This window comes from Malikia spinosa (assembly GCF_002980625.1).
GTDB lineage: Bacteria > Pseudomonadota > Gammaproteobacteria > Burkholderiales > Burkholderiaceae_C > Malikia > Malikia spinosa.
On the sequence record NZ_PVLR01000005.1, the window covers coordinates 1 to 55,928 of the forward strand.

At 67.1% G+C, this 55,928-nt stretch carries 50 protein-coding genes, 1 tRNA gene and 1 riboswitch (1 of these 52 running past the window's edge); of the genes, 28 read left to right on the forward strand and 23 right to left on the reverse strand.

Annotated elements, in window-relative coordinates; genetic code table 11:
• The first annotated feature begins 83 nt into the window (after nt 1–83).
• Nucleotides 84–160: transfer RNA gene (locus C6P61_RS01070), tRNA-Met, on the forward strand.
• 241 nt (nt 161–401) lie between these two features.
• Here the strand turns inward: C6P61_RS01070 and C6P61_RS01075 are convergent.
• Nucleotides 402–656, reverse strand: coding sequence for a hypothetical protein (locus tag C6P61_RS01075; RefSeq protein ID WP_105728077.1), 255 nt, complete (start codon nt 654–656; stop codon nt 402–404).
• A gap of 102 nt (nt 657–758) precedes the next feature.
• Nucleotides 759–944: riboswitch (yybP-ykoY riboswitch) on the forward strand.
• On the opposite strand from C6P61_RS01075, the gene C6P61_RS01080 reads away from it, so the two are divergent.
• A complete protein-coding gene (locus C6P61_RS01080; RefSeq protein WP_105728078.1) occupies nt 945–1,523 on the forward strand; it encodes a TMEM165/GDT1 family protein in 579 nt (192 codons plus the stop codon).
• 39 nt (nt 1,524–1,562) lie between these two features.
• Here C6P61_RS01080 and C6P61_RS01085 read toward each other — a convergent pair whose 3' ends face one another.
• From C6P61_RS01085 to C6P61_RS01145, 13 genes are all read right to left on the reverse strand, one after another.
• Nucleotides 1,563–2,462, reverse strand: a complete 900-nt coding sequence (locus C6P61_RS01085; RefSeq protein ID WP_105728079.1) for a DNA/RNA non-specific endonuclease — start codon at nt 2,460–2,462, stop codon at nt 1,563–1,565.
• A 120-nt stretch (nt 2,463–2,582) separates the two neighbouring features.
• On the reverse strand, nt 2,583–7,292 hold the full coding sequence (locus tag C6P61_RS01090) for a PAS domain S-box protein (RefSeq protein WP_211296905.1): 4,710 nt from the start codon (nt 7,290–7,292) through the stop codon (nt 2,583–2,585).
• A 233-nt stretch (nt 7,293–7,525) separates the two neighbouring features.
• Entirely contained in the window at nt 7,526–8,158 is a 633-nt protein-coding gene (gene upp, locus C6P61_RS01095; protein ID WP_105728081.1) for a uracil phosphoribosyltransferase, read from the reverse strand.
• Between the two features lie 2 nt (nt 8,159–8,160).
• Nucleotides 8,161–8,892, reverse strand: a complete 732-nt coding sequence (locus tag C6P61_RS01100; protein ID WP_105728082.1) for an aspartate/glutamate racemase family protein — start codon at nt 8,890–8,892, stop codon at nt 8,161–8,163.
• A 37-nt stretch (nt 8,893–8,929) separates the two neighbouring features.
• The gene (locus C6P61_RS01105; protein ID WP_105728083.1) at nt 8,930–9,820 is read right to left on the reverse strand and encodes an ABC transporter permease; all 891 of its coding nucleotides are present in this window, start codon (nt 9,818–9,820) and stop codon (nt 8,930–8,932) included.
• Nucleotide 9,821: 1 nt separating this feature from the next.
• On the reverse strand, nt 9,822–10,730 hold the full coding sequence (locus C6P61_RS01110; RefSeq protein WP_105728084.1) for an ABC transporter permease: 909 nt from the start codon (nt 10,728–10,730) through the stop codon (nt 9,822–9,824).
• A 19-nt stretch (nt 10,731–10,749) separates the two neighbouring features.
• Nucleotides 10,750–12,021 carry an ABC transporter substrate-binding protein gene (locus C6P61_RS01115; protein WP_105728085.1) on the reverse strand — a complete coding sequence of 424 codons (1,272 nt, stop codon included), beginning with the start codon at nt 12,019–12,021 and terminating at the stop codon, nt 10,750–10,752.
• Between the two features lie 85 nt (nt 12,022–12,106).
• Nucleotides 12,107–13,147 (reverse strand): ABC transporter ATP-binding protein, encoded by a 1,041-nt coding sequence (locus C6P61_RS01120; protein ID WP_105728086.1) that lies wholly within the window; start codon nt 13,145–13,147, stop codon nt 12,107–12,109.
• 238 nt (nt 13,148–13,385) lie between these two features.
• Nucleotides 13,386–13,937 carry a lysozyme inhibitor LprI family protein gene (locus tag C6P61_RS01125; protein WP_105728087.1) on the reverse strand — a complete coding sequence of 184 codons (552 nt, stop codon included), beginning with the start codon at nt 13,935–13,937 and terminating at the stop codon, nt 13,386–13,388.
• The gene (locus C6P61_RS01130; RefSeq protein ID WP_211296906.1) at nt 13,924–14,433 is read right to left on the reverse strand and encodes a lysozyme; all 510 of its coding nucleotides are present in this window, start codon (nt 14,431–14,433) and stop codon (nt 13,924–13,926) included. Before C6P61_RS01130 ends, C6P61_RS01125 begins: the two co-directional genes overlap by 14 nt.
• Before the next feature lie 361 nt (nt 14,434–14,794).
• The gene (locus C6P61_RS17565; RefSeq protein ID WP_146114947.1) at nt 14,795–15,058 is read right to left on the reverse strand and encodes a YkgJ family cysteine cluster protein; all 264 of its coding nucleotides are present in this window, start codon (nt 15,056–15,058) and stop codon (nt 14,795–14,797) included.
• Between the two features lie 20 nt (nt 15,059–15,078).
• Nucleotides 15,079–15,459, reverse strand: coding sequence for a type II toxin-antitoxin system VapC family toxin (locus tag C6P61_RS01140; protein ID WP_105728089.1), 381 nt, complete (start codon nt 15,457–15,459; stop codon nt 15,079–15,081).
• A complete protein-coding gene (locus tag C6P61_RS01145) occupies nt 15,456–15,665 on the reverse strand; it encodes a type II toxin-antitoxin system VapB family antitoxin (protein WP_105728164.1) in 210 nt (69 codons plus the stop codon). The genes C6P61_RS01140 and C6P61_RS01145 overlap by 4 nt, the downstream gene beginning before the upstream one ends.
• Before the next feature lie 161 nt (nt 15,666–15,826).
• Between C6P61_RS01145 and mnmG the strand changes: the two genes are divergently transcribed.
• From mnmG to C6P61_RS01185, 8 genes are all read left to right on the forward strand, one after another.
• Nucleotides 15,827–17,833 (forward strand): tRNA uridine-5-carboxymethylaminomethyl(34) synthesis enzyme MnmG, encoded by a 2,007-nt coding sequence (gene mnmG / locus C6P61_RS01150; protein WP_105728090.1) that lies wholly within the window; start codon nt 15,827–15,829, stop codon nt 17,831–17,833.
• Nucleotides 17,830–18,489, forward strand: a complete 660-nt coding sequence (gene rsmG / locus C6P61_RS01155; protein WP_105728091.1) for a 16S rRNA (guanine(527)-N(7))-methyltransferase RsmG — start codon at nt 17,830–17,832, stop codon at nt 18,487–18,489. Before mnmG ends, rsmG begins: the two co-directional genes overlap by 4 nt.
• 214 nt (nt 18,490–18,703) lie before the next feature.
• Nucleotides 18,704–19,474, forward strand: coding sequence for a ParA family protein (locus C6P61_RS01160; RefSeq protein ID WP_105728092.1), 771 nt, complete (start codon nt 18,704–18,706; stop codon nt 19,472–19,474).
• Between the two features lie 12 nt (nt 19,475–19,486).
• Complete coding sequence (locus C6P61_RS01165; RefSeq protein ID WP_105728093.1) at nt 19,487–20,041, forward strand: RBBP9/YdeN family alpha/beta hydrolase; 555 nt, start codon at nt 19,487–19,489, stop codon at nt 20,039–20,041.
• A 23-nt stretch (nt 20,042–20,064) separates the two neighbouring features.
• Nucleotides 20,065–21,048, forward strand: coding sequence for a ParB/RepB/Spo0J family partition protein (locus tag C6P61_RS01170; RefSeq protein ID WP_105728165.1), 984 nt, complete (start codon nt 20,065–20,067; stop codon nt 21,046–21,048).
• 96 nt (nt 21,049–21,144) lie between these two features.
• Nucleotides 21,145–22,053: an META domain-containing protein gene (locus C6P61_RS01175; RefSeq protein ID WP_161125459.1), complete on the forward strand. Its 909-nt coding sequence runs from the start codon at nt 21,145–21,147 to the stop codon at nt 22,051–22,053.
• 61 nt (nt 22,054–22,114) lie between these two features.
• Nucleotides 22,115–22,681, forward strand: a complete 567-nt coding sequence (locus tag C6P61_RS01180) for a cob(I)yrinic acid a,c-diamide adenosyltransferase (protein WP_105728095.1) — start codon at nt 22,115–22,117, stop codon at nt 22,679–22,681.
• Nucleotides 22,678–23,091 carry a VanZ family protein gene (locus C6P61_RS01185; RefSeq protein ID WP_244908718.1) on the forward strand — a complete coding sequence of 138 codons (414 nt, stop codon included), beginning with the start codon at nt 22,678–22,680 and terminating at the stop codon, nt 23,089–23,091. Before C6P61_RS01180 ends, C6P61_RS01185 begins: the two co-directional genes overlap by 4 nt.
• Here the strand turns inward: C6P61_RS01185 and C6P61_RS01190 are convergent.
• The gene (locus C6P61_RS01190; protein WP_105728096.1) at nt 23,042–23,974 is read right to left on the reverse strand and encodes a LysR family transcriptional regulator; all 933 of its coding nucleotides are present in this window, start codon (nt 23,972–23,974) and stop codon (nt 23,042–23,044) included. The genes C6P61_RS01185 and C6P61_RS01190 overlap by 50 nt on opposite strands.
• A gap of 192 nt (nt 23,975–24,166) precedes the next feature.
• On the opposite strand from C6P61_RS01190, the gene C6P61_RS01195 reads away from it, so the two are divergent.
• On the forward strand, nt 24,167–26,395 hold the full coding sequence (locus C6P61_RS01195; protein WP_105728097.1) for a malate synthase G: 2,229 nt from the start codon (nt 24,167–24,169) through the stop codon (nt 26,393–26,395).
• Between the two features lie 48 nt (nt 26,396–26,443).
• On the opposite strand, the gene C6P61_RS01200 is transcribed toward C6P61_RS01195, so the two are convergent.
• Nucleotides 26,444–28,213, reverse strand: coding sequence for an ATP-dependent nuclease (locus C6P61_RS01200; RefSeq protein WP_105728098.1), 1,770 nt, complete (start codon nt 28,211–28,213; stop codon nt 26,444–26,446).
• A 109-nt stretch (nt 28,214–28,322) separates the two neighbouring features.
• Here C6P61_RS01200 and C6P61_RS01205 point away from each other — a divergent pair, with 109 nt between their 5' ends.
• From C6P61_RS01205 to C6P61_RS01230, 6 genes are all read left to right on the forward strand, one after another.
• Nucleotides 28,323–29,543 (forward strand): polysaccharide pyruvyl transferase family protein, encoded by a 1,221-nt coding sequence (locus C6P61_RS01205; protein ID WP_170067302.1) that lies wholly within the window; start codon nt 28,323–28,325, stop codon nt 29,541–29,543.
• A gap of 298 nt (nt 29,544–29,841) precedes the next feature.
• The gene (locus tag C6P61_RS01210; RefSeq protein WP_105728100.1) at nt 29,842–30,747 is read left to right on the forward strand and encodes a cation diffusion facilitator family transporter; all 906 of its coding nucleotides are present in this window, start codon (nt 29,842–29,844) and stop codon (nt 30,745–30,747) included.
• Between the two features lie 43 nt (nt 30,748–30,790).
• Complete coding sequence (gene hemB / locus C6P61_RS01215; protein WP_105728101.1) at nt 30,791–31,801, forward strand: porphobilinogen synthase; 1,011 nt, start codon at nt 30,791–30,793, stop codon at nt 31,799–31,801.
• 20 nt (nt 31,802–31,821) lie between these two features.
• Entirely contained in the window at nt 31,822–32,952 is a 1,131-nt protein-coding gene (locus tag C6P61_RS01220; RefSeq protein WP_105728102.1) for a magnesium transporter CorA family protein, read from the forward strand.
• Nucleotides 32,949–34,814, forward strand: a complete 1,866-nt coding sequence (gene recQ, locus C6P61_RS01225) for a DNA helicase RecQ (protein ID WP_244908720.1) — start codon at nt 32,949–32,951, stop codon at nt 34,812–34,814. Before C6P61_RS01220 ends, recQ begins: the two co-directional genes overlap by 4 nt.
• Before the next feature lie 4 nt (nt 34,815–34,818).
• Nucleotides 34,819–35,238, forward strand: coding sequence for a DUF1810 domain-containing protein (locus C6P61_RS01230; protein ID WP_105728103.1), 420 nt, complete (start codon nt 34,819–34,821; stop codon nt 35,236–35,238).
• Here the strand turns inward: C6P61_RS01230 and C6P61_RS01235 are convergent.
• Nucleotides 35,235–36,599: a Fic family protein gene (locus C6P61_RS01235; RefSeq protein ID WP_105728104.1), complete on the reverse strand. Its 1,365-nt coding sequence runs from the start codon at nt 36,597–36,599 to the stop codon at nt 35,235–35,237. The genes C6P61_RS01230 and C6P61_RS01235 overlap by 4 nt on opposite strands.
• A gap of 255 nt (nt 36,600–36,854) precedes the next feature.
• Complete coding sequence (locus C6P61_RS01240; RefSeq protein WP_105728105.1) at nt 36,855–37,739, reverse strand: LysR substrate-binding domain-containing protein; 885 nt, start codon at nt 37,737–37,739, stop codon at nt 36,855–36,857.
• 192 nt (nt 37,740–37,931) lie between these two features.
• Here C6P61_RS01240 and C6P61_RS01245 point away from each other — a divergent pair, with 192 nt between their 5' ends.
• The 7 genes from C6P61_RS01245 to C6P61_RS01275 all read left to right on the forward strand — a co-directional run bounded on the left by C6P61_RS01245 (nt 37,932) and on the right by C6P61_RS01275 (nt 46,996).
• Nucleotides 37,932–38,681 carry an SDR family NAD(P)-dependent oxidoreductase gene (locus tag C6P61_RS01245; protein ID WP_105728106.1) on the forward strand — a complete coding sequence of 250 codons (750 nt, stop codon included), beginning with the start codon at nt 37,932–37,934 and terminating at the stop codon, nt 38,679–38,681.
• A 41-nt stretch (nt 38,682–38,722) separates the two neighbouring features.
• Entirely contained in the window at nt 38,723–39,709 is a 987-nt protein-coding gene (locus C6P61_RS01250; RefSeq protein WP_105728107.1) for a TRAP transporter substrate-binding protein, read from the forward strand.
• A 78-nt stretch (nt 39,710–39,787) separates the two neighbouring features.
• A complete protein-coding gene (locus C6P61_RS01255) occupies nt 39,788–40,303 on the forward strand; it encodes a TRAP transporter small permease (protein WP_105728108.1) in 516 nt (171 codons plus the stop codon).
• A 30-nt stretch (nt 40,304–40,333) separates the two neighbouring features.
• Nucleotides 40,334–41,593, forward strand: a complete 1,260-nt coding sequence (locus tag C6P61_RS01260; protein ID WP_105728109.1) for a TRAP transporter large permease — start codon at nt 40,334–40,336, stop codon at nt 41,591–41,593.
• 30 nt (nt 41,594–41,623) lie between these two features.
• Nucleotides 41,624–42,478: a transketolase gene (locus C6P61_RS01265; protein ID WP_105728110.1), complete on the forward strand. Its 855-nt coding sequence runs from the start codon at nt 41,624–41,626 to the stop codon at nt 42,476–42,478.
• Nucleotides 42,475–43,479 carry a transketolase family protein gene (locus C6P61_RS01270; RefSeq protein ID WP_105728111.1) on the forward strand — a complete coding sequence of 335 codons (1,005 nt, stop codon included), beginning with the start codon at nt 42,475–42,477 and terminating at the stop codon, nt 43,477–43,479. The genes C6P61_RS01265 and C6P61_RS01270 overlap by 4 nt, the downstream gene beginning before the upstream one ends.
• Before the next feature lie 58 nt (nt 43,480–43,537).
• Complete coding sequence (locus tag C6P61_RS01275; protein ID WP_105728112.1) at nt 43,538–46,996, forward strand: pyruvate carboxylase; 3,459 nt, start codon at nt 43,538–43,540, stop codon at nt 46,994–46,996.
• Between the two features lie 41 nt (nt 46,997–47,037).
• Here C6P61_RS01275 and C6P61_RS01280 read toward each other — a convergent pair whose 3' ends face one another.
• Genes C6P61_RS01280 through C6P61_RS01295 form a run of 4 tightly spaced genes read right to left on the reverse strand, consistent with a single transcriptional unit; the run spans nt 47,038 to nt 51,358 of the window.
• Nucleotides 47,038–47,991, reverse strand: a complete 954-nt coding sequence (locus tag C6P61_RS01280; RefSeq protein ID WP_105728113.1) for an N-carbamoyl-D-amino-acid hydrolase — start codon at nt 47,989–47,991, stop codon at nt 47,038–47,040.
• A 30-nt stretch (nt 47,992–48,021) separates the two neighbouring features.
• A complete protein-coding gene (locus tag C6P61_RS01285) occupies nt 48,022–49,260 on the reverse strand; it encodes a Zn-dependent hydrolase (RefSeq protein WP_105728114.1) in 1,239 nt (412 codons plus the stop codon).
• Nucleotides 49,257–50,471: a diaminopropionate ammonia-lyase gene (locus C6P61_RS01290; RefSeq protein WP_105728167.1), complete on the reverse strand. Its 1,215-nt coding sequence runs from the start codon at nt 50,469–50,471 to the stop codon at nt 49,257–49,259. The genes C6P61_RS01285 and C6P61_RS01290 overlap by 4 nt, the downstream gene beginning before the upstream one ends.
• A 20-nt stretch (nt 50,472–50,491) precedes the next feature.
• A complete protein-coding gene (locus C6P61_RS01295; protein WP_105728115.1) occupies nt 50,492–51,358 on the reverse strand; it encodes a MurR/RpiR family transcriptional regulator in 867 nt (288 codons plus the stop codon).
• A gap of 280 nt (nt 51,359–51,638) precedes the next feature.
• Between C6P61_RS01295 and C6P61_RS01300 the strand changes: the two genes are divergently transcribed.
• From C6P61_RS01300 to C6P61_RS01315, 4 genes are all read left to right on the forward strand, one after another.
• The gene (locus C6P61_RS01300) at nt 51,639–52,433 is read left to right on the forward strand and encodes a transporter substrate-binding domain-containing protein (RefSeq protein WP_105728116.1); all 795 of its coding nucleotides are present in this window, start codon (nt 51,639–51,641) and stop codon (nt 52,431–52,433) included.
• A gap of 71 nt (nt 52,434–52,504) precedes the next feature.
• Nucleotides 52,505–53,161, forward strand: a complete 657-nt coding sequence (locus C6P61_RS01305) for an amino acid ABC transporter permease (protein WP_105728168.1) — start codon at nt 52,505–52,507, stop codon at nt 53,159–53,161.
• A gap of 15 nt (nt 53,162–53,176) precedes the next feature.
• Nucleotides 53,177–53,830 carry an amino acid ABC transporter permease gene (locus tag C6P61_RS01310; RefSeq protein ID WP_105728117.1) on the forward strand — a complete coding sequence of 218 codons (654 nt, stop codon included), beginning with the start codon at nt 53,177–53,179 and terminating at the stop codon, nt 53,828–53,830.
• A gap of 13 nt (nt 53,831–53,843) precedes the next feature.
• On the forward strand, nt 53,844–54,605 hold the full coding sequence (locus tag C6P61_RS01315; protein ID WP_105728118.1) for an amino acid ABC transporter ATP-binding protein: 762 nt from the start codon (nt 53,844–53,846) through the stop codon (nt 54,603–54,605).
• 31 nt (nt 54,606–54,636) lie between these two features.
• On the opposite strand, the gene C6P61_RS01320 is transcribed toward C6P61_RS01315, so the two are convergent.
• Nucleotides 54,637–55,928, reverse strand: partial view of an AAA family ATPase gene (locus C6P61_RS01320; protein ID WP_105728119.1) — the 3' portion only. It continues 1,132 nt past the right edge of the window; 1,292 of the gene's 2,424 nt are visible here — the last part of the coding sequence; its start codon lies beyond the right edge, outside the window; it ends in the stop codon at nt 54,637–54,639.

The window sequence follows — 55,928 nt, forward strand, 5'->3', positions numbered from 1 at the left end:
AGACTTTGAACACGTTCTGAGGCCATTTATTTGAGCGGATTCACCGCGCGGGCGCTGGTTTCTGTTACAGTAGATCCTCTTGACGCGCGGTGGAGCAGCCTGGTAGCTCGTTGGGCTCATAACCCAAAGGTCGCAAGTTCAAATCTTGCCCGCGCAACCATTTGTCAAGAGCTCTCAGGATTCTTCAAGAATCATCGGTCACAGGCCGGACATCCTTCGGATGTCACTGGATCGAAGTCAGTCAAATCCCCCTGCCTTGTAGTTCCAGTCTGACGTTTGCCGCCCGTCGCATCGTGCTGACGGACTGTCAGCTCTTGTGCCTGGCGCTGGCTTTATTCCCCGTCTGATTCAGCTCCTGCCGTCCCGTCACAGGACGGCAGCGCCTGGGGCGCCTGCTGGGCTCAGGCGAAGGGGTTCGGCACCACGCGTGCCGGCAGGATCTCGATCCGCTCCGGCAGCCCGGGGTCGGACTCCAGCGTCGTGATCGCGCGCCCGAGCAGCGCGTGCAGCTCGCGCGCCAGCGCCAGGCCGGCACGGTCGCGGCTCAGCACCAGATCGCCGGTCAGCACCAGGCGGTCGAGCCGGTTCTCGATTTCAAGTCCGCCCACGCGGATCACGTCGCTTTCATTGCCATAGGGTTGGAACTCATCGTCCATGTATCGGCCTCCTTCTGCCGCGCATGATGCGCGGGAACCGTTGCAGCTGCAAGTGTGCCAGCAACCGGCTGGCGCGCCGGCCTCGCGCTGAGTGCCCATGCTCCTATAATTGGAGCTTCATTGGGGAGTAGCCTCTCTTCAGCCTGAAGAGGCTTGCGTCAACACACTTGTCCCGCAGGACATGGCGCAAGCGGTTTCCGAGCTTGGCAAGACCTTTGATCATGATGCCTCCGATCTGGCCGGGGATGCGTCGTGGTCAATCGTCTCCGTACCGGCCTTGGAACACTCATGGAATCCCTTCTCGTATCGACTGGCGTCGTCGCCCTGGCTGAAATCGGCGACAAGACCCAGCTGCTGGCCTTCATCCTGGCGGCGCGCTTCAAGAAACCCCTGCCCATCATCCTCGGCATCCTGGTCGCGACCATCGTCAACCACGGACTCGCGGGGGCGCTCGGCGCCTGGATCACGGCCTCCATCAGCCCCGAGATCCTGCGCTGGGTGCTGGGCGCCTCGTTCATCGCGATGGCGGTCTGGACCCTGATCCCGGACAAGATCGAGGAAGAGGAAACCCAGATCGCCAAGCGCTTCGGCGTCTTTGGCGCCACCCTGGTCACCTTCTTCCTGGCCGAGATGGGCGACAAGACCCAGATCGCGACCGTGGCGATGGCCGCGCATTACGCCACGCCGCTGCTGGTCGTGATCGGCACCACGCTGGGCATGCTGATCGCGGACGTGCCGGCGGTCTTCGTCGGCGACAAGCTGGCCAACAAGCTTCCGATGCAGCTGGTCCACTCGATCGCGGCCGCGGTATTTGCCGTGCTCGGCGTGGCGACCCTGCTCGGGGCTGGCGCCAGTTTCGGCCTTTGAGTATCCAGGGCCTGTTTCACGTGAAACAGGCCTGGTTCCTCACTTGCCCAACACGCCCTGCAGCAGGTTGAGCAGCAGGCGCGAGGCATCGCGCAGCGTGAATTCATCTTCCTGCGGCTGCTGCTGCGGCTCGGTCTTCTTGCTGCTGCCACCGCCACCGCCGCGATTGCCTTGCGGTTTCGGCAGGCTCATGGCCTGCTCGCGCGCCTGGGCCGGCAGGCCGGGCAGGGCGTCGATGCCGGCGAGCTTCTGCAGCTCGGCGATGCTCAGCACCGCGTATTCCTTGGTCTTGTCGTTCGTGACCAGGTAGGCGCCGGCGCGCTGCTGCTTCGGGCTGTAGAGCACCTTCCAGACATGGGTCGGCACCAGCACGCGACCGATCTGCTGGATGTCCTTGCCGATGAAGGCCGGGCCGCTGATCACGTAAAGCTCGCCCTCGTCGCGGGCCAGCTCGCGCGCCGCCGCCTCGATGCCGGCCCAGACGCCGGCATTGTTCTCGTGTATCTGCGGCACCATGTTGGCGAGCGAGAACGATTCGGCCTGTGCCTTGCGCGTCGGCATGTCGGCGTTCGGCGCCATGTGGCCGCGGTCGTAGCCCGAACGCGCGTAATCCGACAGCTCGGCGCGGTCGCGTTCCGGCAGCCGGTCCTCGGCGTGGAAGCTGTCCTTGCGCGACAGCGCCTTGGCGGCTTCCAGGTTCTTGCGTGTCAGGCGCTCGGCGGTGTAGAGCGGCGTGCGGCTGATGCCTGAGTGCAGCACCGCGAAGGCCTCGAAGCAGAGCTCCTGCGTGCGTGGCTTGAACTTGGCGTTGACGATCTGCGGCGGCTGGCCGCCGGCAAAATGCTGCGGGCAGTCGGTGCCGTTGGCCAGTGCGGGTCCAGCGGCTGTGACGGTGATGACTGCCAGCGTGGCAGCGATGAGCGGGTAGGTGAACTTCATGGCCTGCGTAGTATCGGTCCATATCGCATCAGATCGCACCGTACTGTCTCCCAGCGCCTGCAACTGGAACCGCCATCATTCGCCAGGCGTTGTTCCACGTGAAACAGGTGCGCCCCCGGCTCAGGACCGGGATTCCAGCAGCGCCAGCGCGGTCGCGAAGTCGAAGTCCGCGATCGCATTGGCGAAGACCCTGAAGTCCGGCCCGAGTGCCGCCCGGGCCAGCGCCTGCCGTTGCTCGAACAGCGCCACGCAGGCCGTGTCGTCCTGCCGCAGCAGTTCGAGCAGGCGCGTGCGCAGCGCCTGCCACTGCTCCGGATCGAAGTCGGTTCCGGCCACCTGTGCCGAGGCCTGTGGCAGACGGGCCGCGATCGCATCGCTGAGTCTGGGCAGTTCATGGCCGATGCCAGCCAGCAGCGCTGCCGGGTCCGGCGTGCCCGCGCGCAACGCGGCTTCCAGCTCTGCCGCCTGTCCGCTGAGCGCCCGTGCGCCGATCTGCGCCGCCAGTCCCTTGAGCGTGTGCGCGAGCCGCTGTGCCTGGTCCCTGTCGCCGGCCTCGAGGGCCTGCGCCATGGCCGCCGCCTGGTCGCGCTGGCTGGCGACGAAGCGGGTCAGGATATCGCGGTAGAGCGCTTCGCGTCCGAGCACCTGGCTCAGTCCCAGCCTGGCGTCGAGTCCGTCGACAGCTGCCAGGTCGGCGATCCAGCCGGGCTCGGAGCGGCGCCTTCTGGCCTGGCCGGTCGCTACCGTTGCCGGCTTGCGACCCGCTGTGGGCCTGACCCAGCGCTGCAGCTTGTCGACCAGCTCCTGCACCGCGATCGGCTTGGCGATATGGTCGTTCATGCCGGCTTCGATGCAGCGCTCGCGGTCTTGTGCCATCGCGTTGGCGGTCATCGCGAGTATCGGCAGCGCCTGCAGGCCGGGCAGCTGGCGGATCGCGCGCGTCGCGCTCAGGCCGTCCATCACGGGCATCTGCATGTCCATCAGCACGACATCGTAGGCTTGCTGTTGCACTTTCTGCAGTGCGATGGCGCCGTCGGAGGCCAGCTCCACCTCCAGGCCCAAGGTGCGCAGGAATTCGGCCGCCACCTCCTGGTTGAGCTCGTTGTCCTCGACCAGCAGCGCGCGGGCGCCGGCCAGCTCGGCGGACCGGTGCAGCGCATCGGGCGACCCGGAGCGGACCGGCCGAACCCCGGTGCCGATTTGCCGCATCAGCGCATCGAACAGCATCGAGGCGCTGATGGGCTTGGTCAGCACTTCGCTGATGCCGGCGGCCCTGGCCAGTGGCAAGGCCTCGTCGCGGTCGTAGGCCGTGACCATCAGCAGCAGCGGTGGCTGGCGCAGTGCGCGCTGCCGGATTTCGCGCGCCAGCGCAATGCCGTCCATGCCGGACATTTTCCAGTCCAGCAGCACGACGTCGTAGGGCAGGCCGGCGGCGTCCGCCCGTTCGATCTCGGCCAGCGCCTGGCTGCCGGACGCCGTGGCGCTGGACTTGAAGCCCATGCTGGTGATCAGCTCCGCCATGACCTCGCGTGCCTGGTCGTCGTCATCGACCAGCAGCATCCGCAGTCCTCCGAGATCGAGGGCGTTGTGCTGGAGCTCCTGCTGTTCGCTGCCCAGGCCGAGGCGGGCCGTGAACCAGAAGGTCGAGCCCTGGCCCAGCACGCTGTCCACGCCGATCTGGCCGTCCATCAGCTCGGCCAGCCGCTTGGCAATCGCCAGCCCGAGCCCGGTGCCGCCGTAGCGGCGCGTGGTCGAGCTGTCGGCCTGCTGGAAGCTCTGGAACAGCTGGTCTTGCTGCTCGGGCGAAAGGCCGATGCCGGTGTCGCGTACCTCGAAGCGCAGTTCGACGCTGTCGGCCTGGCGCCGCTGCAGCTTGACCTGGATCTCGACCTCGCCGTGCTCGGTGAACTTGACCGCATTGTTGGCCAGGTTCAGCAGCACCTGCTGCAGGCGCAGCGGGTCGCCGATCAGGCGGTCAGGCACGTCGCTGGCGGTGGAAACGAGCAGCGCCAGCCCCTTGCTGGCGGCCTTCTCGGCGATCAGCGCGGTGACGTCGTCGAGCAACTGGTCGAGCTCGAAGCCGGCCCGGTCCAGCCCCATCTTGCGCGCCTCGATCTTGCTGAAGTCCAGGATGTCGTTGATCACGCCGAGCAGCAGCTGGCTCGAGGACTGGATCTTGCTGAGGTAGTTGTGCACCCGCGGCGAGGGATCGGCCTTGAGCGCGAGCTGCGTCATGCCGATCACCGCGTTCATCGGCGTGCGGATCTCGTGCGACATATTGGCCAGGAAATCGGCCTTGGCGCGTGCGGCGTCCTCGGCTGTCTCCTTGGCGCGCTTGAGCTCGGCCTCGGTTTCCTTGAGCGTACTGATGTCGGTCAAGGTCACGATGATGCCGTCCTCGATCAGCTGGCCGCCGATCAGCAGGCAGCGTTCCTCGCCGTTCTTGCAGCGGACGCGGAATTCCTGCGGCGACACCTGGCCGTTGCCCTCTTGTGCCTGCTTGACCAGGGCGGACCAGGTCTGCTGCACCTGTTGCCGGTAGACCGGGTCGGGGTAGGCCCTGGACCACCAGTCCGCCAGCGTCGGAATGTCGTCCCGTTTGTAGCCGAACAGCTCGGTGAAGCGCCGGTTGATCGAGGTGAGCTGGTCGCCGCTCAAGTGCAGCAGCCCGACCGGCGCGGCCTCGAACAGCACCCCCAGTTTCTCGTTGGCCTGGCGCAGCACCTGGGCTGCGGCCCGCTCGGCGCTGATGTCGTCGATGATCCAGACCGAGCCGCGTGCCGGATCGCCGGCGTCAATCGCGTGTCCGACGATGCGCGTCCAGACCGGGCTGCCGTCGCGCCGCTGCATCAGCTGTTCGCGCCGGTGCGTCCGGCCTTGCCAGATGTCGACATAGGCCTCTTGGCCGATCTGCAGGTAGTCCTGTTCTGTCGCGTACCAGAGCCGGGTCGGCTGTCCGACCAGTGCGCCGTCGTGCCAACCCAGGATTTCGTGCATGCGCTGGTTGCAGCGCGTCGCGACCCGGTCCTTGAGCAGCACGATGCCCGAGCTGGCGGATTCGAGGATGGCCTGCTGTTCCGCTGCCGCCAGGCGCAGCGCCTCGCTGGCCGCGCGCTGCTCGGTGATGTCATCGATCAGCGCGACGATGCCGGCTGCCGGGTCGGCCCGGTCGATCGCGCGTGCCGACAGCCGGGCCCAGTAGCGGCTGCCGTCCTTGCGCTGCAATTGCAGCTCCGTCACATTGGTCCGGCCATCGCCGATCTGGCGGTAGATGGTGTCGTTCTCGCTCTCCCAGCTCTCGTCGTCGCAGTAGAGGATCCGGCTGGACTGGCCTTCGAGCTCGGTGCAGTCATAGCCGGTGATGGCTTCGGTGCGCTGGTTGCACTGCTCGATCATGCGATGGCGCACCAGCATGATGGCGGCGCTGGCCGAGTCGACGATGGCGTGCATCTGGGCATTGGCGCTGCGCAGGTGGTCGCTGGCCGCGGCCAGCTCGGCGGTGCGTTCGGCGACCTGGCGCTCAAGTTCCTGACGGTATTCGGCCAAGGTGTGCTCGGCCTGTTTCTGCGCCGTGATGTCGTTCAATACCGCATGCATCAGCTTCTTGCCGCCGCGCCGGATCGTCGTCAGCAGCACCTGCACCGGAAAAGTCTCGCCATCGGCGCGCTGATGCAGCCATTCGAACTCGTGGAAGCCGCGCCCCTGCGCGATCCGGCCCATCTCGATCGCCTTCTCGGCCGAGTTCGCTCCGTCGGGCTGCAAGGGCGGCGAAATCAGCTCGTATGTCTGGCCGATCAGCTGCTCCGGGCGCTCCATGCGCAGCATCTCGAGCGCCGCGCGGTTGGCCGCGACGATGTGGCCGGCCTCGATCAGCACGATGGCTTGGCGGGTGTCCTCGAACAGGGCGCGGAAGCGGTCCTCGCTCTCGGCCAGTTCGGCGGTCCTGCGCTTGACCACCTGTCGGGTGATCCAGACCCAGCCGCCCAGCAGCAGCATGATGCCGAGGATGGCCGCACTGCCCAGCTTGAGGTGGAGCAGCAGGGCGGCCTGGTCCGGATCGAGCGGGGCACCGAACCATTTGCTGCGCAGTTCGGCATCTTCCTCGGCGCTGATGGCCTGCATGCCGCGCACGACCAGCGCCAGCGTCTGTGCGTCGCCCTTGCGCACCGCGCGATGGAACTCTCCGACATAGAGCTCGAAGGCCTTGCGGAAGTCGTTTCCGATGCCGAGCCGGTAGAGGTAGAAGTTGGCCGGTGCCTCGTCGGCACAGAAGATCTTGATTTCGGCGCGGCTGGCGGCGGCGAGCAGGGCCTCGTAGTTGTTGTATTGCAGCAGCGACGTGATGCCCCGTTCGGCGAGCTTGTCGATGCAGGCGTCGCCCTTCTGCACGCCGACCTGGAAGCCCTTGAGCGTTTGCACATTGCTGATGCCGCCGATCGAGGCATGGCTGTAGATGTTGACCGGCAGCCGGGCGTAGGGCGGCGAGAAGTCGTAGAGCGGCTCGCGCGCTGGCGTGCGGTAGATCATGTCGATCACATCGGCTTCGCCCTGCTGGAGCTGGCGCTGCGCCTCGGCCCATTGCGTCGCGCTGAGCTGGACCGGGACCCCGGTCTTCTGTTGCCACAGCTGCCAGTAGTCGACCAGGTAGCCCTGGACCTGGCCGTCGGCGTCGCGGAACAGGTAGGGCGGGTAGTTGTCGTCGCTGACGATATGCAGGGTGTGCGCGTCGGCCAGGGCATCGGTGGCCGGCAGCAACAGGCCGGCCCAGCACAGGCCGAGCGCGAGCAGGCGCCGACGACCGACATTCGATAGCGTTGACCGGATAGACATCGTTGCTTTTGCACTTCGGGTCCACGCCGACCCCGGCCGCCGGCAGCACAGCTCAAGCGCCGGACCAGCGGCAGCCATGCACCCACTCCCTTCCCTGGCTATGGTACTGGGAGCTACGCTGGCTGCCTAGGCGTGGCAGCTGATGTTTCCGCGCCAGCTGGCCGTTGCCGGGCGGCTGTTTCACGTGGAACAAGCTGTCCGGCGGCCCGCCAGCCCGGGTCACGGTCTGCCGGTTACTGGGTGCCGAACAGGCGGTCGCCCGCGTCGCCCAGGCCGGGCACGATGTAGCCGTGCTCGTCCAGCCCACGGTCGACCGCCGGGGTGAAGATCGGCACGTCCGGGTGCTGCCGGTGAAAGCGCGCGATGCCTTCCGGACAGGTCAGCAGGCAGACGAAGCGGATCGAGCGTGGCTGGCAGGCCTTGAGCCGCTCGACCGCCGCTGCCGCCGAGTTGCCGGTGGCCAGCATCGGGTCGAGCACGATCACGTCGCGCTCCGCCATGTCCTGCGGCATCTTGAAGTAGTACTCCACCGCCTCCAGCGTCCCGGGATTGCGGTAGAGGCCGATATGGCCGACGCGCGCGCTCGGCAAGATGTCGAGCATGCCGTCGAGCAGGCCGTTGCCGGCGCGCAGGATCGAGGCTAGCACGATCTTCTTGCCGTCGATCATGCGTGCGTCCATGGCCTCGAGCGGGGTTTCGATCCGCACCAACTGCGTCGGCATGTCGCGTGTGAGCTCGTAGGCCAGCAGGGCGCTGATTTCGCGCGCCAGCTGGCGGAAGTTCTTGGTGCTGGTGTCCTTGCACCGCATCAGGCTCAGCTTGTGCTGGATCAGCGGGTGGTCGATCAGGTGCAGTTGGGCGTTCATGGTCAGGAATTCCGTGGTGAAGGCTGAAGCAGCCAGGGTGGGGCGCCGCGGCCCAGGCTCGGCGGCGCGAGCCAGACCTGGTGCGCGGCGGCGGCCACGCTGTCGATCAGCTTGAGCTGCAGCCGGTCTTGCAACCGCGCCGCCATGCCGGCCAGGCCCGCGCCGCCGAGGATCAGGCTGTCGACCGGCCACCGCTGCTCGATGCGCCGGCAGGCCTGCAGCAGCACGGCCTCGGCCGCCTGCGGGTCGGCGTGGATCTGGGCCCCGCTGAGCTCGACGGTCTCGATGCCGCAGACCCGATCGGCGTGGGCCAGGTCGGGCAGCAGGCGTTCGAGCATCGGTTTCCAGGCCTGCCCGCCGGTCAGTATTGCACAGCGGCCGAAATCGGCGGCTTGCGCCAATGCGGCCTCGGCCAGGCCCGTGACCGGGCAGTTCGCCAGCTCGCGCAGGGCCAGCAGGCCGGGGTCGCCGAAGCAGGCGATCACGATGCCGTCCGGGCCCAGGGTGTGCTGGCTCGAGTACCGGGCCCAGCTTTCCAGCGTCGCGTGCGCAGCCACGGCATAGCCGCAGGGGTCGCCGATGTAGGGCGCGCCGAAGCGCGCCGTGACGGCCTCGGTCCAGACATCCGGCGGCGATTCGGCATGGATCGCCTGCTGCACCCGTTCCGTGATGCTGCTGGTGGTGTTGGGGTTGATCACCAGCAGCCGGCGCTGGCGTCCTCGCTTGTGGCTCATGGATCAGGGTCTCTGCAGGTCGGTCGAGTGGCGGACTTCAGCGCGAGCCGCCCTGGCGCCGCTTGAGGGCACGCGTCGCGCCGATGGCCAGTGCCATGACGGCAAACGAGACCACGGTCGTGACGGTGCCGAGCGCATAGATCGCGGGCGTGGTGACGGTGGTGGTCAGGCCCTGCAGTTCGAGCGGCAGCGTGTTGACATCGCCGATGGCCTGCGAGGTGCGCGCGATCTCGTCCCAGCTCAGCGTGAAGCCGAACATGCCGACCCCGATCGCCGACGGCGCGATCAGCGGCAGCACCACATGGCGGAAGGTCTGCCAGGGGCTGGCGCCGAGGTCGCGCGCGGCTTCCTCGTAGGCCGGGTTGAAGCGGTTGAAGACCGCGAACATGATCAGCAGCCCGAACGGCAAGGTCCAGCTCAGGTGGGCACCCAGCGCCGAGCTGAACAGCCCCAGGCTGGTGGTGAAGGTTTCGAGCCAGTCATGCAGGCCCCAGGCCTCGGCCAGCTGCTTGATGCCGCTGTCGAGCAGGCGGAACTGCAGGCCGATGCCGAGCGAGACCACGATCGATGGCATGATCAGGCTGGCGATCGTGACGTAGAACAGCAGGTTGCCGCCGCGCAGCCGCTTGCGAAAGGCCAGCGAGGCCAGCAGCGACAGCAGCACGGTCAGCCCCATCACGACCGCGCCCAGGGCCAGCGAGCGGCGAAAGGCAGCGCCGATGTCCACCACGCCCAGGCCTTCGGCGAGCTGGCGGTACCAGTGCAGCGACCAGCCGCGCATCGGGAAGGTCAGGCCGCCCTCGGGGCCCTGGAAGCTCAGCACGAAGATGGTCAGCATCGGGCCATAGAGGAACAGCACGAAGGCGCCAAACAGCAGGGCCAGCGGCCAGAAGCCGGGCGCGCGGGGTTCGCGGTAGGTGGCGGCCATGTCAAAGCTCCTTGCGGATGTCGACCACCCGGGTCAGGCCCCAGACGATCATCAGGACGGTCAGCAGCAGCACCACGGCATTGGCCGCCGCGAGTGGGAACTGCAGGTAGCTGGTCTGGACCTGGATCATCTTGCCGATCGAGGCGATCTGCTGTCCGCCCATCACGCCGACGGTGACGAAGTCGCCCATCACGATCGTGATGATGAAGATCGAGCCGATCAGGATGCCGGTGCGCGACAGCGGCACGATCACGTTCCACAGCGTCTGCCAGGCGCTGGCGCCGGCGTCGCGCGCGGCCTCGAGCAGGCTGCGGTCGATCCGCATCATCGAGTTGAAGATCGGCACGATCATGAACATGGTGTAGAGGTGGACATAGGCCAGCAGCACCGAGAAGTCCGAGAAAAGCAGCCACTCGAGCGGCTGCCGGATCAGTCCGGTCGCTTCCAGTCCCTGGTTGAGCAGGCCGTTGCGGCCCAGCAGCGGCACCCAGGCAATCATCCGGATCACGTTGGAAGTCCAGAACGGCACCGTGCAGAGCACGAACAGCAGGGTCTGCATGCCGACCGAATGGACGTGGAAGGCCAGGAAATAGGCCAGCGCGAAGCCCAGCACCAGCGTCAGCGCCCAGCTCAGCAGCGCGAACTTGAGCGTCGACAGGTAGGTCGAGAGCGTGACGCAGAAGTCGCCGTACTCGTTGAGACGGCCGCAGCCCTCCCACATCGAGACATAGTTGCGCCAGGTGAAGGCCGGCAGCAGCTCGTATTCGTTGAAGTCCCAGAAGCTGACCATCAGGACCAGCCCGAGCGGGATCACGAAGAATGCCAAGAACACCGCCGCGAAAGGCAGCGCCTGCCACCAGGGATGGATGCCCGGGTCGCTGCGAGGGGAAACGGAGGCGGCGGTGCTCATGGCTTACCTTCTCAGGCCATCAGGCCGCGACGAATTCGTTCCACTTGCGCACCATGTACTCGTTCTCGTCCATGACCGCGTTCCAGCAGGCGATGCTGCCCATGCGCTGCTCGTAGCTGCCGCCGTCGCGCACGCTGCCGGCCTTGGCCAGCACGTCGCCGGTCGGGTTCTTGATGTCCTTGGCGGCAGGCTTGCCCTCCATCCAGTAGGCCCATTCGTAGGCTTCCATCTTGGCCTTGGCGGTGTCGAGCACGGCGCTGTAATAGCCCTGGCGGTTCAGGTAGGCACCGGCCCAGCCGTCGAGGAACCAGTTGATGAACTCGTAGGCACCGTCGAGCTTGCGGCCCGACAGGGTCTTGGGCAGGCCGAAGCCGGCGGCCCAGGCGCGGTAGCCTTCCTTGAGCGGCTGGAAGTTGCAGGCGATGCCCTTGGTGCGCACGGCGGTCACGGCCGGGCTCCACATCGACTGGATCACGACCTCGCCCGAGGCCATCAGGTTGACCGACTCGTTGAAGTCCTTCCAGAGCGCGCGGAACTGGCCGGCCTTCTTGGCCTCGACCAGGGTCCTGATCGTCAGGTCGATCTCGGCCTTGGTCATGTTGCCCTTGTCTGGGTACTTGTACAGGCCCATGGCCTCGACCACCATCGCGGCGTCCATGATGCCGATCGAGGGGATGTTGAGGATGGCGGCCTTGCCCTTGAACTCGGGATTCAGCAGCTCGGCCCAGGAGTTGATCGGGCGCTTGATCAGGTCGGGGCGGATGCCCAGGGTGTCGGCGTTGTAGACGGTCGGGATCAGCGTCATGAACGGGGTCGGCGCGCTGGCGAACTTCTTGCTCTCGGGCTTTTCCAGGTACATGACCTTCTTCGGCGCCGTGCCTTGGTCGCCGACCGCCTTGCCGGCCACCGTGCCTTGCGTGAACAGCGGGGTGATCTTGTCGGCGTTCTTGATGCGCCGGCTGTCGATGCCGAGCAGGTTGCCGGTCGGGATGATCTTCTTGAGCGAGAAGTATTCGGTGTCGATCAGGTCGAAGCTGTTGGGCGCGGTGATGGCGCGCTTGGTGACCTCGTCGGTGGTGACGGCGACATACTGGATCTTGATGCCGGTGTCGGCCTCGAACTTCTCGGCGATGGTCTTGTCCTGGTTGACCGCCGTGCCCAGGTAGCGCAGCGTGATCTTCTCTTGCGCGTGGATGGCCGGGAACATGCCGCTGGCCAGCACGGCGGCGGCGCCCTTGAGGATCTGGCGGCGCTGGGGTTCGCTGCGGGTCTTGTCGGTGTCGTGGCTCATGGACGAAAACTCCTGAAGAGGAAGGGGGAACCTGAGGCCGTCAGGCAACGGAGTGAAAGTGAGGGCGGCGGGCAGGGGAACGGTTTCAGACGCTGGATGCGGCCAGCACATGGGCCTGCTCGGGGCGCCAGGACAGCCGCACCGGCTGGTGCAGGCCCAGCGGCTGCTGCAGGAATTCGGCCTCCGGCAGCGTCACCAGCAGCTTCTTGCGCGGCGCGGACGCAGCATCCAGGGTCTCGACTCCGAGCAGCACATGGCTGCCCTGGTATTCGATGTCGCAGACCTGGCCCTCGAGGCTGGGCAGGTCGCCGGCCAGCGAGGCGATGTGGTGCACGGCGATCCGGTCGGATCGGACCGCGATGCGCTGCCCGCCGCTGTCGAGCACGTTGTGGCCGCCCATGAAGTTGGCGACGAATTCGGTGGCGGGCTGGTTGAAGACCTCGCGCGGACTGCCGGCCTGTTCGATCCGGCCCTGGTTCATCACGACCATCTGGTCGGCCAGGGCCATGGCTTCTTCCTGCGAGTGGGTGACATGGATGAAGGTCAGCCCGAGCTCCTGCTGCCAGCGGCGCAGTTCGGCCCGCATCTGCACGCGCAGGAAGGGGTCGAGCGCCGACAGCGGCTCGTCGAGCAGCAGCACCTGGGGCTGGGTGATCAGGGCGCGGGCGAGCGCGACGCGCTGCTGCTGTCCGCCCGACAGTTCAGCCGGCTTGCGCTGCGCCAACGCGCCGAGTGCCACCCGTTCGAGCAGTTCCTGCGCCTTGCGCTGGCGCTCGGCCTTGCCGATGCCTTTCATCTTGAGGCTGAAGGCGACGTTGTCGAGCGCGCTCAGGTGCGGGAACAGCGCATAGCTCTGGAACATCATCGCGGTGCCGCGTTGCGCCGCCGGCGCCTGCGTGATGTTGCGTCCGCCGAGCAGGATGTCGCCCTCGGACACCGTCTCGTGGCCGGCGATCATGCGCAGGGTCGAGCTCTTGCCGCAACCCGAGGGGCCGAGCAGGCAGCAGTAGCTGCCGGCCGCTATCCTGAGGTCGATCGCATCGACCGCGGTGAAGGCGTTGCCATAGCGCTTGGTCAGTCCGACCAGCTCGAGTGCGGAAGCGGCGGGGGGCTTGGTGAGGCTCATGGCCCCAACTACGCAAGCGCCATGCCAGCTTTGTACACAATCCCATCATGGATTGGGTACTCCTGTTCACCAGGCTTGTGCGCAGCCGGACCCGCTGCGATCAGGATCGGTGCCTGCGATGCAAGTTGGTGCGGGCGGGCTGGCAGGCTAGTCGTCGGCCGTTAGGGAGAGCTTGCGGTTGGTGATGCGTACGAGCGTGCAGTCCTGGGCGCTCGGACTGGCCGATCAGGTTGCATGACTACGGTCCTGTTTCATGTGAAACAGGTGGTGGTTTTCTGTCAGGGTGATCAAGCTCGCCGGCCGCGTCGGCATAGTGCTGCCGGTAGTGGAGCAGCTCGATGACGCGGTGCCGCAGCAGCAATGTACGCGAGGCCGCACGGGTGATCCGGCCCGAACTGCCGAAGTTCGCGGCCGTCCAGTTGCTGTCGACGAAGTCCTGTTCCGCTTTACGCCAGCGCAGCCAGCGCTGCTGCGACTCGCGTAGTGTCTGTGCCGCACTGGCGTCGAGTCGGGACAGCAATCCGTTGAAGTGGTGGTCCATTTCCTGCTCCAGATAGGCCTGGTAGGCAGCGTAAGCGCGCAGCATGTCCGCATCGGTAGTGCTGGACGCTGCGATTGCCTGCAGATGCTGTTCGGCGCTGGACTCGAAGGTCTGCAGCAGGTCGGGCGCGTCCGGGTTGTCGAGGGCGCTGGCCAGGGTCGAGGCCAGCAGCGCACCGGCCAGCAGCAGTGCCCGCGCACTGCGACCAAGAGTCCGACGTGGTTGAACCGGGCTGTCACCACCGTGCATAGACACCCTTGGAGAATATGTCCCATTCGCATTGTCTGCGTCGCACCAGTCCTTGCATCACCCTGCCCTGCGAGCGGTTCCATGATTTCCACGCTGCTTCGAGCTCGTGGCTGTCCGCCGCGTGGCCGGCGTTGATCAGCCCCTGCGCGCGCGAGCCTGCGAAGGCGTTGTTACCGATATTGAATGCGAGCATGACCATGGCGTCGAATTCCTGCTGCAGCACTGCGCGATGCAGCCTGCTGCGGACGCCTGCGACGAAGGGGGCCAGGTCGCGTTCGAACAGCGCGTTGGCCTGTACCATGCTGATACCGCCCTTGAACGTGCGCCATTCGGCTTGCGGGATCAGATGGCCGTAGCCCACCGTGGCGCCTGGCACCCAGGCGCTGATCTCTTGGTCGGTCTGGTCATCGTAAGGTCTGAGCCTGAGCGACTCGACCTGCTTGAGCAGCTCAATCAATGTGCGGCTCGGTACCATGTGGTGCTGGCCTGTTTCCACCTTGTCCTCCCTGTGCGTGATCACGCTTGATTCTTATCCGGATTGGGGGAGGATGCCAGTCCAGGTCGCTTAATTCAAGCAGTTGTCGGCCTGTTCGACTCTGCCCAACCAGGTCTCCAGTTCTTCTCGTTGGGTGGGGATAAGCACCGGCCGACAGGCATAGCAGCAGATTCGCAAGCCTGTCCTTCCTCCGGTAAAAGCAGGTCACTGTCATGCCCCGCGTCGGGACTGGTTTGCCTGCGAAATCGAAAGCCGGCTCGTAGACGCCGGTTTCATGGCGGCTGATACAGGCGCCGCTGCAGCTTTCTTCGTAAGCTGGAGCAGCAGCGTCAAACACGCAGTGCCTGTTCCACGTGAAACATCATCCCGGCGCCGTCGCCTGTTCCAGCCGCTGCAGATAGACCATGGCCTGCTCGCGCGTTTCGCCACACATCTCGTGGCTGGGTGGCAGCGAGCCGCAGACCGCCGGCCGTTCCGGCTGGCCGAACAGGCGGCAGCGCAGCTCGGCGTCGAGATGGGGGCAGGGGAGGCCAGCGGGCTTGCCCTTGGGCAGTCCGGGCATGGGGCTGCTGATCGAGGGCGCGATGCAGCAGGCGGCGCAGCCGGGGCGGCAGGAGAGTGACATGCTATTTATCCAGCCGGGTGTCAGGCATGCAGCGGCGGGCGGTAGGCCTTGCCGAGTTCGGTAGCCAGGGCCTCCAGCCTTCTGTCAGCGGTCCAGAGCCAGGTTCTTTCGCTGATCAGCGTCGAGGCGAGCAGGCTGATGTCCGTCAGTCCGCAGCCACGCCCATACAACTGTCTGGCTTCCAGCAGCGTCAGCAGCTCGTCGTGCGTGGCGACTGGCGCCTGTTCGAGCTCGCCCAGCATGTTGATGATGGCTCGGCGACTGGGCGGGGTGCCGCAAGCCACCTCCGCCACCACATAGGGATGGCTGATCACGGCGCCTGCTTCAAGCAGCGCGACCAGACGGTCGTTGCGTTGCTTGAAGTGCCCGACCCAGATCGAGCTGTCGACTAGTACGTTCATGTGGCCGACTGCCCTTCGCGCTGGCGCGGCACCAGTTCGATTTCGGGCGCCTGCCCGCCCAGCGCGGCGAGGCGCCGGGCCGTCTGCCGCTGGATGAACGCTTTCACGCATTCCCTCAGCAGCTCGGATTTTTCCATGCCAGGGTGATCTGCCAGTGCGATGGCCTTGGCAAACAGCTGGTCGTCAATCGTCAGGGTAGTGCGCATGTCGGCCCTCTTCATCATCAATGATGACATCATTTTGCATCAAAAAGATCGGAGCTGCTTGGGTCGGTCCGTGATCATGCCGTGTGAAAAATGCACCCCGCCGGTAAAATCGGGCCTGATCTTTTCAAGGCAGATCTGTTGCCTGTCTTTCCGCTATTTCCATGCTCTACCCACAAGAATTCGATGTCATCGTCGTCGGCGGCGGCCATGCCGGCACCGAGGCCGCGCTCGCCGCCGCGCGCATGGGCTGCCAGACCCTGCTGCTGAGCCACAACATCGAGACGCTGGGGGCCATGAGCTGCAACCCCTCGATCGGCGGCATCGGCAAGGGCCATCTGGTCAAGGAGGTCGACGCGCTCGGCGGCGCGATGGCGCTGGCGACTGACGAGGGCGGTATCCAGTTCCGCATCCTCAACGGCAGCAAGGGGCCGGCGGTGCGCGCGACCCGGGCCCAGGCCGACCGCATCCTGTACAAGGCCGCGATCCGCCGCATGCTGGAAAACCAGCCGAACCTGACGCTGTTCCAGCAGGCGGTCGACGACCTGATGGTCGAGGGCGATCGCGTGGTCGGCGCCGTGACGCAGATCGGCATTCGCTTTCGCGCCCGTACGGTGGTGCTGACGGCCGGCACCTTCCTCGACGGCAAGATCCATGTCGGCCTCGAGAACCATGCCGGCGGTCGTGCCGGCGACCCGCCCTCGGTCAGCTTGTCGGCGCGGCTGAAGGAACTCAAGCTGGCGCAGGGCCGGCTCAAGACCGGCACGCCGCCGCGGCTGGACGGCCGCACGATCGACTTCAGCCAGTGCACCGAGCAGCCCGGCGACGGCATGCCGGGCTCTGCCACCGCCGACCAGCCGGTACCGGTGTTCAGCTTCATGGGCAATGCCGCGATGCATCCGCAGCAGCTGCCCTGCTGGATCACGCACACCAACGAGCGCACGCACGAGATCATCCGCAGCGGCTTCGACCGCAGCCCGATGTTCACCGGCAAGATCGAGGGCGTCGGTCCGCGCTATTGCCCGAGCGTCGAGGACAAGATCAACCGCTTCGCCGACAAGGACAGCCACCAGATCTTCCTCGAGCCCGAGGGCCTGACCACGCACGAGTTTTACCCCAACGGCATCAGCACCAGCCTGCCGTTCGACATCCAGCTCGCGCTGGTGCGATCCATCAAGGGGCTGGAGCAGTGCAACATCCTGCGCCCGGGCTACGCGATCGAGTACGACTACTTCGACCCGCGCGAGCTCAAGTCGAGCTTCGAGACCAAGCAGATCAACGGACTGTTCTTTGCCGGCCAGATCAACGGCACCACCGGCTACGAGGAAGCGGCAGCGCAGGGCCTGTTTGCCGGCATCAACGCGGCGCTGCAGGTGCGCGGCGAGGGCGCCTGGTGCCCGCAGCGCGACGAGGCCTACCTGGGCGTGCTGGTCGATGACCTGATCACCAAGGGCGTGACCGAGCCCTACCGCATGTTCACGAGCCGGGCCGAGTTCCGGCTGCAATTGCGCGAGGACAACGCCGACATGCGCCTGACCGAGACCGGGCGTCGCCTGGGCCTGGTCGATGACGCGCGCTGGGATGCCTTCAACCGCAAGCGCGACGCTGTTTCACGTGAAACAGAGCGCCTGAAGTCGAGCTGGGCCAATCCGGCCACGCTGTCGGCCGCCGAGGCCGAGCGCGTGCTGGGCAAGGCGATCGATCACGAGTACAAGCTGTTCGACCTGCTGCGCCGCCCCGGTGTCAGCTATGCCGAGCTGACCACGATGGAAGGCGGCCGCTTTGCCGCCAAGGGCAAGGACGGCGCGCCGGCCCCTGTTTCACGTGAAACATTGGCCGAGCAGTACGAGGCGGTGGTCGAGCAGGTCGAGATCGCGGCCAAGTATTCGGGCTATATCGAGCGCCAGAAGGGCGAGGTCGAGCGCGCTGCCTATTACGAGCATCTCAAGCTGCCGGCCGAGCTCGACTACCTGCAGGTCGCCGCGCTCAGCATTGAGGCGCGCCAGAAGCTGGCCAAGCACCGGCCCGAGACGCTGGGCCAGGCCTCGCGCATTTCGGGCATCACGCCGGCCAGCATCTCGCTGTTGCTGATCCACCTCAAGCGTGGCAAGTTCAAGGGCTTCGCCGAACTGCCCGCTGTCGCCACCGAGAACGGCGAGGTGCAGGCATGAGCGCGCATCCGCTGGAAACCGGCCTGCGCGCCGGCATCGCAGAGCTGGGCCTGGAACTGAACGACGAGCAGGTGGCCAAGCTGCTGTCCTATCTGGACTGGGTCGCCAAGTGGAACAAGGTCTACAACCTGACCGCGCTGCGCGACCCGCAGGAAATGCTGACCCATCACCTGCTCGACAGCCTGGCAGCGGTGGCACCGCTGCGGCGTCAGCTGGCGGCCATGGGGCTGGAAAAGCCGCGCCTGCTCGACGTCGGCTCGGGTGCCGGCCTGCCGGGCGCGGTGTTCGCGATCGTCTGCCCCGAGCTCGATGTCAGCTGCGTCGATACCGTGGCCAAGAAGGCGCTGTTCATCCAGCAGATTGCGGCGGCGTTGCGGCTGCCCAATCTGCACGGCCTGCATGCCCGGGTGGAAAACCTCAAGCAGCACTGGGATGTCGTGAGCTCGCGAGCCTTTGCCTCGCTGGCCGACTTCACCAACTGGTCGCGCCAGGCCCTGGCCGAGCAGGGCGTCTGGCTGGCGATGAAGGGCAAGCATCCGGCCGACGAGATCGTGGCGCTGGCGCCCGAGTTGGAGTTGTTCCACGTGGAACAGCTGCAGGTACCGGGGTTGGACGCCGAGCGCTGCATCGTCTGGGTCCGGCCCAAGGCGGCCTGAATCCGAGCTGACTCCGAAAGGTCTGGGCGCCAGCCAGGCGCCTGGCCTTCGGTCCGTCCTGCCGTCCTGGGCGCGTTGCTGACCACGGCCCGTCACTGTCTTGTCGCAGGCCTTACCCGGGAAAGCCCTTAAACTCGGCGGCAACATCAGGCCTGCGCCATCAGCTGCGCCGGGCATCTTTTTCTGCAATTCTCCTGTTTGAGCTAGCCCCACCATGGCCAAGATCTTTTGCATTGCCAACCAGAAGGGCGGCGTCGGCAAGACCACCACCAGCGTCAACCTGGCCGCCGGACTGGCCAGGATCGGTCAGCGCGTGCTGTTGATCGACCTCGACCCGCAGGGCAATGCGACCATGGGTTCGGGCGTCAACAAGCGCGAGCTCGCACTCAGCATCTACGACGTGCTGCTCGGCGAGGCGACCATTGCCGAAGCTGCCGTCAACGCCGAGGCCTGCGGCTACCGCGTGCTGGGTGCGAACCGCGAGCTGGCCGGCGCCGAGATCGAGCTGGTCGGACTGGACCAGCGCGAACAGCGCCTCAAGCAGGCGCTGGCAGCGGTGGCGGCCGACTACGATTTCGTGCTGATCGACTGTCCGCCCTCGCTGAGCCTGCTGACGCTCAACGGCCTGTGCGCGGCCAACGGCGTGATCGTGCCGATGCAGTGCGAGTATTTCGCGCTCGAAGGCGTGTCCGATCTGGTCAACACCATCAAGCAGGTGCGCGCCAACCTGAACCGCGAGCTCAAGGTGATCGGCCTGCTGCGCGTGATGTTCGACGCCCGCACCATGCTGCAGAAGCAGGTCAGCGACCAGCTGTTCGAGCATTTCGGCGACGAGGTGTTCCAGACCGTGATTCCGCGCAACGTGCGGCTGGCCGAGGCACCGAGCTACGGCCTGCCGGGCGTGGTGTTCGACCCGTCGGCCAAGGGCAGCAAGGCCTTCATCGAGTTCGCGCGCGAGATGGTCGAGCGCATCGAGCGCCTGTGAGCGAGGTTTCACGTGAAACATGCCAACCATGACGCTGCACCGCAGGTGCTGATCCTGCCGGGCTGGCAGGGCAGCGGCTCCGCCCATTGGCAGAGCCGCTGGGAGGCGCTACACGGCTACGCCCGCGTCGAGCAGCATGACTGGCAGCAGCCGCGCCGCGGCGACTGGCTGGCGCGGCTCGACGAGACCGTGATCGACAGCGAGCGGCCAGTCGTGCTGGTTGCGCACAGCCTGGGCTGTGTGCTGGTAGCGGCCTGGGCCAGGTTCTCGCGTCACAGCCACAAGGTGCGCGGCGCGCTGCTGGTGGCGCCGGGCGATGTCGAACAGCCGGACCTGGCACCGGCCTTGCCGGGTTGGGCGCCGATCCTGCGCGATCCGCTGCCTTTTGCCAGCCTGCTGGTCGCGAGCCAGGATGACCCCTATTGCCGCTTCGAGCGTGCCGAGCAACTCGCGCAGGCCTGGGGCAGCCGCCTGGTCGATGCCGGTGCGCGCGGCCACCTGAATGCCGATTCCGGCCTGGGCGACTGGCCCGAAGGCCATGCGCTGCTCCAGCCCTGGCTGGCATAAGCTGAAAGAAGATGGAGCCCCTGATGGCGACGAAAAAATTCAAGGGACTCGGCCGCGGCCTGGAGGCCCTGCTCGGTCCCAAGCTCGACGAGAGCACCAGCCTCGATGCCGCCAGCGCCGAGCTGCCGAACCAGCTTGCCCTGAGCGATCTGGTGCCGGGCAGCTACCAGCCGCGCACGCGCATGGACGAGGGCGCGCTCTACGAGCTGGCCGAGAGCATCAAGGCCCAGGGCATCATGCAGCCGATCCTGGTGCGTCCGCTCGAGGAGGCCGAGGGCCTGCGCCGCCTGGCAGCCTGGCAGCAGCAGCAGGGTCTGCCGGCTGTTCCACGTGGAACGCGGCCGGTCTACGAGATCATCGCTGGCGAGCGGCGCTTTCGCGCCTCGCGCCTGGCCGGCCTCGAGCAGGTCCCGGTGCTGGTGCGCGACGTGCCGAACGAGGCCGCTGCCGCGATGGCGCTGATCGAGAACATCCAGCGCGAGGACCTCAACCCGCTCGAGGAAGCCCAGGGCCTGCAGCGCCTGGTCAACGAGTTCGGTCTGACGCATGAGCAGGCGGCCCAGGCCGTCGGTCGCTCGCGCAGCGCCGCCAGCAATCTGCTGCGCCTGTTGAACCTGACTGAACCGGTCCAGACCATGCTGATGGCGGGCGACCTCGACATGGGCCATGCGCGCGCCTTGCTGGGTCTGGAGCGCGCGGCCCAGATCAGCGCCGCGCACCAGATCAACGCGCGCAAGCTGTCGGTGCGCGAGACCGAGGGCCTGGTGCGCAAGCTCGGCGCAGGTTCCGAGGCTCCGGCCGCCAGGTCGCCCGAATCCAAGTCGCGCGATGTGCTCCGGGTCGAGGAGGAGCTGTCCGACCTGCTGACGGCGGCGGTCGAGGTCCGGATCAAGAAAAGCGTCAAGCGCCATGGCCAGGTCGAGCAGCTCGGCGAGCTTGCGATCCAGTTCGGCTCGCTGGCCGAACTCAACGGCCTGATCGAGCGCTTGCGCGGCCAGACCGATTGAATATCCCGGCCAGCTGAAATTGGACGCCAATCTGAGAAAATGATCAGCAGACCTGCATCGCGGGTTGACATGGGTTCCTCCCCGCACAGGATTGTTATGAGATTTCGCTCCGTCTCTGTTGGCTGGCTGGCCCTGCTGGCGCTGGCTTGTCTGAATGTCGCCGGGGCGCAAGTGCCGCCGCCGTCCCCGCCGTCGGCGGCGCTGCCAGTCGATGCCTTGGCGCAGACCCTGCCATTGGAGCTGGCCCAGCCCTTCGAGCAGGCCTGGGACGTGGTCGAGCTGGCGGGCCAGCCCATGCTGTCCGACAACCAGCGCCCCGCGCGCGTGGTGTTGCGCCCCAATGGCTCGCTCTGGGTCGACGGTGGCTGCAACTACTTCTCGGGGCGGGTCGAACGCGATGCCCAGGGGCTGTTCCGGGTCTCGAAATACGGCAGCACCCAACGGGTTTGCGAAAAGCCCCCGCGCTCCGAAGCTTTCCTGAACTCGGCCCTGATGATGGTCGACAATTTCCGCTGGGACCGCGGCTTGTTGCTGCGCAGCGGCAGCAGCGAGCTGTTGCGGCTGCGACCCAGCGCCAATCAGGATACCCAGGCGCTCGAACAGGGCCTGGGGCGTCGCGCGCTGCCGGCAGTGGCAACTGCTGCCGCCCTCGCTCCGGCGGCGGCAGCGGCGCTGCAGCCGGCCCGGGAGCGTCCAGTCGCCATGCAAGCCGCTTCGGCGCGCCAGGTGGCCAGCCAGGACTGCCGTCCGGTCAAGGCCAGGAAGGGTGCTGGCAAGTCGCGCAAGGCCAAGGCGCCGGTTTGCCAGCCGATCCAGGCCAAGGCGGCCAAGACAGCGGCCGGCAAGGCTTCCCTGCGTGCCGCTGGCGCCAAATCCAGCAAGGCTGTCAAGTCGGCCAAATCCAGCAAGGCCCGGCAAGCCAAGGCGGGCCCGGCGGCCAAGAACCGCGCCAAGAGCAGCGGCAAGAAGAACACCCAGGTCGCACAAAAGCGGACCCAATCCTGAGCCTGGCTGACACCAGATCCTCGGCTCCCCCTCACGCCATTCACCTCGAAACGGAACCGCCATGGGCAATCGACTCACGCAAATCGCCACCCGAACCGGCGATGCCGGCACCACCGGACTCGGCAACAATCACCGTGTCAGCAAGAACAGCCTGCGCGTGCACGCGATGGGCGACATCGACGAGCTCAACTCGCAGATCGGCCTGCTGCTGTGCGAGGAGATGCCCGATGACGTGCGCGCGCTGCTGGTCGAGATCCAGCACCAGCTGTTCAACCTCGGCGGCGAGCTCAGCATCCCGGGCTACGAGCTGCTCAAGGCCGAGGCCGTGCTCACGCTCGACCAGGCGCTGTTGCGCTACAACGCGCAGCTGCCCAAGCTGCAGGAGTTCATCCTGCCAGCCGGAACCCGCGCGGCGGCCCAGGCCCATGTCTGCCGCACCGTGGCCCGCCGCGCCGAGCGCCAGGTGGTGGCACTGGGCAACGAGGAATCGATCAACGAAACCCCGCGCCAGTACCTGAACCGGCTCAGCGACCTGTTGTTCGTGCTCGCGCGCGTGCTCAACCGCGTCAACGGCGGCGACGATGTCTACTGGAAGAGCGAACGGCTGCAACAGGCCGGCCAGGCATGACGCGGTCCGGCAATCCGGTGCAACAACCTGCCAGTGGCAGCTTGCAGCGCTGGGCCCGCTGGACTTTCTGGCTGCTGCTGCTGATCGTCGTGGCGCTGACCCTGTCGCCGACCACCTATCTGCCATCGCAGGCCTTCACTCTGTGGGACAAGGCACAGCATGCGCTGGCCTTCGCCGCGCTGGGCGCGCTGGGTGCGCTGGCCTATCCGCGTCGGCTCGGTCTGCTGGCGGCCAATTTGCTGCTCTTCGGCGGCGCGATCGAGCTGGCCCAGGCCGCTACCGGCTGGCGCAGCGGCGACTGGGCCGACTGGCTGGCCGATGCCGTCGGTCTGGTCGCCGGTCTGGTGCTGGTCGCGCGCCTCAGCCGTTGCGCTGTTGCCAGAAGCCCGGCTGGCCGTAGCGCGCCTTGAGGAAATCGACCCACAGCCGCACCCGTAGCGGCAGGTGCTTGCGCTGCGGGAACACCGCATAGATGCCGTTGGGCGCCGCCGCGTAGTCCTCGAGCAGGGTGACCAGGCGTCCGGCCGCGATGTCGGATTCGACCTCCCAAGTGCTGCGCCAGGCGATGCCGTGACCGGCCAGGCACCATTCATGCAGCACCTGGCCGTCGGTGCAGTCGAACGGCCCGTCCGGCCGCAGATGGATCAGTTGCTCTGGCTTGCCGCCGCGCCCCGGCAGCCGGAACGCCCAGCCGCGCGTCTGCGAGGCATCCGATGACAGCACCAGGCAGTCGAAGCGCGCCAGCTCCTGCGGATGTTCCGGCCGGCCGTGGCGTTGCAGGTAGCGCGGCGCCGCGACGCAGAGCCGCCGGTTGTCGGCCAGCCGCACGCTGATCAGCGACGAATCGGGCAGGTCGCCGACGCGCACCGCGCAGTCATAGCCCTCGCCAGCGAGGTCGATCACGCGGTCGCTCAGGTTCAGCGAGATCGTGACCTCGGGGTGCAGTTCGTGAAACAGCGGCACCAGCGGCGCGACATGGCGCCGTCCGAAACCGGCCGGCGCCGTCAGCCGCAGCCGGCCGCTGGCCTGGGCGCCGCCGGCGCTCACGCTGGCCTCGGCGCTCGCGATCTCGGCCAGCAGGCGCTGGCAGTCCTCGAGGTAGGCACCGCCCTCGTGCGTCAGCGTGATGCGGCGCGTGGTGCGCAGCATCAGCTTGACGCCCAGTTTTTCCTCCAGCAGATCGAGCCGGCGCCCGATCACGGCCGGCGCCACGCCCTCGGCACGCGCCGCCGCGGCCAGGCTGCCGCGCGCTGCGACTGCGACGAAGGTTTCCATCGCCTTGAGCTTGTCCATCCTTGCCTGCGCTTTAGTTAATTTTTATCGATGAGTCTGGGGATAATTTTGTGGATTATGTAAGAAAAAGTCACGACTGAAATTGCAAACTGCCTTCGAATCCCGTCATGGAACTCGCATACAGTGGGGCTGTGGACAAGTCGGCATGGACCTTGCCTGACTTGCCGGTCGAAACCGTCTGGAGACTTGAACATGAACGCCCGCTCGAACAGCAACGCCCGCTTCACCATCCACCGCCTGCAGGTGGCCCAGGAACTGCACCAGTTCATCGAAGACCAGGTGCTGCCTGGCACCGGCATCGAATCCGCCCATTTCTGGGCCGGTTTCGACGCCATCGTCGCCGACCTCGCGCCGAAGAACCGTGCGCTGCTGGCCGAGCGCGACCGCCTGCAGACCGAGCTCGACGCCTGGCACCGCGCCCACCCGGGCCCGATCACCGACATGCCGGCCTACCGCGCCTTCCTGGAGCAGATCGCCTATCTGGTGCCGCAACCGGCGGCGCAGGTCACGACCGCCAATGTCGATGCCGAGCTGGCCCAGCAGGCCGGCCCGCAACTGGTGGTGCCGATCACCAACGCACGCTACGCGCTCAACGCCGCCAATGCGCGCTGGGGCAGCCTGTACGACGCGCTCTACGGCACCGACGCCATTCCCGAGACCGACGGCGCCCAGAAGGGCCGGGGCTACAACCCGGTGCGCGGCGCCAAGGTGATCGCCTTCGCGCGCGATTTCCTCGACCAGTCCGCACCGCTGGCAGCCGGTTCGCACCATGACTCGACCGGCTACGCCGTCGTTGACGGTGCGCTGCAGGTCACGCTCAAGGACGGCAGCGTCAGCGGCCTGAAGCATCCGGCCCAGCTGGCCGGCTACCAGGGCGATGCCGCTGCGCCGAAGTCGCTGCTGTTCGTGCACAACGGCATCCACTTCGACCTGATCATCGACCGCAGCACCGCCATCGGTGCCAGCGACGCCGCTGGCGTCAGCGACCTGGTGATGGAAGCCGCGCTGTCGACCATCCTCGACCTCGAGGACTCGGTCGCCGCGGTCGATGCCGAGGACAAGGTGCTGGGCTACTCCAACTGGCTCGGCATCCTGAAGGGCACGCTGACCGAGACCTTCGAGAAGGGCGGCCAGCAGCTCACGCGCGGCCTCAACCCCGACCGCCTCTACACCGCCGCCGACGGCCAGGGCCAGGTGCGCCTGCACGGCCGCAGCCTGATGTTCCTGCGCAACGTCGGCCATCTGATGACCAACCCGGCCATCCTCTGGACCGATGCCGACGGCAGCGTGCGCGAGATCCCCGAAGGCATCATGGATGCCGTCGTCACCACCACGATCGCGCTGCACGACCTGCAGGGTCATGGCGTCAACGGCATCCGCAACAGCCGCAGCGGCAGCGTCTACATCGTCAAGCCCAAGATGCACGGCCCGGTCGAGGTCGGCTTTGCCGCCGAACTGTTCGGCCGCGTCGAGCAGCTGCTCGGCCTGCCTGACAGCACCGTCAAGCTCGGCATCATGGACGAGGAGCGCCGCACCAGCGTCAACCTGCGCGCCTGCATCGCGGCCGCTGCCAGCCGGGTCGCCTTCATCAACACCGGCTTCCTGGATCGCACCGGCGACGAGATGCATACCGCGATGCTGGCCGGCCCGATGATGCGCAAGGGCGACATCAAGTCCAGCGCCTGGATCGCCGCCTACGAGCGCCGCAACGTGCTGATCGGCCTGCAGTCCGGCCTGCGCGGCCGGGCCCAGATCGGCAAGGGCATGTGGGCCATGCCCGACCTGATGGCCGAGATGCTCAAGCAGAAGATCGGCCACCCCAAGGCCGGCGCCAACACCGCCTGGGTGCCGAGCCCGACCGGCGCCACCCTGCACGCGCTGCATTACCACCAGGTCAGCGTGGCCGAGGTGCAGCAGCAGATCGAGACCAGCGGCGACACCAGCAACGCCGAGCTGGCCGAGAAGCTCATGACCGACCTGCTGACCATTCCGGTGGTGGCCGAGGCCAAGTGGAGCGCCGAGGAGCGCCAGCAGGAGCTCGACAACAACGCGCAGGGCATCCTGGGCTATGTGGTGCGCTGGGTCGACCAGGGCGTGGGCTGCTCCAAGGTGCCCGACATCCACGACATCGGCCTGATGGAAGACCGCGCCACGCTGCGCATCAGCAGCCAGCACATGGCCAACTGGTTGCAGCATGGCGTCGTGACCGAGGCCCAGGTGCGCGCGACCTTCGAGCGCATGGCGGCCAAGGTCGACCAGCAGAACGCCGGCGATCCGGCCTACAAGAGCCTGGTCGCCAACCCCGAGGGCGCGGCCTACCAGGCGGCGCTGGACCTGGTGTTCAAGGGCAAGGAACAGCCGAGCGGCTACACCGAGCCGCTGCTGCACGCCTGGCGCCTGCAGGTCAAGGCTGCTGCCTGATCACGGCCTGAAGTGGAATGAGACGGCGCCCTGCGGGGCGCCGTTTTTTCATGATGGGTCCTGCACCATCGCCACCAGCTTGGCGAAAAAGCGGTGCACATCGTCATGGATTTCGTCAGTCGTCATGGCTGCAGCCACGCGTTCGCGCAGCAGTTCCAGCTTTGCTGGACCCTGGCGCAGGCCATGGAACAAGGAGTCGTCGTTCTCGAACAGAATGCGCTTGCCATCGACCACGGCGAAGATGTTGGCGCTGACGTTGCGCCATGTCTTGCCAGGTGCCAGCGTCAGGTTCTGATCGGAAAAGAACTGATCGATGCTGGCCAGCACGGCTTGGGCCAACGGGTCTTCCCCGCTGCTTTCCATGAGCTGCAGCGCCACACGCTGCCAGGCCGTGGGGACCAGCAGGTAGTTCTCTATGTTCTTGCGCTTCCACTCCACGATGGCCGGATTACTTTCCGGCGGGTGAAAGGCCTTCTCGGCATCATCGTAGTCGAACAGCATCAGCCGCTTGACGCCTGGCACGATCTGACTCAAGGCAATGAAATGCTCATCGGCCTGGCGCCGCATTTCGTGCTTGTTGCCGCCGCCCATGACCTTGAAGCACAGCCGGTCCATCACCGGCAAGGCATGGCACTGTTCGGCCCAGCCGCGCAGCAGGCGTTCGTCGCTTTCGCCTTCGATGTAGACGATGTAGGGGGAACCCATCAGGCGGGTGATTTCCTCGTTCGAGACATCGGCCATGGCCCGCAGCATGGCTGGGGTGGAGTCGATCCGGGAGGGTTTTTGCCGCAGCAGCGACAAGATCTGCCTGGCATCAACCCCCTTGGCGAATTCCTCGGCGTGGGTGGCGATCAGGAACTGGACGCCTTTCTCGGCGGATTTCCTCTTGAAATAGTCGAGCAACTCCCGCTGCAGGTTGACGTGCAAGTGCGCATCAGGTTCGTCGAGCAGTATGGTGCTGGGCTGGTAGCCATACAGGAAGGCCAGCAGGGTCATGGTCTGGTGAAAACCGCTGCCACCCGAGATCAGGTCGTAGGTCTTGCCGTTCTGCTTGTATTCCACCCCGATGTAGACATCCTTGGCCGAGTCGTAGCGGGGTGGCAGCAGATCGACAGCAAACCAGCGTTTGACCACGGCGACCAGTTCAGCCCAGTCTGCTGGAGCGACTGCACGCCGGACAGGCGGGGGCGGCATCGGGTTGACACCGCTGTCCACAGGCGGACGCCATACCTGCAGCAACAGATTGCGCAGCACGCTGCCTGGCTGTCCCTTGCCCACCTGCTGGCGAATGGGGGCCTTGTCCAGCCATTTCTCGGCCGGCTCCAGGCCGGAGAAGGGCGGGACGTAGGCAATGCGGGGTAGCTTCCCCTTGGCTTGGCAATCGCGAAACGTCTTCCAGCCCCCGATCGGGATGGCGTAGAGGGTTTGCGGTGAGTGGTAGCGCAACTCAAGGCCGAACGATTCGCTGCCGCCGCCCGCGGTCTTCCACTCCACGATGATCTCGATCAGGATGAACTGTTGTCGTTTCACACCGGCTTCGTCGGTGGGGTAGGCGCGGTCGGTCCTGTCCTTCCACAGCAGGTTGAATTCCGGCACCGGCAAGGCGGTGAAGTTGGGCAGCACGATCTGGATGCCCTTGTTGCCGCTGCTGCGCGGGTTGCGGTCAAATTCATCGACGCAGAACTGCCAGATCGCGAGCGCTTGCAAGACCGTGCTCTTGCCGCTGTTGTTGCGCCCCACCAGCAGATCGAAGTCGGTGAAGGGATAGCTTTGCTCGCCAATGCTCTTGAAGTTGCGTAGCTTCAGTTGGGTGATCATCACGCTAAGCTAACACGACTTTTATGTCGGTGAATGTCGCGCCTGGCGGGTCATGCTTGCCACAGCCAGCAGTTGCAGATCGGATGCATTGACTCAATGAGCGATGACCATGCCAAACCCACTGATCCTGTTCGGCGCCTTCGACCGCCACAATTTCGGCGACCTGCTGCTGGCGCAGGTCGCAGCTGCGCTGCTGCCCGGACGCGAGCTGCATTGCGCCGGCCTCGCCGAGCGTGACCTGCGGCACTGGGACGGCTTTGCCGTGCGGGCCTTGCCGGAGCTGCTGGCCGAACTCGCGCCGCGCCCGCCCGACCTGCTGCATGTCGGCGGCGAGATCCTCGACTGCAGCGCCTGGCAGGCCGCCGTCATGCTGCTGGCACCGGAACAGGCGCAAGCCGTGATCGCCTATCTGGCGCCGCGTGCCGCTGAGCGCGAGGACTGGATCAAAAGCCGCACGGGTGGCGCGCTGGCGCCCTATGTCGCCTCCCCCGTGCGTCTGCCCGGGTTACGCCGCACCGCTTTCGCCGGTGTTGGCGGCGTCGGGCTGGCGCAGGCGCCTGAAGGTCTGCGTGCCGAGGTGCTGGCCGCGCTGCGCGCGGCGTCCTTCGTCTCGGTGCGCGACCGCATCACGCTGGCGACCCTGGCCCAGGCCGGCATCATGGCCCGCCTGCTGCCCGACCCGGCGGTGTTAGTCGCCCACCTGTTCGGCCGGCAGATCCGCCAGCGCGCCGAAGCCGGCGAGCCTGCCGTCTGCCAAGCGGCTTTCCCGTCGGGTTACCTGGCGCTGCAGCTCGGCCCTGAATTCGCCGACGATGCCTGTCTCGACGCGCTCGCGGCCCAGTTGCAGGCGCTGCTGGCCGCCACCGGCATGGGGCTGGTGCTGTTCTGCGCCGGCCTGGCGCCCTGGCACGACAACCCCGCGACGCTGCAGCGCCTGGCGGCCAGGCTGCCAGCCCTGCCGCTGCGCCTCATGGAGTCGGCCCGGCTGTGGGACATCTGCGCGCTGATCGCCGGTAGCCGCGCCTGCGTCGCGAGCAGCCTGCATGCCCGCATCGTCGCTACTGCCTTTGGGCTGCCGCGCCTGAGCCTGGTGCCGCCCGGCGCCAGCGGGCAATCCCGCAAGCTGGCGGCCTATCTCGACAGCTGGGAGCTGCCGGGTTTGCCGACCTGCGTCTTGCCCGCCGGCCTGGCTGATGCCCTGTTACAGGCGCTCGCAGCGGACGTCGGTGCGCTACAGCGCCAGGCCCAAAGTCTGAGTGCCGCCTGCCGGGCCGGCCTGGCCAGTCTGGGCCTGGCAGAGGGGTTTTCAGGGCCGGACCGGGACCCTTGAAACCCCTTCGTGAGCGACAGAAAAATGACAATCCAGGCCCTGATCAACCGGCCTGACAATCGGCCATCAACAACAAAGTTATTTATTGACGTAATATTTTTACGTAAAGATTCTGGTTGACTCGATGATCGATGATCGATGATCGATGCCGCCTGCAGGCCTGATTGGGCCAGGCCCTGCTGGGCAGGGCGCGGCGCGGCATCGTCCTGTCACGGGCGCATACTTAAGATACAGGCCGGATGCATGGGCGCCTGCAAGGCAGTCCGTGCCGGCAGGTCGGAAAGAAGAAGGGCGTCGTATGGAAGCGAAAGAGTGGCAGCAACCGGGTGCAGGCCAGGGCCAGCCCGAAAGCGGGCGCGAGGCCCAGCGCAGCACCTGGGTCAGCGTGGCGGTCAACCTGGTGCTGACCCTGGCCCAGGTGGTGGTGGGCCTGTTCGCGGCTTCGCAGGCGCTGGTGGCCGACGGCATCCATTCGCTGTCCGACCTGCTGTCCGACTTCGTCGTGCTGCTGGCGATCCAGTACAGCCGCAAGGCGCCCGATGCCGATCACCCCTACGGCCATCAGCGCTACGAGAACGCCGCCTCGCTGGTGGTCGGTGCCCTGCTGCTGGCCGTCGGCGTCGGCATGCTGTGGTCGGCCGGCGTCAAGCTGCTCGCGCCGGCGGCGATTCCCCAGGTGGACCGGCTTGCGCTCTGGGTCGCGCTGTTCACGCTGGTGGCCAAGGAAGGGCTGTTCCGCTATCTGCTGGCGGTCGCCAGGCGCCTGCGCTCCAGCCTGCTCGAGGTCAATGCCTGGCATTCGCGCTCGGACGCCGCTTCCTCGCTGGTGGTCGCGCTCGGCATCGGTGGCAACCTGCTGGGCTACGGCCTGCTCGACCCTATCGCGGCACTGATCGTCAGCCTGATGGTGCTCAAGATGGGCTGGGAATTCCTCTGGAAAGCGCTCAACGACCTGACCGATCATGCGGCCTCCGAGCAGGAGATGCAGGCGATCGCCAGCGATATCCTTGCCACCCCGGGCGTGCTCGGCGTGCATGACCTGCGCACGCGCAAGACCGGCGACCTGATCCTGGTCGACGTGCACCTCGAGATCGACGGCGACCTCAGCGTGCGCCAGGGCCACGAGATCGCCGAGGCCGTCCATGCGCGCGTGCTGGCGCAGCATCCGGTGCTCAATATCCTGACCCATGTCGACCCGGTCTGATTCCTTGTCGGACCCGAACAGTAGATTTGCCACAATACCCGCCATGAGCACCCACATCGCCCCCTATCCCCTGTCGCGTCCGCGTCGCCTGCGGCGTGACGTCTTCACCCGCAACCTGGTGCGCGAGCACCACCTGACCACGCATGACCTGATCTACCCGGTATTCGTGCTCGAGGGCGAGGGCCGGCGCGAGGCCGTGGCCTCGATGCCCGGCGTCGAGCGCCTGAGCCTGGACCTGCTGCTGCCGGTGGCGCGTGAATGCGTGGAGCTGGGCATCCCGGTGATGGCGCTGTTCCCGGTGATCGACCCGGCGCTCAAGACCCCCGATGGCTCCGAGGCCTGGAACCCCGACGGCCTGATCCCGCGCGTGGTGGCCCGCCTGAAGGCCGAGCTGCCGGAACTCGGCATCATGACCGACGTCGCGCTCGATCCCTACACCAGCCATGGCCAGGATGGCCTGCTTGATGGCCAGAACTACATCATCAACGATGCCACGGTCGAGGTGCTGGTGCGCCAGGCGCTGGCCCAGGCCGCCGCCGGTGTCGACATCGTTGCGCCGTCCGACATGATGGACGGCCGCATCGGCGCGATCCGCCAGGCGCTCGAAGCTCACGGCCATGTCCACACCCGCATCATGGCCTACAGCGCCAAGTACGCCTCGGCCTTCTACGGCCCGTTCCGTGACGCGGTCGGTTCGTCCGCCAACCTCGGCAAGGCCGACAAGAAGGTCTACCAGATGGACCCGGGCAACACCGACGAGGCGCTGCGCGAGGTCGCGCTCGACCTGGCCGAGGGTGCCGACATGGTGATGGTCAAGCCCGGCATGCCTTACCTCGACGTGGTGCGCCGGGTCAAGGAAGAGTTCAAGGCGCCGACCTTCGCCTACCAGGTCAGCGGCGAATACGCGATGCTCAAGGCCGCGGCGCAGAACGGCTGGCTCGACCATGACGCCGTCATGATGGAGTCGCTGCTGGCCTTCAAGCGTGCCGGTGCCGACGGCGTGCTGACCTATTTCGCCCGCGACGCTGCCCGCCTGCTGCGCCAGCAGGGCTGAAGCCGCAGCGCCCCGGTCCGATGCGCGTCTTCCACCTCGCCGAGCTCAGCATCCGTGAAAGCGCCGTCCTGCCGACGGCGCTGCCGGAGAGCGGGTTTCTCTGGATCGCGCTCGGGCGGCGCGAGTTCGAGGCGCAGCAGGCCGAGGTCCAGGCCTGTCTGCAGCAGCTGTGCGGCAGCGCGCTGGTTGACCTGCACCTGTCCGACCTGCTCAACAACCAGCTGCCGTCGCATTACGACTACACCGCGCAGTACGACCTGCTGGTGTTCCGCCGGCTGGCCCAGGGTCGCAGCGACATCGAGGCCGAACCCTACAGCCCGTCGCTCGAGCACCTGCCGCGCCGCGGCGGCCCGCCAGTGCTGCGCCGCATCGACACCAGTCCGGTCGGCTTCGCGCTGTTCGACCAGCTGCTGCTGACCGTGCATCCGACCGATTGCGCCGTGCGCGACAGCTATGCCGCCCGCCTGCTGGCCCTGACGGCCAACGGCCATGCCGAGTTCACCGAGCCCGGGCGCAGCGCGGCCGTGCGCTTCATGCCCAGCAGCAGCGGCGACCTGATGCTGCGCCTGGTCAACCAGATGGTGGACGGCTACCTCGAGCTGCGGCGCGAGCTGACGCGCCAGCTCGATCACTGGCAGGCCGAGCTGCTGAACCCGAAGTCCCGCTTCCACAACTGGAGCAGCCTGCTGCAGGTCCGGCTGGCGCTGCACCAGCTCGACGAGATCTGCGAGGACCAGCGCAGCGCGATCCAGGACTGGATCGAGGCGCTCGACAGCTGGCCCGAGGCGTCGACGCCGCTCGACCAGCGCGCCCATGAACTGCTCAAGGTGCGCAGCCGCGACGTGCTCGAGCATATCGAGCGCGTGGTGCACCACGTGCGCCGCCTCGAGCAGAGCGCCGAGGTCGCGGTCCAGATGCATTTCAACGCCCAGGGCCATCGCACCAACGAGATCATGCGCATCCTGACGGTGCTGACCGCGATCTTCCTGCCGCTGAACCTGATCGCGGGCATCTTCGGCATGAACTTCGACTTCATCCCGCTGCTGCATCTGCAGGCGGGCTTCTGGTGGGCGATGACCGCGATGGTGGTGATCGCCGTCAGCCTGGTTTTCTATTTCTGGCGCAAGCGCTTCCTGGAGCACCGTACTTGAGCACCGACCTGTCCTCTGCCGCTCTGGAAGTCCTGCGCGAAGTCTTCGGTTATTCGGCTTTCCGTGGCCCGCAGGCCGACATCGTCGAGCAGGTGGCCGCTGGCGGCGACGCGCTGGTGCTGATGCCGACTGGCGGCGGCAAGTCGCTGTGCTACCAGGTGCCGGCGATCCTGCGCCAGCGCGCGGGGCAGGGCGTGACGATCGTGGTGTCGCCGCTGATTGCGCTGATGCACGACCAGGTCGGCGCGCTGCTGGAAGCCGGCGTCAGCGCGGCCTACCTCAACTCCAGCCTGAGCCCGGAGCGGGCGGCCGAGATCGAGCGCCAGCTGCAGCGCGGCGAGATCACCTTGCTCTACGCCGCGCCCGAGCGCCTGACCACTTCGCGCTTCATGGCGCAGCTGCAGGCACTGCACGAGCGCGGCCTGCTGAGCCTGTTCGCGATCGACGAGGCGCATTGCGTGAGCCAGTGGGGCCACGATTTCCGGCCCGACTACCGCGGTTTGGCCACCTTGCACGAGCGCTTCCCCGACGTGCCGCGCGTCGCGCTGACCGCGACTGCCGATGAATTGACGCGCGCCGACATCGTGCATCACCTGCGGCTGGAGGAGGCGCGCCATTTCGTCTCCAGCTTCGACCGGCCCAACATCCGCTACACGATTGTCGAGAAGAAGGACAGCCTGCAGCAGCTGCAGCGCTTCATCCGCCACGAGCACATGGGCGCCAGCGGGCATGACGCCGGCGTGGTCTATTGCCAGTCGCGGCGCAAGGTCGAGGATGTCGCGGCCCAGCTCGCGGCGGCCGGCTTCAACGCGCTGCCCTATCACGCCGGCCTGGAGCAGGCGACCCGCCAGCGGCACCAGGACCGCTTCCTGCGCGAGGAGGGCATCATCATGGTCGCGACGGTGGCCTTCGGCATGGGCATTGACAAGCCCGACGTGCGCTTCGTGGCCCATGTCGACATGCCGAAGAACATCGAGGGCTATTACCAGGAGACCGGACGCGCCGGCCGCGACGGCGAGCCGGCCGATGCCTGGATGGCCTACGGCCTGCAGGACGTGGTCAACCAGCGCCGCATGATCGACGAGAGCCCGGCGGCCGAGGAATTCAAGCAGGTGCTGCGCGGCAAGCTCGAAGCGCTGCTGGCGCTGGCCGAGGCGACCGACTGCCGCCGCGTGCGCCTGTTGGCCTATTTCGGCGAGAAGTCCCAGCCCTGCGGCAACTGCGACAACTGCCTGCAGCCGCCGCAGACCTGGAACGCGACCGAGGCCGCGCGCAAGCTGCTGTCCTGCATCTACCGCGTGCAGCAGGCCGGCGGCGCGTCCTTCGGCGCCGGCCACCTGATCGACATCCTGCGCGGCAAGCGCTCAGAGAAGGTCGAGCAGCATGGTCATGCCACCCTGAGTACCTTCGGCATCGGCGCCGACCTGGGTGAGAGCGAGTGGCGCAGCATCGCGCGCCAGCTGATCGCGCGCGAGGCGATCCGGGTCGATGCCGAGCATTTCAACACCCTGCGCCTGGGCGAGGCCGCGCGCGCCATCCTCAAGGGCGAGGACCAGGTGTTCGTGCGGGTGCAGAGCGCCGCGCCCGCGCGCAGCCGCAGCGCGGCGCGCCAGCGCGTGGTCACCGCCGAGGCCAATCTGACGCTGGCGGCGCGCGAGACGCTGGCCGCGCTCAAGGCCTGGCGGGCCCAGGTCGCGCGCGAGCACAACCTGCCGCCTTTCATGATCTTCCACGATGCGACGCTGCGCGCGATCGCCGAGCTGCAGCCGCAGCGCCTGGCCGAGCTGGAGGGCATATCCGGCCTGGGGCAGAAGAAGCTCGAGGCCTATGGGGCCGAGGTGTTGCGGGTGGTGCAGGGCTGAAGCCATGGATGCCCAGCCCGACCTCGCCCGCTTCCTCACCGCCCAGGCGCCGGTCATCGACGGCGTGCTGGCCGAGCTGCAAGCCGGCTACAAGGAAAGCCACTGGATGTGGTTCGTCTTCCCGCAGCTAGGCGCGCTCGGGCGTAGCGCGACGGCCCGCTTCTACGGCATCGAGGATCTGGAGCACGCGCGGCGCTATCTTGCACATCCGGTGCTGGGGCCGAGCCTGCTGGAATGCACCCGCGCCGTGCTGGCGCATGGTGACCGGAGCGCGCACGCGATCTTCGGCTCGCCCGACGACCTCAAGTTCCGCTCCTGCATGACGTTGTTTGACCTGGCCGGGTCGCACCCGGAGTTTCGGCAGGCGCTCGAACGGTTCTATGGCGGCGAGCCCGATCCGGTGACGGTCGGGGTGCTGGCCTAGCCTACAGGCCGGCGCGCTTTCCAGCCCTCGAACTGCGAAGGGCGCAGGCCGTAGCGTGCCAGTACGCCCTCGTGCAGGCGGCGCAGTTCATCGACGATCAGCGCGCGCAGATCGCCCAGTTCCGCATCGGGCACGCTGGCTTGCGCCGTGGCCTGTTCGATCAGTTCCATTGCATCGGCCTGTGGTGACGTAACCACCTCGCGCACCGCTGACTTGATCAGGTCGCGCCAGCGCAGACGCAGCGGGTCTGGCTCGGCCAGTTGCTGGCGTATGGCCAGGTATTCCTGGGTCGAGCGCTCGTAGGCCCAGACGAACAGGTCGCGCAGCAGTTCGATCCGGGTCATTTCATAAACTCCCAGCATGGCCCGGCTGTAGGCCTGCTCGGGTACGTCGAGGAAGGTCAGCGGGCACAGGTTGGCGCGGAACAGCGGCAGGTTGGCCGCCAGCCGCGAGCAGCGCTTGTTGATGTCGGCAAAGGGCTGCAGATAGGGCAGCTGCACCATGACGAAGAAGGCCTGCTCGAACGGATCCTCGATGCGATCAGCCTTGTCCAGCAGGACGTCCAGCGCATCCTCGATCTGGGTCGGTACCGACAGCGGGCGGTAGACGCTCAGACCGATATCGACCGCGTGCCGCCTGACTCGGCCCTCGTCTGCAGGGTTGGGCAGCAGGTTTTCGGCCAGCGCGGCGTGCAGGTTCATCAGCGTGTAGCGGTCGAAACCGACCGTGGCGATGTTCTCTACCAGCAGCTCGATCGCTGCCTTGTGGTTGAGGATCATCTGCGTCTCGATCGCGCCCTTGCCCTGGGCGACGCGGCCATGCTCGATCAGTTCGAGCGTGTCCAGCCGCGAATAGGTGTTGCCCTCCAGTTGCGACGAGGCCCAGGACAGATCGATCAGCAGCCGGTTCAGGATCGAGCGGCTGTAGGTGCCTGCCGGTTGGTTGAGCTGGGCGGTGCGCCCGAGCCGGTGCAGCTGCTGGCGCAGCGATAGCGGCAGGTAGAAGCTGCTGTTGGGTTCGTAGCGGTCCAGGAAGTCTCGCTGGTAGCCGACCGGCTTGCGTGCCATCAGTGGCTGGTCGATGTAGGAAAGGATGTCACGGCTGTCCTCGGACAGGGGGATGAGCGTCGTCCAGTCATCGCGTGGCATGGCCGAGGTGCCGGCTGGTGTAGCGGCCAAGGCGACGTAACGCCTGGCCCGACCCATGCCCCGGGCTTCGATCCGGCCGGCATGCAGCAAGGCTTCGATCCGGCGCTGCAGCGTTCGCCTGGCCATTTGTGGATGCAGCATCTGCAGCTCTGTCAGGCTCAGGCCTGCCGCCTGTGCAGCCAGGGAGGCATAAAGGTCCGGTGTATCGGTCATGGCGCAGTTTCCACAAGAATTGGCGCGATTCTGGCGCAGTTCATGAAATCGCGCCATCAGTCACCGCTTGAATTCCGGCCTCAGCCCGTGAATCCCATGCTGCGCCGCTCCCTGACCTCGGGCTTGAGCCGGTGCTCGGCCTCGAGCTGTTCCAGCCAGCCCTCGGGGTCGAGTGGCTCTTGCCCGAGGCCTATGGGGCCGAGGTGCTGCGGGTGGTGCAGGGCTGAGAAGGTAGCTGCGCGAGCCGGCCAGGAGTCAGGTCTTGGCCGCTTCGCCGTGCAGCCATGACAGGAATGCCTCGACGGCCGGCCGCTTGGCGTGGCGCTCCGGATAGACGGCAAAATGCGCCTTCACGCGTATCCCCTGCTCCAGGCCGAACACCGCCTTGAGCTTGCCCTCGGCCAGGTGCCCGCCCGCGTTCACCGCGCTTTCCAGCGCCACGCCCAGGCCCTGGGTCGCTGCGTCGAGCGACATCTGGGCCCGGTCGAACCGCACAGGAAACCGCTCCGGCGCGTGCAGCCGCGTGAAGCGGCCGAACCAGTCCGACCACTGCACCACGCTCACATTGCTCTGGATCAACGGCAGTTCCAGCAGTTGCTCGACCCGCTTGAGCTTGTGCTGCTTGATGAAGGCCGGGCTGGCCAGCGGCACGATGGACTCCTCGAACAAGGGCTCGACCACCAGGCCCCCCCATTGCGGGACTCCGTAGCGAATGTCGATGTCTGCCTGGCCAAGCGCGAAATCGCTGGGTGTATGGGCCGCCGACAGGTTCAGCGAGATGTCGGGATAGGCCTGCGCGAAGCGGTGCAGGCGTGGCATCAGCCACAGACTGGCGATGCTGGGCGCCGAATGCACATACAGGCTGTTGCGAATGCCCTGGCGCAGGTCGTCCGTCGCGGCGGAGATGGCGGTCAGTGCCGTCCCCACATGCAGCAGGTAATGCTCGCCCGCCGGGCTCAGCCGCACCCCATGCGCGCTGCGCTCGAACAGGCGAATGTCCAGCATGGCCTCCAGGCGTGCAATCTGGTGGCTGATCGCTGACGCGGTGAGGTGCAATTCCGCCGCTGCCAGCGTGAAGCTTCGGCGGCGTGCCACGGCTTCGAAGGCCTGCAGGCTGTTGATGGGTGGCAAGGCGGGCATGGGGTCAACCCTGACTTCAGATGAAAAAGCGTCATCCTACACTGATATTAAATCGCTTGTCATCAACTTGAACCGCTTTGAGAATCCGGTCTCAGAACAGGAGATCAGGCACCTCGGTGCCACAGCACAGACCAGTCCCCCATCGGGATCGTGCGTCTCCTGCGCTTGTTCAACACACAGGAGACATCGGACATGCTGCTCAAAGACCAGGTTGCCATCATCACCGGCGGTGCAGGCCTCAATGGCCTGGGATTCGCCACCGCCCGCCTCATGGCCGCACAAGGTGCCAAGGTCGCCATCCTCGACCTGGAACGCGCGGACCCGGCTGGAGCCGCTGCCCAGCTGGGCCCGGAACACATCGGCCTGGTGGCCGACGTGACCGACAAGGCGTCCTGCGATGCCGCCGTGGCGGCGGTGCTGCAAGCCTTCGGCCGGGTCGACACCCTGGTGAACAACGCCGGCATCACGCAGCCGGTCAAGACGCTGGAGATCACGGGCAACGACTACGACCGCATTCTCGACGTCAGCCTGCGCGGCACGCTGTACATGTCGCAGGCGGTGTTGCCCGCCATGCGCCAGCAGCAAGGCGGCTCGATCATCTGCATCTCGTCGGTGTCGGCGCAGCGTGGCGGCGGCATCCTGGGCGGCCCGCACTACTCGGCGGCCAAGGCTGGCGTGCTCGGCCTGGCCCGCGCCATGGCCCGCGAGTTCGGCCCCGAGAACATCCGGGTCAACTGCATCACGCCCGGCCTGATCGGCACCGACATCATCAAGGGCAAGCTGACCGAAGAAAAGAAGGCCGAGATCGCAGAAACTATTCCGCTCGCTCGCCTGGGATGCGCCGATGACATCGCTGGCGCTTGTGTGTTCCTGGCCAGCGGCCTCTCAGGCTACTGCACCGGGATCACGCTCGACGTCAACGGCGGCATGCTGATCCACTGAGAATTTTCTTCCTGCCCCATCACATAAAAGGAGACAACACCATGCAACGCAAGACCTTCACCCGCACGCTGTTCGCCGTCGCCGCCCTGGCGGCTGCCTTGCCCCTGGCGGCACAGGCCCAGACCATGAAGCTGACGCTGGGCCACGGAGCTGCGCCGGGCAACCCACGGCACGAAGCTGCCGTGAAGTTCGCTGACTTGCTCAAGGCAAAGACCGCAGGACGCATCGAGGTGCAAGTCGCTCCCTCGGCCCAGCTGGGTGACGATGCCGCCATGGTGACTGCCTTGCGTACCGGTGCGCTGGACATGACGGCCAACTCGCAGGGTGCCGTGTCCTCCGCCGTGCCGGAATACGCAGCCTACGGGATGCCGTTCCTGTTTTCCTCGCCCGCACAGGCCTTCAAGCTGCTCGACGGCCCCCTCGGTCAGGAGTTGGCGCAGAAGTCGGCCGACAAGGGCATGGTGGTGCTGGGCTACTGGGACAACGGCATCCGCCACATGAGCAACAGCAAGCGCCCCATCAGCAAGGTCGAGGACATGAAGGGCCTGAAGATGCGCACCCCGCCCGACGCCGTGCTGGTCGACATCATGCAGGCCTTGGGTGCCGAGGCGCAGCAGATCAAGTTTGCCGAGTTGTACGTGGCGTTGCAGCAGGGTGTGGTGGACGGTCAGGAGAACCCCCTGGTGAACTTCCATGCCAGCAAGCTCTATGAAGTGCAGAAGCACCTGGCGCTGACCAGCCACATGTTCCAGATGACCCCCTTCCTGATGAGCAAGCGCAGCTGGGACCGCCTGTCCGAGGTCGACCGCAAGGCCGTGACCGAATCCGCTGCCGAGGCCACGGCGCTGCAGCGCAAGATGTCCCAGGACGCCGACGACAAGCTGCTCGCCGACCTCAAGGCCAGGGGCGTGCAGGTGACTTCGGTCGACAAGGCCGCCTTTGCCAAGGCCACTGCTGCCGTGGACGACAAGTGGCTGGCCACTTCCATCGGGCCTTACCTCAAGAAGGTCATCGCCGCCGCGCGCTGATCGCCAGCAGCGATCGAGCCAGTCCTTCCCCATAGCCGCTGAATGGGCCTGCGCGCATTCAGCCCAAGGAGTTTCCCGATGAACCTCATCGAACGGGCCATCGTCGGTCTGTGCCGCCTGTTGCTGTGGATCAGCACGGCTGTCATCTTCGTGATCCTGGTGGTCAACACCATGCTGCGCTATGCCACCGGCAGCAGCCTGCAGTGGGCCAACGAGGTGCCTGAACTGTTGTTTCCCTGGCTGGTCATGTCGGGCGTGGTGCTGGCCGCAGCACATGGAGCCCATATCACCACCAGCTTCCTGATGGACGCAGTACCGGCCGCGTTGCGCCGCTGGACGGCGATTGGCACCTGGCTGGTGGTCGCCGCCCTCTACGGCACGCTGGCCAAGTCCACCTTCCAGATGCTGGAGATCGTGCATGACGAGAAGTCGGCCATCCTGCAACTGCCCGGCTCTCTGACCTACGGCTGCGTCATGGGCGGGCTGCTGATGCTGAGCCTGCTGGCCCTGAAGTCGGCCTGGAACGCCTGGCTGTCGACGCCGGTGGAGCATGACCCCAGTGAAGAACCCGCCGTGCCCGAAGCGCACTGGTAAGCCCATGTCATCCACGCAAAGGAACACGCCATGAGCGCCCTCATACTTTTTGTCTTTCTCGGGGCGGCCGTGCTGGCCATGCCCATTGCCCACGCGTTGCTGGTTGCCGCCATGGCCGCGGCTGCCTCCTCCGACCGCGTTCCGCTGGACTTGCTGGTGCAGCAGATGGTGGCACAGGTGCAGAGCTTTCCACTGATCGCGATCCCGTTCTTCATGCTGACGGGCTCGCTGATGATGGGCGGTCGCCTCGGTGCCGCGCTGGTCGGTGTGCTGTCGACGCTGATCGGCCGCTTTCACGGCGGCCCGGCCCAGGTGGGTGTGCTGTCGTCGACGCTGTTTGGCGGCGTGTCGGGCTCGGCGGTGGCCGATGCCTCGGCCATCGGCTCGCTGCTGATTCCCTGGCACAAGAAGCTGGGCTATCCGCCAGCCTTTTCCGCCGCCACGCTGGCTGCCGCCGCCACCATCGACATCCTGATCCCGCCGTCGATCCCGATGATCCTGTTTGCGCTGACCGCCAACGCCTCGATCGCGGCGCTGTTCGTGGCGGGCATCCTGCCTGGCCTGCTGATGTGCGGCGGCTTCATGTTCATGTGCTGGTGGGTGGGTCGTCGCCGCAACTTCCCGCGCGACACGACACCGATCGACTGGAGCGTGTTCCGCACCCATCTGCTGTACGCGTTGCCCGCCCTGCTGCTGCCGGTGCTGATCGTGGTGTTCCTGCGCTTTGGCATCGCCACCCCGACCGAGGTCGCGGTGCTGTCCACGCTCTACGCCGCAGCCGTGTCCGTCGTGGTCTACCGCGACCTCTCGCTCAAGCGACTCAACGATGCGGTGGTGCACGCAGGCCTGGCCACCGGCGTGGTGCTGCTGGTGATCATGGCATCCAGCGCTATCGGCTGGTTGCTTACCTATGACCAGATGCCCGCCGGAGTGGCGAACTGGGTGACGCAGAACGTGGACCAGGACTGGATCGTGATCCTCATCATGAACCTGCTGATGCTGCTGCTTGGCATGTTCATCGACCTGCCCGCCGCCGTGCTGCTGCTGACCCCGGTGTTCCTGCCCTTGGCACAGGGCATTGGCATGGACCCGGTGCAGCTGGGAATCATGATGGTGGTGAACCTGGCGGTAGGGCTGTACACGCCCCCGGTCGGCACCACGCTCTTCATCACCAGCGCGCTGGCCAAGGTCAAGGTCGGCCAGACGGTGCGCGAACTGGGTCCCTTCTACCTCGTGGCCTTCTTCGTCCTTGCGCTGGTGTCCTACGTTCCAGCCTCCATCCTGCGCTGAGCGCCCCCGTTTTCCTTCAGGAGCATTTGCATGACTTCATCCGCCGACCAATTGCCTGCGCTCGCGCAGTGCGCCCACCGCATCCGCCGCTACGCGCTGCGCATGGGCGAAGTCCAGGGCCAGGGCTATATCGGCCAGGCCCTGGGCTGGGCCGACGTACTCGCCGTGGCCTACGGTCACGCGCTCAACTTCAGGCCGCAAGACCCCAAGTGGGAAGGTCGCGACCGCTTCCTGCTCTCGCACGGCCACTACGCCATCGCCTTCTATGCGGCGCTGATCGAGGCCAGGATCATTCCGGAAGAAGAGCTGGAGACCTACGGCAGCGACGACAGCCGCCTGCCCATGTCGGGCATGGTCACCTATACCCCGGGCATGGAGATCTCGGGTGGATCGCTGGGCCAGGGCCTGCCGATTGCCGTCGGCATGGCGCTGGGCCTGCGCCACAAGCAAAACCCGGCGTTTGTCTACAACTCGATGTCCGATGGCGAGCTCGACGAGGGCTCGACCTGGGAGGCGGCCATGTCGGCTGCCCACCACGGCCTGTCCAACCTGATCTGCCTGGTCGACATCAACAACCAGCAGGCCGACGGTCCCTCGACCAAGGTGCTGGGCTTCGAGCCGCTGGCTGACAAATGGGCTGCCTTCGGCTGGCATGTGCAGCGCGTCGATGGCAACGACCTGGCGGCCGTGCTGGCCGCCTTCGACCGGGCCCGCGCGCTCACCGAAGCCAAGCCGCGCGTGATCCTGTTCGACACGCTGATGGGCAAGGGCGTGCCCTTCCTCGAAACGCGCGACAAGAACCACTTCATCCGCGTGGACCCGTCCGAATGGCAGCAGGCCCTTGCTGTCCTTGATCAATCGCAGCCCGCAGGAGCAGTCGCATGAACACCGTTGCAGCCAAGAAACCCCGCCTCACCACCTCCGCCATGATCGCGTCCATCGCCAGCGAAGGGCAGCGCGTGACAGCCGCGCCTTTCGGCAAGGCCCTGGTCGAACTGGCCGCCAGCCGGCCCGAGATCGTCGGTATGACCGCCGACCTGGGCAAGTACACCGACTTGCACCTGTTCGCCCAGGCCTACCCCGAGCGCTACTTCCAGATGGGCATGGCCGAGCAATTGCTGATGGGCGCGGCCGGTGGCATGGCCAAGGAGGGCCTGCTGCCCTTCGTGACCACCTATGCCGTGTTCGGCACCCGCCGCGCCTACGACTTCATCCATCAGGTGATTGCCGAGGAAAACCTCAACGTCAAGATGTGCTGTGCCTTGCCCGGCCTGACCACCGGCTACGGACCCAGCCATCAGGCGACCGAGGACATGGCCATGATGCGCGGCATCCCCGGCCTGACCATCATCGATCCCTGCGATGCGCTCGATACCGAACAGGCCGTACCGCAAATCGCCGCCCACCAGGGCCCGGTGTACATGCGCCTGCTCCGCGGCAGCGTGCCCCTGGTGCTGGACGAATACGACTACAAGTTCGAGCTCGGCAAGGCCAAGATGCTGCGCGAGGGCAATGATGTGCTGGTGATTTCCAGCGGCATCATGACCATGCGGGCGCTGGAGGTGGCCAAGTTGCTCGAGCAGGACAACATCGGTGTCGCCGTGCTGCATTGCCCCACCATCAAGCCGCTCGACGAGCAGGCGATCGTGGCTGCCGTGGGCCACAAGCCCCGTCTGGTCGTGGTGGCAGAAAACCACTCGGTGATTGGTGGCCTGGGCGAGTCCGTCGCCTCGACGCTGTTGCGCCACAGGGTGCAGCCGGCCGGTTTCCAGCTGGCGGGTCTGCCGGACCAGTTCCTGGACGCGGGGGCGCTGCCGACCCTGCATGATCGCTATGGCATCAGCCGCGATGTGCTGGCGGTGCGCATCAAGGACTGGTTGCGCTGAGCTTGTCCCGGAGGCGACCCAGTGCTGATGCGGCCGGCGGTCACCTCTCCTACATGACATGGACTGGAAGACAAAGATGAAATCCGTTTTGGTGGCCAACCGAGGCGAGATCGCGATCCGCGTGATGCGGGCCGCGACCGAGATGGGACTGCGCACGGTGGCGGTCTACTCGCACGAGGACCGCTTCGCGCTGCACCGCTTCAAGGCCGACGAGGCCTACCGGGTGGGCGCCGGCCAGAAGCCGATCGCCGCCTACCTCGATATCGCCGAGATCATCCGCGTGGCCAAGGAAGCGAAGGTCGATGCGATCCATCCGGGCTACGGCTTCCTGTCCGAGAACCCCGACTTCGCCGATGCCTGTGAGGCCGCTGGCATTGCCTTCATCGGCCCCCGGGGCGACGTCATGCGCACCCTGGGCAACAAGGTGGCGGCGCGCAACCTGGCGCAGTCGGTCGGCGTGCCGGTGATGCCAGCGACGCCGCCGCTGTCGCGTGATCCTGACGAGGCACTGGCTGCCGCGGCCGAGATCGGCTACCCCGTCATGCTCAAAGCCAGCTGGGGCGGGGGCGGGCGCGGCATGCGCATCATCCAGAGCGAGCAGGAGCTCCTGACCCAGATGCCGGTGGCGCGCAGCGAGGCGCTGGCGGCGTTCGGCAACGACGAGATCTACCTCGAAAAGCTGGTGCAGCGCGCGCGCCATGTCGAGGTCCAGTTGCTGGGCGACTGCCATGGTCACCTGTTGCACCTGTTCGAGCGCGACTGCACGGTGCAGCGGCGCAACCAGAAGGTGGTCGAACGCGCCCCGGCGCCCTACCTGGACGCCGCCACCCGCCAGGCGCTGTGCGAAGCCGCGTTGAAGCTGGGCCGCGCGGTCAACTACACCCACGCCGGCACGGTCGAATTCCTGATGGATGCCGACAGTGGCGCCTTCTACTTCATCGAGGTCAACCCGCGCATCCAGGTCGAGCACACCGTGACCGAGCAGGTCACCGGCATCGATCTGGTCAAGGCTCAGATCGCCATCACCCAGGGCGCCGAGATCGGCGTGGCAGGCGCTATCGTGCCGGTCCAGCACGACATCCACCTGCGCGGCCATGCCTTGCAGTGCCGCGTTACGACCGAGGACCCCGAGCAAGGCTTCGTGCCCGACCATGGGCAGCTCTCCACCTACCGCTCCACCGGCGGCTTTGGTGTGCGCCTGGACAGCGGCACCGCCTACTCGGGCGCGGTCATCACCCCCTACTACGACAGCCTGCTGGTCAAGGTCACCACCTGGGGCACGAGCGCCGAGGACGCGATCGCGCGCATGGACCGCTCGCTGCGCGAATTCCGCATCCGCGGTGTGGCGACCAATCTGGCCTTCCTGGAGAACCTGATCGACCACCCGCTGTTCAGGAGCGGCGAGTGCACCACCCGCTTCATCGACCAGACGCCCGAGCTGCTCAAGGTCGCACCCCGGCGCGACCGCGCGACCAAGCTGCTCAAGTACCTGGGCGAGGTGACCGTCAACGGCCACCCCGAGATGAAGGGCCGCAGCCTGCCGAGCCTGCCGCTGCCCGTCGCCATCAAGCCGGCCTGCGACCTGACCCAGCCGCCACCGGCGGGCACGCGAGAACTGCTCAAGACCTTGGGTCCAGCCACCTTCGCCCAGTGGATCAAGGCGCAGCAGCGCGTGCTGTTGACTGACACCACCATGCGCGACGCCCACCAGTCGCTGCTGGCGACCCGCATGCGCAGCCACGACATGCTGGAGATCGCGCCGCACTACGCGCGCCTGGCGCCCGGACTGTTCTCGCTCGAATGCTGGGGTGGCGCCACCTTCGACGTGGCGATGCGCTTCCTGGGTGAAGACCCCTGGCAGCGCCTGGCGCAGATCCGTCAGGCCGTGCCCAATGTGCTGCTGCAGATGCTGCTGCGCGCGTCGAATGCGGTGGGCTACACCAACTACCCCGACAACGTGGTCAAGTTCTTCGTGCAGCAGGCAGCGAAAGGCGGCATCGACGTCTTTCGCGTCTTCGACTCGCTCAATTCGGTCGACAACATGCGGGTGGCGATGGACGCGGTCAACGAGACCGGCGCGCTGTGCGAGGCCGCCATCTGCTACACCGGCGACCTGTTCGACCCGAGCCGCAGCAAGTACGACCTGGCCTATTACGTCCGAATGGCCAAGGCGCTGGAGAAGGCCGGCGCCCATGTGCTGGCGATCAAGGACATGGCCGGTATCTGCCGCCCGCGTGCTGCCAGCGCGCTGGTCAAGGCATTGAAGGAGGAAACCGGGCTGCCGATCCACTTCCACACCCACGACACCAGCGGCCTGGCCGGTGCCAGCGTGCTGGCGGCCGTCGAGGCCGGCTGCGACATCGTCGATGGCGCCCTGGACGCCATGAGCGGCCTGACCTCGCAGCCCAACCTGGGCAGCCTCGTCGCGGCCCTGGAAGGCTCGGCGCGCGACACCCAGCTCGATCAAAGTGCCCTGCGCGGTCTGTCGCACTACTGGGAAGGGGTACGGCGCTACTACGCCCCGTTCGAGAGCGAGATCCGCTGCGGCACCTCGGACGTCTATCGCCACGAGATGCCCGGTGGCCAGTACACCAACCTGCGCGAACAGGCCCGCTCCATGGGGCTGGAGCCGCGCTGGCCCGAGGTGGCCGAGGCCTATGCCCAGGTCAACCGGCTGTTTGGCGACATCGTCAAGGTCACGCCGACTTCCAAGGTGGTGGGCGACATGGCGCTGTTCATGGTCGCCAACGACCTGAGCCCGGAGGATGTGCTCAATCCGGCCAAGGACATCGCCTTCCCCGAGTCGGTGGTGCAGCTGATGCGTGGCGAGCTCGGTTTCCCGGCGGACGGCTTCCCGGCCGCATTGCAGCAGAAGGTGCTGCGCGGCCAGGCCCCGCTGACGGGCCGCCCGGGCGAGCAGCTGCCCGCCGTGGACCTGGAAGCCGCGCGCGAGCAGGCGCAAAAGCTCGTCGGCCACGCCGTCAACGATCAGCAGCTGGCCTCCTACCTGATGTACCCCAAGGTCTACCAGAGCTACAGCCGTCAGCGCTCTCAGTACGGCGATGTCAGCGTGATCCCGACCCCGGCCTATTTCTACGGCCTGCAGGACCACGAGGAGATCGCGGTCACGATTGACCAGGGCAAGACGCTGCACCTGCGCCTCGAGGGCCGCACGCCAGAGGACGATGCGGGTCAATGCCGGCTGTTCTTCGAGCTCAACGGCCAGCCGCGCATGACGCGGGTGGCGCTGCTGGGCGCGGCGGTCAGCGCCAAGGCGCTGCGCCAGGCCGAGGAGGGCAACCCGGCCCAGGTGGCCTCGCCGATGCCGGGTACGGTGGCGCGGGTGGCGGTCAAGCCGGGCCAGCGTGTGCTCAAGGGCGATGTGCTGGCCAGCATCGAGGCGATGAAGATGGAGAGCCTGGTGCTGGCCGAGCGCGAGGCGACGGTCAAGGCGATCCATGTCAGGCATGGCGATGCGGTGCCGGCCAGGGCGCTGTTGATGGAGCTGGGCGACTGAAACTGCAAGGGCGATGGCGAGCCCAGCGCCAAGCAGCAGGCTCAGTCGCGCCAGAGCGTGCCGTCGGCCGCCAGCGTCTCGCCCTTGCGCGCGACGATCAGGCCGTAGGCCTCGGGTCGGCGGTGCAGGTCGAAGTTGAAGGTGCTGCGCTTGTAGACCGCGCAGAAGTCGAGGTCACAGCGCGCGATCGCCACCTCGTCGTCCTTGCTCAGGCAGCGCGTCACCACCTCGCCCGAGGGCGCGACGAGCAGGCTGCCGCCGATGCTGTCCACGCCTTCCTCCAGTCCGCCCTTGGCCACGCCCGCCACCCAGCAGCCGTTCTGGTAGGCGCCGGCCTGCAGCGAGAGCTGGTTGTGGAACAGCGAGAGGTCGTCGTGCTGCGGTGCGGGAGCGTTATGCACCGGCGTGTTGTAGCCGATCAGCACCATCTCGGCGCCCTGCAGCGCCATCACGCGGTAGGTTTCGGCCCAGCGCCGGTCGTTGCAGATCGCCATGCCGATCGTGCCGCCGAAGGCCTGGGTGACGCCGAAGCGCTGCCCCGGCGTGAAGTAGCGCTTCTCCAGGTGCTGGAAGCGGCGCCAGGGCTCGTGCTCGGCGTGGCCCGGCAGGTGCACCTTGCGGTACTTGCCGACGATGCGGCCGCCGCGGTCCACGAGGATGGAGCTGTTGTAGCGCACGCGCATCCCGCCCTCGTCGGCCAGTTCGGCATAGCCGAGGTAGAAACCGACCCCGAGCTGGCGCGAGAGCTCGAACAGTGGCTGCGTCGCCGTGTTCGGCATCTCGCGTTCGAAGAAGCTGTCGATTTCGGCATCGTCCTCGAGGTACCAGCGCGGGAAGAAGGTGGTCAGTGCCAGCTCAGGGTAGACGATCAGGTGGGCACCCAGCGCGTGCGCTTCGCGCATCATCTCGCAGAGCCTGGCGACGACGCGCTCGCGCGTGTCGCTGCGCTGCACCGGGCCCAGTTGGCCCAGCGCCACGTTCACGATTCGGGACATGCAATCTCTCCTGTCGGTTCGGATAAGGGTTCAGCCGGCCCGGTTGGCCAGCCGCGTGATGACCTGCAGCAGCACCTGGGCGCCCTGCACGAGGTGATGGGCTTCGGTGTGCTCGCCTGGGTTGTGGCTCAAGCCGTCCACGCTGGGCACGAAGATCATCGCGCTGGGGCAGACTCGGGCCAGCATCTGCGCGTCATGTCCGGCCCCGCTGGGCAGGCGTAGCGTGCTCAGGCCCAGCTCCTGGGCCTCCTGCGCGACCAGCTCTACCAGCGCCGGATCGAAGGCCACCGGATCGAAGCGCGCCAGGCGCCGGTGACCCAGGACTACACCGTGTTCAGCCGCGCAGCGTGTGGCGAAGCCCAGCATCTCGGCCTCGGCGCGGGCCAGCGCCGCGCCGTCGGTGTTGCGCAGGTCTACCGTCATCACGGCGCGCTGCGCGATCACGTTGACGAGGTTGGGCCGCAGTTCGACCGCGCCCACGGTGGCGAGCTGGCGACCGCCGTAGCGCAGCGCCAGCTCGTGGGCGAAGGCAGTGATTCGCGCTGCCACCAGGCCGGCGTCACGGCGCAGCGCCATCGGCGTGGTGCCCGCGTGGTTGGAGCAGCCCTCTAGCGTGAACTCCAGCCAGCAGATGCCCTGGACGCCTTCGACCACGCCGATGTCCACGCCCTGCTGGTGCAGCACCGGCCCCTGTTCTATGTGCAGCTCGATGAAGCTGTCGACCTGCGGTGCGCCCACCGGCGCCTGGCCCGCGTAGCCGATGCGCTGCAGCTCCTCGCCCACCGTCGCGCCATCGATGCCGCGCGTGGCCAGTGCCTCGGCCAGTGGCAGGCCGCCGACCGCCACCAGGCTGCCCAGCATGTCGGGCTGGAAGCGCGCCCCTTCCTCGTTGGTGAAGAAGGCCACCTCGATCGGGCGGTGCGTGCGCAGGCCGGCCTCACGCAGCGTGGCCACGACCTCGAGTCCTGCCAGCACGCCGTAGTTGCCGTCATACAGACCGCCGGTGCGCACGGTGTCGATGTGCGAGCCGGTCAGCACGGGCGCGCGCTGCTCCGTACCCGCGTAGCTGGCGAATACGTTGCCAATCGCATCCACGCGTACCGTCATGTCGAGCGCGCGCATGCGGTCCACGGTCCAGTCGCGCGCGGCCCGGTCCGCGTCGCTCAAGGCCAGGCGGTTGGTACCGCCGCCGGGCAGGGCGCCAAAGCGGCCGAGTGCCTCCAGGCTTTCGAGCAGGCGCCCGGCATTGATGCGGGGGGCGCCGTTCATGCCGCGCTCCGGTTGGCCACGGCCTGCGCGGTTTCGCCGACCAGCTCGGCGTAGAGCGCCGGATCGGTCGCTGCCTCGCTGCCAAAGAAGAGCAGGCAGCTGTCCGCGTCCAGCCCGAGCGCGCGACTGGCCTCGTCGTCCTGACGCGCAGCGATCGCCGCGGCCAGCCCGGCCACTGCCGATTCGCCGGCCACGATGGTCGGGTCGTCACCGAGCGGGTGGGCCAGCAGGCGCATGCCGGCGACGGCCGCCGCGTCGTCCACGGTGCAGAAGGCGTTGGCGCCCCTTTCGAGGATCTGCCAGGCCAGCAGCGAGACCTCGCCGCAGGCCAGGCCCGCCATCAGCGTATCGAGCTCGCCCGTCACGGCCGTGAGCCGGCCCTGGCGCGCGCTGCGCAGCAGGCAGTCGGCCCGGTCCGGCTCGACCACCACGAACACCGGGCGACGCGCGGGATCGCGCTCCCAGAAGTAGGCGCAGACGGCGGCCGCGAGGCCGCCCACGCCGGCCTGCACGAACACATGGGTGGGCCAGCGGCCGAGCTGTTGCACCGCCTCGTGCACCATGAGCTGGTAGCCCTGCATCACGTCGCGCGGCACGTCCATGTAGCCGGGATAGGAGGTGTCGGAAATCACGAAGCGGCCGTGCGTGCGCGCGTCGGCATCGGCCTGGCGCACGGCGTCGTCGTAGTTGCCCGCCGTCCGCACCACGGTGGCGCCGTACTGCTCGATTGCGCGCTGGCGTCCTTCGCTCACGGTGGCATGGACGTAGATCACGCAGGCGCAGCCGAACATCCTGGCGCCCCAGGCGACGGAGCGGCCATGATTGCCGTCGGTGGCGCAGCTCACGGTGAGCGCCGCGCATTCGGCACGCATGGCGTCGCTCAGCAGGTCGGCGGGGCGCAGCGCCCGGCCGATCTCGCGGCACAACAGGCGTGCGACGGCGTAGGCGCCGCCCAGCGCCTTGAAGCTGCTCAGTCCGAAGCGCGAGCCCTCGTCCTTGTAGTGCACCGAGGCCACGCCGATCGCGGCAGCCAGCGCGGGCAGGCCGCGCAGCGGGGTGGGCTGGTAGCCAGGCCAGGCCGTGAGTTCCGCCTCGGCCTGGGCCAGGGCCGGGGCGCCGAGCACGGCGCTGCGGGCGGCGCCATAGGACTCGCTGCGTTCGAAGGCGGGGTTGGGGAACAGGTCCAGGGTCAGGGAAGGCAATATGGGCATGGGAAAGGTCCGGAAATGGTTCATGCGAGGGATTCGAGGTCACCGAGCGCTGCATGCAGCTGCTCGATGCGCGCCAGCCTGGCTTGCGCCCGGCTGTGGCTCTGGGTCGCCACGGCGGTGGCCAGGTAGTTCACGAGGCTGATCGCGCAGACATAGGAGTCGAACAGGCCCTCCTCGGCGGCGGCGGTGCAGCGCAGCACCACATCAGCCTGGCCAGCCAGCACCGACACCGGAGCGTCGCTGAGCAGCAGCACGCGCACGCCGGCGCCACGAGCTGCCTCCAGCATGACGGGCAGTCGGGTGCTGCGGCGGCGCAAGTCCACGGCCAGCAGCAGATCCTTGTCGCCCAGGCCTGCCAGCTGCTCGGCCTCGCGGCCCGCGGCCTCGTTGAGCAGCTGCACCTCGGGACGCACCTGGGACAGCAGTGCCTGCGCGTAGAACGCGGTCACGTGGCTGTGGCGGTAGCCCAGCACGCCCACCCGGCGCGCCCGCACCAGCAGCGGTATGGCTGCCTCCAGCGTCTGCTGGCTCATGTCGCTGGCCCAGGCCTCCAGGCGCCGGGCGTCGTTGCGTGCGTGGGCCTGCAGCTGCGCGAGCGCCGTGTCGCTGCGCTGCACCTGAGCCATGCGCGCCAGCGGCGAGGTCTGCGCCTGCTGCTCCCGCACCTGCTGGCGGAACTCTTCGAAGCCGGCATAGCCCAGGCGGCGGAAGAAGCGCGCTGCGCTGGACTTGGAGGTGCCGGCCATGGCGGCGAGCTCGGTTGCCGAATAGCCCAGCAGCGCCTGCTGGCGCGTCAGCACCACGTCGGCGAGCCGGCGCTCGGCGGCCGAGAGCTGCTCATGGACCTGCCGGATGCGTTGTTCCAGCGGAAGCGGTGGGGATCTCATGCCTGTGCTCCTTCCTTGTGCATGGCCCCCACTTTGGGGCGGCCCTGCACGATATTGAAACCTTTGTTCCATGCTCATGAAACTGCGAAACCGGAATTTCATGTGGAACAAGCTTTTCAAGCAAGACGGATGCCTGGAACAGTGGTGCCATGACGCCACAGAGGAGAAAGCGGCGGCCTCCCGCTCGCGGCGAGGGCCTCCTGCCCGCACGGCGCACAGGCTGGCACGCATCGTGCTGAACCATGGCACCCCAACCCTCTTTCAACGAAGGTCCAACGCCATGAAATTCAAGCTCTCTGCCCTGGTCTACGGCGTGCTCGCCGGTCTCTCGCTGGTCACGTCGGCTGCGGTGCACGCGGACGATTCGCTCAGCAACGTGCTGGCCAAGAAGTCGATTGCACTGGGCATTCCCACCGATTACCCGCCCTATGGCTTCATGGGACCGGACTTCAAGCCGCAGGGCGTGGATGTGGCGACGGCGCAGCTGATTGCCGACAAGCTCGGCGTCAAGGCCGAGCTGGTGCCGGTCAGCACGCCCAACCGCATTCCCTACCTGCAGTCGAGGAAGATCGACCTCATCGTCTCGGCCCTGGGCAAGAACGAGGAGCGCCAGAAGGTGATCGACTTCACCGTCGCCTATGCGCCGTTCTACCAGGCGGTGTTCGGCCCCAAGTCGATCAGCGTGAAGAGCTTTGATGACCTGGGTGGCAAGACCCTGGCCGTGACGCGCGGCACCATCCAGGATGACGAGCTGCAGAAGGTGGCACCCGCCACGCTGAAGATCCAGCGCTTCGAGGACGACAACGCCACCATCGCGGCCTTCGTTTCGCAGCAGACCCAGTTCGTGGCCGTGGGCGCGGCGGTGGCCGCTGTCGCGGTGCAGAAGAACCCCAAGCTGCAGGCCGAGTACAAGCTGCTGATCAAGGATTCGCCCAACTTCATCGGCGTGCGCAAGGGCGAGACCGCCTTGCTGAACAAGGTCAACGAGATTCTGCGCCAGGCCAAGACCGACGGCACGCTCGAAGGTTACGCCCAGCGCTGGCTGGGCCGCGGCCTGGGCAAGCTGCCTGACTGAAGCGCGCAACGGGGCGGCGGCGGTGCCGCCCATTGCGTCAATCGACCTTCACATTCGACGGGCTTTGCATGATGGATCTGGATTTCGCTGCGGTGCTCGGGCTCTGGCCCATGCTCCTCAAGGGTCTGCTGTTGACGGTGGCGCTGAGCGCCGTGGCGTTGCCGCTGGGCCTGGTGGCGGGGATTGCCGCCGCCTGGGTCCGGCTGCATGGCCATCCGGCCTTGCGTGTCGTTGTCGCGGCCTATGTCGAGCTGTTCCGGAACACGCCCTTCATCATCCAGCTGTTCTTCCTGTTTTTTGGCCTGCCTTCGCTCGGCGTGCGGCTGTCACCGGCCCTGGCCAGCGTGATCGCGATGGTGCTGAACCTGGGCGCCTACGCCGGCGAGATGGTGCGCGCCGGGGTCGACGCCACGCCGCGCGGCCAGATCGAGGCCGCGCAAAGCCTGGCGCTGAACCGCTGGCAGATCTTCACCCGTGTCGTGCTGCCGCCGGCGCTGCGCCGCGTCTGGCCGGCGCTCGTGGGGCAGATGATCCTGGTCATGCTGGGCTCGGCCGTCTGCGGCCAGATCTCGACCGAGGAGGTCTCCTACGCGGCCAACCTGATCTCGAGCCGCACCTTCCGCAGTTTCGAGTCCTACATCGTCGTCACGCTGATCTACCTGGGCCTGGCGGTGCTGATGCGCCAGTTGCTGAACTGGATCGGTCCGCGTCTGATTTTCGGTCGCTGAACCGGGAGCTTCGTCATGGTTGAATTCACCTTCTGGGACATCGCCCGCCAACTGCTGATCGCCCTGCGCTGGACCGTGGGCCTGTCGCTGATCGCCTTCGCGGGTGGCAGCCTGCTGGGCCTGCTGCTGCTCGTGCTGCGCACGGCCCGGCTACCGGGCGCGGTGCGCGGCGTGTCGCTCTACGTGCAGCTGTTCCAGGGCACGCCGCTGCTGATGCAGATCTTCATGGTCTATTTCGGCCTGGCACTGGCCGGCATCAACGCCTCGCCGCTGTTGGCGGCCTCGGCCTGCCTGATTCTCTATGCCAGCGCCTACCTCTGCGAGATCTGGCGCGGCTGCGTCGAGGCCGTGCCGCGCGGGCAGTGGGAGGCCTCGGCCAGCCTGGCCATGGGCTTTGGCCAGCAGTTGCGCCACGTGGTGCTGCCTCAAGCGGCGCGCCTGGCCATCCCGCCCACGGCGGGCTTCCTGGTGCAGATCGTCAAGGGCACGGCGCTGACTTCGGTGATCGGCTTCGTCGAGATCACCAAGGCCGGCCAGCTGATCGCCAACGTCACCTACGAACCCTTCCTCGTCTACGGCTGCGTCGCTGCGCTCTATTTCGCGCTGTGTTTCCCGCTGTCGCTCTGGAGCCAGCGCCTCGAGCGCCGCTTGCGTCCTGCTTCCCGCTGAACCGGATCTGCCCATGTCTTCCACTCTCTTCTCCCCCGCCACCGTGCCGCTGGTGGACATCCGCGGCCTGCGCAAGTGCTACGGCAACCACGAGGTGCTCCAGGGCATCGACCTGCAGATCCACCGCCAGGAGGTGGTCTGCATCATCGGCAAGAGCGGCTCGGGCAAGAGCACGCTGTTGCGCTGCATCAACGGCCTCGAGCGCTTCCAGCAAGGCACGCTCACGGTCCATGGCCAGCCGCTGCAGCCCGACCGGGCCGATGCCCTGCGTGAGTTGCGCCAGAACGTCGGCATGATCTTCCAGAACTTCAACCTGTTCCCGCACCTGAACGCCGGCCGCAACGTCATGCTGGCGCCCAGCCTGGTCAAGGGCTTGCCCAAGGCCGAGGCGCGCCGGCGCGCCGAGCAGCTGCTGGCGCGCGTGGGACTGGCCGACAAGTTCGAGCATCTGCCCGAGCAGCTCTCGGGTGGCCAGCAGCAGCGCGTGGCGATCGCCCGCGCGCTGGCCATGGACCCCGAGGTGCTGCTCTGCGACGAGGTGACCTCGGCCCTGGACCCTGAACTCGTGGGCGAGGTGCTGCAGGTGGTGGAGGATCTCGCTGCGCAGGGAATGACTCTGGTCATGGTCACGCACGAGATGAACTTTGCGCGCAAGGTGAGCCACCGCGTCGTCTTCATGCACCAGGGCAAGGTGCACGAGGTGGGGCCGCCCGAGGCATTGTTCGGTGCGCCGCGCACGCCGGAGTTGCGCCAGTTCCTGGCCGCCTTGCCCTGAGATCACCAGGGATCGACAACATGGACCGGCCTCAACCCGTGAACCCCATGCTGCGTCGCTCCCTGACCTCGGGTTTGAGCCGGTGCTCGGCCTCGAGCTGTTCCAGCCAGCCCTCGGGGTCGAGGGACTCCTGCAGGATCTCGAGCTGGCGGCTGACCGCCGCGTAGTCGCCCAGGCAGAGCTGGTCCAGCCGCAGCAGGCGCGTGCGCCAGGCCGGCTCCAGCGGCGCATCGACCGCACCGAGCGCCTCGCGCGCGAACAGCGCCAGCCGCTGCTCGGGCCGCAGTGGCTTGAACAGGATCTTGAAGCTGAAGCGGCGCAGCGCGGCGGCGTCGATCCGTTCCAGCAGGTTGGTGGTGCAGACGAAGACGCCGCGAAAGCGCTCCATGCCCTGCAGCATCTCGTTGACTTCGCTGAGCTCGTGGTGGCGCTGCGCTGCGCGCCGGTCGAGCAGGAAGCTGTCGGCCTCGTCGAGCAGCAGCAGCGCCTGTTCGGCTTCGGCCTCGGCGAACATCGCGGCCATGGCCTGTTCGGTCTCGCCGACGAACTTGCCGAGCAGGTCGCTGGCCTGGCGCACCATCAGCGGCCGGCCCAGCGCCTGTGCCAGCTGCTCGGCCAGCGCGGTCTTGCCGCTGCCCGGCACGCCGTGCAGGCAGAGCGAACCATGGCCGCGTGCGCGCAGCGCCTCAATGATGCGGGGCAGCTCGTGGCGCGATTCGGTGTTGAGCCATTCCAGCCCGTAGCCGAGCGGATTCGGCCGGCTGGCTGCCCCCTGGCGCCGGCCCAGCGCCTGGTCGGCCTGGCGCAGCTGGCGCTCGATCAGCGCATCCCAGCGCGGGACGGCTGCCTCGGCTGGTTCCGGCTGCGCGGCGCTGTCGCCGGCCACCAGGCGCGCGAAGCGCACCGCGGTGCCGATCTGCGCTGGCGTCAGCCCGCTGCGTCCGGTCAGGCGCGCGACCAGCTCGGCCGAGCTCGGCACGCCTTCGAGCGCCTTGCGCACCAGCTGCTCGCGCGCGCCCGGCGGCGGGCTGCCAAGCTCGAGGTGGTAGGCGAAGCGGCGCCGCACGGCCGGGTCGATCTGCTCGATCCGGTTCGTCACCCACAGCGTGGGCACCGGGTTGTGTTCGAGCAGCTGATTCAGCCAGGCCTTGCCGCCCGCGCCCGGCGCGGTCGCACTGCCTTCGCCGCGCCGGCTGGCTGTGCTGTCTGGCGCCGGGAACACATCCTCGACCTCGTCGAACAGCAGCGCCGAGCGGGCCGTGCCCTGCAGGAACACCTGCGCGATTTGCAGCGAGCGGTAGCGGTCGCGTCCGCTCAGCGCAT

What these genes read in the sequence shown, in the direction of transcription:
- C6P61_RS01110 (WP_105728084.1), bottom strand. Translation starts at nt 10,730, where the DNA reads ATGAGCACCGCCGCCTCCGTTTCCCCTCGCAGCGACCCGGGCATCCAT.
- C6P61_RS01090 (WP_211296905.1), bottom strand. Translation starts at nt 7,292, where the DNA reads ATGTCTATCCGGTCAACGCTATCGAATGTCGGTCGTCGGCGCCTGCTC.
- C6P61_RS01160 (WP_105728092.1), top strand. Translation starts at nt 18,704, where the DNA reads ATGGCCAAGATCTTTTGCATTGCCAACCAGAAGGGCGGCGTCGGCAAG.
- C6P61_RS01235 (WP_105728104.1), bottom strand. Translation starts at nt 36,599, where the DNA reads ATGACCGATACACCGGACCTTTATGCCTCCCTGGCTGCACAGGCGGCA.
- C6P61_RS01240 (WP_105728105.1), bottom strand. Translation starts at nt 37,739, where the DNA reads ATGCCCGCCTTGCCACCCATCAACAGCCTGCAGGCCTTCGAAGCCGTG.
- C6P61_RS01315 (WP_105728118.1), top strand. Translation starts at nt 53,844, where the DNA reads ATGTCTTCCACTCTCTTCTCCCCCGCCACCGTGCCGCTGGTGGACATC.
- C6P61_RS01085 (WP_105728079.1), bottom strand. Translation starts at nt 2,462, where the DNA reads ATGAAGTTCACCTACCCGCTCATCGCTGCCACGCTGGCAGTCATCACC.
- mnmG (WP_105728090.1), top strand. Translation starts at nt 15,827, where the DNA reads ATGCTCTACCCACAAGAATTCGATGTCATCGTCGTCGGCGGCGGCCAT.
- C6P61_RS01180 (WP_105728095.1), top strand. Translation starts at nt 22,115, where the DNA reads ATGGGCAATCGACTCACGCAAATCGCCACCCGAACCGGCGATGCCGGC.
- C6P61_RS01265 (WP_105728110.1), top strand. Translation starts at nt 41,624, where the DNA reads ATGACTTCATCCGCCGACCAATTGCCTGCGCTCGCGCAGTGCGCCCAC.
- rsmG (WP_105728091.1), top strand. Translation starts at nt 17,830, where the DNA reads ATGAGCGCGCATCCGCTGGAAACCGGCCTGCGCGCCGGCATCGCAGAG.
- C6P61_RS01170 (WP_105728165.1), top strand. Translation starts at nt 20,065, where the DNA reads ATGGCGACGAAAAAATTCAAGGGACTCGGCCGCGGCCTGGAGGCCCTG.
- C6P61_RS01100 (WP_105728082.1), bottom strand. Translation starts at nt 8,892, where the DNA reads ATGAGCCACAAGCGAGGACGCCAGCGCCGGCTGCTGGTGATCAACCCC.
- C6P61_RS01245 (WP_105728106.1), top strand. Translation starts at nt 37,932, where the DNA reads ATGCTGCTCAAAGACCAGGTTGCCATCATCACCGGCGGTGCAGGCCTC.
- C6P61_RS01175 (WP_161125459.1), top strand. Translation starts at nt 21,145, where the DNA reads ATGAGATTTCGCTCCGTCTCTGTTGGCTGGCTGGCCCTGCTGGCGCTG.
- C6P61_RS01230 (WP_105728103.1), top strand. Translation starts at nt 34,819, where the DNA reads ATGGATGCCCAGCCCGACCTCGCCCGCTTCCTCACCGCCCAGGCGCCG.
- C6P61_RS01195 (WP_105728097.1), top strand. Translation starts at nt 24,167, where the DNA reads ATGAACGCCCGCTCGAACAGCAACGCCCGCTTCACCATCCACCGCCTG.
- hemB (WP_105728101.1), top strand. Translation starts at nt 30,791, where the DNA reads ATGAGCACCCACATCGCCCCCTATCCCCTGTCGCGTCCGCGTCGCCTG.
- C6P61_RS17565 (WP_146114947.1), bottom strand. Translation starts at nt 15,058, where the DNA reads ATGTCACTCTCCTGCCGCCCCGGCTGCGCCGCCTGCTGCATCGCGCCC.
- C6P61_RS01275 (WP_105728112.1), top strand. Translation starts at nt 43,538, where the DNA reads ATGGACTGGAAGACAAAGATGAAATCCGTTTTGGTGGCCAACCGAGGC.
- C6P61_RS01080 (WP_105728078.1), top strand. Translation starts at nt 945, where the DNA reads ATGGAATCCCTTCTCGTATCGACTGGCGTCGTCGCCCTGGCTGAAATC.
- C6P61_RS01120 (WP_105728086.1), bottom strand. Translation starts at nt 13,147, where the DNA reads ATGAGCCTCACCAAGCCCCCCGCCGCTTCCGCACTCGAGCTGGTCGGA.
- C6P61_RS01270 (WP_105728111.1), top strand. Translation starts at nt 42,475, where the DNA reads ATGAACACCGTTGCAGCCAAGAAACCCCGCCTCACCACCTCCGCCATG.
- C6P61_RS01210 (WP_105728100.1), top strand. Translation starts at nt 29,842, where the DNA reads ATGGAAGCGAAAGAGTGGCAGCAACCGGGTGCAGGCCAGGGCCAGCCC.
- C6P61_RS01300 (WP_105728116.1), top strand. Translation starts at nt 51,639, where the DNA reads ATGAAATTCAAGCTCTCTGCCCTGGTCTACGGCGTGCTCGCCGGTCTC.
- C6P61_RS01255 (WP_105728108.1), top strand. Translation starts at nt 39,788, where the DNA reads ATGAACCTCATCGAACGGGCCATCGTCGGTCTGTGCCGCCTGTTGCTG.
- upp (WP_105728081.1), bottom strand. Translation starts at nt 8,158, where the DNA reads ATGAACGCCCAACTGCACCTGATCGACCACCCGCTGATCCAGCACAAG.
- C6P61_RS01190 (WP_105728096.1), bottom strand. Translation starts at nt 23,974, where the DNA reads ATGGACAAGCTCAAGGCGATGGAAACCTTCGTCGCAGTCGCAGCGCGC.
- C6P61_RS01205 (WP_170067302.1), top strand. Translation starts at nt 28,323, where the DNA reads ATGCCAAACCCACTGATCCTGTTCGGCGCCTTCGACCGCCACAATTTC.
- C6P61_RS01200 (WP_105728098.1), bottom strand. Translation starts at nt 28,213, where the DNA reads ATGATCACCCAACTGAAGCTACGCAACTTCAAGAGCATTGGCGAGCAA.
- C6P61_RS01075 (WP_105728077.1), bottom strand. Translation starts at nt 656, where the DNA reads ATGGACGATGAGTTCCAACCCTATGGCAATGAAAGCGACGTGATCCGC.
- C6P61_RS01305 (WP_105728168.1), top strand. Translation starts at nt 52,505, where the DNA reads ATGGATCTGGATTTCGCTGCGGTGCTCGGGCTCTGGCCCATGCTCCTC.
- C6P61_RS01125 (WP_105728087.1), bottom strand. Translation starts at nt 13,937, where the DNA reads ATGCACGGTGGTGACAGCCCGGTTCAACCACGTCGGACTCTTGGTCGC.
- C6P61_RS01140 (WP_105728089.1), bottom strand. Translation starts at nt 15,459, where the DNA reads ATGAACGTACTAGTCGACAGCTCGATCTGGGTCGGGCACTTCAAGCAA.
- C6P61_RS01185 (WP_244908718.1), top strand. Translation starts at nt 22,678, where the DNA reads ATGACGCGGTCCGGCAATCCGGTGCAACAACCTGCCAGTGGCAGCTTG.
- C6P61_RS01290 (WP_105728167.1), bottom strand. Translation starts at nt 50,471, where the DNA reads ATGCCCATATTGCCTTCCCTGACCCTGGACCTGTTCCCCAACCCCGCC.
- C6P61_RS01260 (WP_105728109.1), top strand. Translation starts at nt 40,334, where the DNA reads ATGAGCGCCCTCATACTTTTTGTCTTTCTCGGGGCGGCCGTGCTGGCC.
- C6P61_RS01115 (WP_105728085.1), bottom strand. Translation starts at nt 12,021, where the DNA reads ATGAGCCACGACACCGACAAGACCCGCAGCGAACCCCAGCGCCGCCAG.
- C6P61_RS01250 (WP_105728107.1), top strand. Translation starts at nt 38,723, where the DNA reads ATGCAACGCAAGACCTTCACCCGCACGCTGTTCGCCGTCGCCGCCCTG.
- C6P61_RS01295 (WP_105728115.1), bottom strand. Translation starts at nt 51,358, where the DNA reads ATGAGATCCCCACCGCTTCCGCTGGAACAACGCATCCGGCAGGTCCAT.
- C6P61_RS01145 (WP_105728164.1), bottom strand. Translation starts at nt 15,665, where the DNA reads ATGCGCACTACCCTGACGATTGACGACCAGCTGTTTGCCAAGGCCATC.
- C6P61_RS01280 (WP_105728113.1), bottom strand. Translation starts at nt 47,991, where the DNA reads ATGTCCCGAATCGTGAACGTGGCGCTGGGCCAACTGGGCCCGGTGCAG.
- C6P61_RS01310 (WP_105728117.1), top strand. Translation starts at nt 53,177, where the DNA reads ATGGTTGAATTCACCTTCTGGGACATCGCCCGCCAACTGCTGATCGCC.
- C6P61_RS01105 (WP_105728083.1), bottom strand. Translation starts at nt 9,820, where the DNA reads ATGGCCGCCACCTACCGCGAACCCCGCGCGCCCGGCTTCTGGCCGCTG.
- C6P61_RS01220 (WP_105728102.1), top strand. Translation starts at nt 31,822, where the DNA reads ATGCGCGTCTTCCACCTCGCCGAGCTCAGCATCCGTGAAAGCGCCGTC.
- C6P61_RS01285 (WP_105728114.1), bottom strand. Translation starts at nt 49,260, where the DNA reads ATGAACGGCGCCCCCCGCATCAATGCCGGGCGCCTGCTCGAAAGCCTG.